This window comes from Croceitalea rosinachiae (assembly GCF_031846445.1).
GTDB classification, from domain to species: Bacteria; Bacteroidota; Bacteroidia; order Flavobacteriales; family Flavobacteriaceae; genus Croceitalea; species Croceitalea rosinachiae.
The window spans coordinates 1-57,671 of record NZ_JAVRHR010000006.1; the positions used below are offsets into that span (position 1 = coordinate 1).

Below are 57,671 nucleotides of genomic sequence, written 5' to 3' on the forward strand. Positions count from 1 at the left end.
GCGGGGTTGCCAGCCAAATCGCTCACATTATATGTAACAGTATACATGCCCGGTACGTTGGTGTCAATAACATCCCCAACGGTCACAATGCTCGTTGTGATGTTACCGTCCAAGTTGTCAAGAGCAGTCGCACCAGCATCCGTGTAGACATCTCCCACGTTGAGTTCTACCGGGTCAGCACCCAATAGGGTAATCACTGGAGGAATAATATCAGGCTCATTCTCGACCAAAACGGAATAAACCGTTTGACTATTGTTCTGAGCAGTTACGGCATAATTCACTGCCCCTTGCGAAAAATCCACTAAATCTCCACTTGCGGGGTTGACGGTAGCAAATTCAGAAATACTGATGGTTGGCGCTAGACTACTCAAATTGGTGCCAATGGGCATTAGTATATTTATGTTGGTACCATCGATAGTGGTATTTCCAACTTGATTCGTAATATCAAAGACAAGTATATTACTGTCAGAACTAGGGGTAAAGTTTACCGTTACCGTTTGACTGCAGGTTCCTGGATTCCCTGCGTCGTCCAAAGAAGTCCATAAAACGGTACTTGTGCCGGGTGGGAAATCAAAGGAAGCCGTTTGATCGTTCAGTACCAGGGTCGTTTCATCAGGAAAAGTCAACAGCCCTGAAAGACTTGGTGTGGCATCGCAATTATCAGTTACCGAAGGAGGTACAATCTCAAAGACCAATGGCAGACCGCTAGGACTATCCCCTGAGAAGTTACCACCACATACCAAAATAGGAGCCGTCATGTCTTCGACTGCCAAATTAAACGAACAGGTATTTGTATTGTTCGCTGCATCCGTTGCAGTCAGGATAATTACAATCACATCCGCACCGTTCACAACAGTGCCAGGCAAAGGGCTCTGTGTCAAAGAGGGATTAAGGTCTTGATTATCGCTCACGGTGGCTAACCCCGTAAAATCTGGAATTGTAGTACTACAGAATTCGTCAAGGGAAATCGTTTGGTCCTCAGGACAAGCTATGGTCGGCGGAGTCACATCTGGAATATTTATGAGGCCTCCCGTTGTACCCGTCAGGACGTTAGCTGCACCAAAAGTTGCAGTAGTTGAAGCTGGTCCATCTGGATCCACAAATGACAGATTCGTGGAACCCGATCCTACCGCTTCAAACTCTATCGTCAATAAATCAAAAGTGCCCGAAGGGAAATTGGAAGTTATACCAGCACTATAATCAATCGCGCCCAAAGTGTTGTCAAATACTGGAGGTACCAATGGTGCCGGAAGGGTGGTTCCTGTTGTCAAACCACTAACTTCAACAATGGTGGGATCGAAGGTCAAATGCACTTCGGCCAAATCAATTTGTTGATCGTTGGCCTGCACCTCAATTACAACGGAGAAAGTAGCCCCTTCGGTTACATTCGATGTTTCGGGGTTTACGACAAAAAACACATTTGTTACAGGTGCTGTACTTACGTTTACTGTTCTCGTGACTTGAATAGCATCATTGCCAGCGGCATCGCTAACATCGTACGTAAGCACATAACTGTCAGGGGTCACCGTATCAACAACATCACCGCCAACGACTATGCTCTCAGTAAGGTCACCATCGGCATAGGAATCATCGGCAGTTGCTCCTTGCTCTAAGTATGTATCACCTTCAATCAAATCAATAGTGGAATCACCATTCAATGTTATTATGGGTATTGTATTGTCTTCAACCGTGATTGGCACGATTGTTTTTTCGCATATTTGGTTGTGTCCTGTTTGAGCACCATAGAAGCTGATTTCATGTGGACCAGGGGAGACATTGGTAAATGTAAAACAGCCTGAAGCCGTATTAATCCTTACGTAAGGTTCACCGTTTACCGAACCAGTGGACTGACCTGGGGCATCGTCATCAATTCTAAGATGAAAATGCTCACCAGCAAGTCCCCCAGGGTCAAGATTGGTTACATCCCAACAAACCGTAATATCTGGGCCATCGATAGTGGCATTCAGTAGTGGATTACCACCCACTGTGCCAACATAGCTGGTAAATTCTGGGGCACCGATTACTTCTACCGTTTGTATAGTGGATGTGGTACTTTCATCACCTGAGTCGGTTGCAACTGCGGTTATTTCGTGTGTGCCTATGGCCAACGATATATCATTTATCGGGTTGCCCGTACCCAATGGGGCGGTGCCATCAAACCATTGAATCGTCAACGGCGTTGAACTGGCATCATCTTCTACATCCGTAAATATGGCGTTAAGATTTACCAATTCACCGTCATCTAAGCAGTCTCTTAGTACAAGACCTTGCTCTGGACTGATAAATCCATCGAACTCTGGAGGATTATTGGAAGCCGCTGTTACCTCAACCGTTGTTGTTACAGTTGCTGTTTCATTACAAGCATCGGTTACACTAGCACTAATGGTATGTGTTCCAACAACCGTAAGAGTAGGATTAATACTTTCACCCGTACCTAATGCACTTACCGTTTCTATGTCTGAAGACCACTCTATGGTCACACTTTCGTCTTCGGAATCAGCAGCTGATGTAGACAAGCTTACTGAAGACCCTACCGTAATACTAATTGGAGTGGCGACAATGGGGTCAATAGTTGGAGCCATATTCTGTATAACTGTAACGGTAATGGACTCTGTAGCTGTAGCAGGCGTAGCATCCGTTACTTCTGCGGTGTAGGTAGCTGTGCCGGTAAACCCAGTAAGTTCTAAAGTGGCTCCGGTACCTACTTCATTATCGGCATTATCCTTCCAGATAATAACGGCACTCATATCTCCCTGTTCGGCATCACTCGCTGAGGCAGTTAAGGTAACGTCTTCTCCATCTCCTTCACAGTCTAATATAGAATCTACTTGGTCAATACTTACAGTAGGTGCCTGGTTAGGGGAAAAATTAGCGGTTTCTGTTATACAGATACCCCCTAATTTGGCATTATCTACAGAAGGAGGTAAATCGATATTTAGGATGCCATCAGATACCGTAACATTAAAAGTTTTTGTAACTGCTACTAAGGGGCCATAGGTATCAAATAAATCGATACCTGTTTCTTCTGAATTTCCCTCTATCTCTATAGCAAAAATTCTATCTCCTGTTCCAAGAGCTGAACCTCCGCCGGTAGAACCAATGTATAATTCCACCAAATAAAGTTCAATGCTAAAACTACCATTGCCTGTCGGGATAGCGTAGCTCAAAGGGTCTCCAAATCGCTCAGACTGGAATAAATCTTCCTCTCCACTATTGGGAGTAGTCCCTGAAATAGAAGTAGTAAGCTTATTAAAGATATTACTTGGTGTTCCAAAATATTGATCAGCCGCAAATGACTTTCCAAAAGCAGTAATAGTTCCCTGATTACCTGAATTGATGCACAAGGGAAGTGCCACAGCCGTATTAACCGACCATGTAAAAGTAGAAATTGCAGATTCCACTGGATTACCATCATCAGTAGCCGTAATTTCAATGGTATAAGGACTATTAGCAGCAGCCCCCACATCAATACTTCCTGAAATGGCTCCTGTATTGGGATCGATGCTCAAGCCAGGAGGTAAGCTTCCATTATCTGAGAAAGTTACGTCATCTCCTTCAGGATCATTTACTGCAACGGCCAACCCTAATGGAGAATCCCCTTCTAGGTTAGACTGATCAGTAATTTCTGTGGTAAAAACAGGAGGAAGATTTCCCGATGGGACTGTAAATTGAAACTCCTGAATATTCATTCCTCCCCCAAAGTTAAAACGCAAGGTTTGTAGCCCTGCATTGGCAAACACAACCGGAATAGTATAATCCTCAAAGGTTGTCCATCCATTCTGATTGATTGTTTCATTCCCAATAGAAGAGAACACACCGCCATTTTCCTCTGAAATGGTAAGCAAACCGCTGGTGCCATTCCCTTTGGAAGCATTTATTCGAAAGATGTATGGTCCCGCTGCGGGAACGTCGATAAGGTAATCTACAAATTCATTTGGTCCTATATAACCGATGTTCTGATTAGTATTGGTTTCAATGGCAACATTCCTACCAAGGGTACCATTTGGATTCGGTCCATACCAAGGTAAGGGATTCCCGAAGGTTTTGGCCAAAATGGGTCCATCTAGAATATCTTGGGCAATATCTATGGTAAAGTCTTGTGTAACAGCCCCGTTTACTCCATCATCGGCTGTAACCCTTGCCAAGTAAGAACGACCATCTCCCACAGAGGTAGGCCAGTTGAAGTTGTACAAGCCTCCTGCTCCTTGAGTAAAGGTAAATCCTGTCACTTGCGTGTTAGAGGTAAAGGGATCGGTATTAGGACCGGTAGGATCACTTTTGTCATAGATTACTATAGTTGCCGCGGGATTGGTATCGTCATTTATCTGGATGTCAAAGTTGATAGTCCCTCCTTCATCGACTTCCACAACAGCTACCAAGGGTTCAATGGTAGGCGGGAGGTTGACCGATGCCACCACATTTACAATTCGTATTACTTCCGTTGCCGCATTATTAGCAGCATCGCTTACATTGTATGTTACATTATAACTAGCTACCGTATTCATATCGACGGCAGTGGCATCAATTACAATATTATCAGAAATATCTCCATCCAAGTCGTCATTCGCGATAGCACCTAATTCTATATAGCTATCGCCTTGGTTGAGTTCTTGGGGGTTATCACCTATCAGCGTAATTGTTGGAGGTACATTATCAGAATTGGTCGCAACAAGCTCAAACTGGAAATTGTCAACATTAAAATAAAAATTTCCTCCTGCGTTCTCCCAAACCAATTCAAAAGTTTGTACGCCAGCAGACAAACTAACGTCTTCCAATAGCACTGGGATGTAGGTTTGCCAACCACCCGTTCCTGAAACATCAACAACGCCAAGCGTATTGCCTCCGCTTTTTACGGTCATACTTTTAGCAGTAGCTGGATTTCTAGCCACATTAAACGTGATATCGTAAGTGCCTGCGGAAAGCACATTAATCTGATAAGTGGCAAAATCGCCATTATTGGTAAAGCCAATGTTTGTCACTCCAGGATTGTTTACTTCTACCCCAATTCCTGATGGGCCTCCTTGGTTATCAAAAGACTCGGCCTGAACAATGGTGATTCCAGAATCAGAAATCGGCTGGGGAGCATCCAATACGGTTAGTTGAAAAGTCAAAACGTTAGATTCCCCATCGGCGTCAGTAGCAGTTACCGTAATATCATAGGTGCCATTGCCATCACCATTGGCCCCACCTCCATCACCAAATATTGGAGAAAACGTTAAATCAGATTCGTAATCTGTTCCCGTATTGAGTGTATTTGTTTCCGAAAGAAACCCAGAGGCGTCAAAAGGAAACGGGTCTGTTTGCGGACTGACGTTTGTACTTTCCAAAAGTTGGGGTTCCGTAGAGGAGGAGGATATGGATACCGATGTCAAGTTTCCATCTACGTCGGACACATCAATAATATCGGATAGGTTTAAGCTTTGCCCTTCAGTAACGATCTGGTCTGCTATCGCAGCTATCGCAGGAGCCGAATTCACTGGAACCGCATTGACCGTAATTGTCTCGGTAGCTGTATCAGTGCCACCATCTTGATCGGTAACCGTTAGGGTAATGGTATATTCCCCTGGATTGATATAAGTATTGGAAGCGGTTATTCCTGTATCACTATTGCCATCCCCAAAGTCCCAGGAATACGAAGCTAAATTGGTCCCATCTTCTGGGTCAGAAGAACCATTTGCATCCACATTAACTAATAGCTGAGCATCCCCTGAGGTTGGCGTAGCCATAAAACTAGCTGTGGGGTCTTGGTTAACGTTTCCCACCGTTATACTAGCACCTGTAGCCGTACCTAAAACACTGTTAGCTTCAAAAGTCATGATTGACGCGGGAAGGTTAGGGCTTAAAACAAAATCCAAGGATGATGTGCCAGGTCCTATTGCAGTAAACTGAATTTCCAAAAAATTGAAACTTGCAACTGGGAAATTGAAAAAAGTACTAGCTGCGTAATCTATAGTCCCAGCACTGTTATCGAAAACTTCTGGAACTAAGGGAATCGACAGACCCTCACTCGAACCAAAGGGTGTCAAGTTTGTTACCTCCAAAACAGAAGGGTCAAATAACAAATGAACTTCTGCCAAGTCTATCTGTTGATTTGTAGAAGTTTGGGTAGAAACCGTCAGCGTAAAAGTATCGCCAACATTACCAGAGTTTGCTGCCTGAGTGATTACAAAGTCGGCCTGTGCATGGGTAATTTGCATACTTATTGTAAACAATAGGCAGAAAATCCATGACCACTTTTTTGGGTTCCCTATTCTGGATGATTCGTTAGTAAAAAACATAGCAATTGTTGTTAAATGGTTGTTCATTTTAAGTGTTTTTTATTCTGAAGGTTGTTGACCGCTCACATTAAAGTTGGTTGCCAGTATTGAAAAATCGAGGGCAGTAACCGCGCCATCCCCGTTGAAATCAGCGCCATCATTATACCCAGTATCACCGCTTGAAAGGTTAAATGACGTTGCTAAGGCCGAGAAGTCCAATGCAGTCACTGCATTGTCATTGTTGGCATCCCCGCCAAGCAATTCACCCACATTAAAGGTGTTACTTCCCTCCACTACCGTTACTTGTTGTACCACTTGTAAATATTTGAGGCTAGTCACCGCCAATTGATAGGTCCCCGGAGCAATACCGGTTAGCGTGACTTCTCCCGTGGCAGAACCCGTTGGAGTAAATTCATAGGTTGGCGTAACAGATCCAACAGGATAAAAAGCAACTTCCATATCAGCAGCTAGGTCCGTTCTTCCCTGTAATGCATAACTGATGGTCACCTCATCCCCGGGAACAAAATTCTCATCATACAATAGGGTGAGTACATTAGAGGTTTGGCTCACCTGCTGATCTACTGCATATGGTATGGTAGAGGTAACCGCAATAAATTGGTTCAAGCCCCCATCTTGAGTTCCAGTGGGATCACCCGTCGTTACCAACAAAGTAACCGGGATATCTACGGTACCCCCTGCTCCGATAACCGCGGCATAAAGGGTCTTGCCGCTCATCGCTTCATTGGCATAGTACGTCTCATCTGGCACATTGAACGGTGGATTTCCCGATTGAATGAACAATCTAGAATCCATTTGAAGTAATGAAACATTATCACCGGGGTTACCAGTAACCGTTATAATTTGATTCAACTCATTTACCGTTGTAGGGTTTGAACCAAGTCCAGCAAGGGAAATTGATGGAGTTACAGTCGGATTAGGCGCCACCACGGTTTGGCCTCCACCTAAACTACCATCTTCATAGATATTGCTTATGATAGTTGAGCCATCACTGAAGGTTATAGTTACGGTAGCTCCGGTCAGCTCATATCCCGAAACACTTCCAGCACCTCCTGCACCAGCGACACCTTGAATACTATTTGGATCAATGTCGACAGAAAAAGTAAAGTTCTCAGCAGCGTTGAAATCGGTAAAACTCATGCTCAACACATCAAAACCTCCTTCTCTTGGTACGCTAAAAGGATCAACACAATTATCTGTAAAAGGCACCAAGCCTACGGCCGTTGCCAATGTAGGTTCTGCATTAAAACACTGCGCAGTAGCGTCACCACCACTTCCAACAGGATCCCAAATGATATCTGGTAAAATTGAAGTACTCAAATCTATGGTAACCTCGGTAATTTGAACGCTACCTGATGAGGTGTTGGTGATAATGAACTTATCACTGCCACCAAAAGTACTACTGCCCAATCCTGTTTCAGGGGTCACCTCGATTAAAGCTGATGGGACCCCGGGCAAGGTATCATCCAGCTCAACCACAATAATATTGGAGGCTTCACTATAAACGCCATTACCATCGGTAGTCACGGCAATAAAATGATTTAGTCCACCATCAGGTTGCCCATTTATTCCTAAGGTCTTCGTTAGTACTACTGGAATATTCCCATTACCACTTCCGTCCAAAACAACTGAATACAGCTCTTTGGTCATGGCTTCGTTGGCCTCAAAGGGGTCTACGTCATAACCTACTGTTGGATTTCCCGGATCAATATGCAAACGTGCGTCAACACGAAGCAATAATACAGTAGAACCAGCTGTACCTGTAACCGCTATGTTTTGATTTGTAACATTCGTTGAGGTTGGTGTTGTTAACCCAGCCATCGAAATGGCGGGCGAAACCAAGGTGTTTTCGGTAACCGTGGTGTTCGAGCCACCTAAGGAGCCTTCGTCCCATAATGTAGAAGTATACGACTGCCCATTGGCAAAGAAAACCGTTACCTTGGCTCCAATCAATTCAAATCCAGAAACTGAACCTGAATCACCAGTGCTTAAATCGCCTTTTATGCTCGTGGGATCCATATCGACACCAAAGGCATAGAGTTCTCCCGGATTAAAATCCGTAAAATCCAATGCCAATCCATCATAACCTTCTTCGTCATTCACTCCATTATGTGGGTTGAAAAAGACGTCTACACAATCTTCTGGATCAGGACCCCCATCGCCAGGCACGGTCAAGCCTACTTCAGCTGCAGTATTACCGGCAGTTCCCGTAGTTAAGCATTTGGCACCATTGTCACCGGCGGTACCCACAGGGTCAAAAACGATATCAAACATATACCCAGTACTGGATTCGATTTCCAAACGGGTGATATCAACACTACCGTTATTCTGTAACTGGAAGGAGTTATTTCCGAAAGTACTTATATCCAATTCTCCACCGGGGTTAACTGCCAAGAAAGCAGCACCCGTTCCCGTTTGACCAGGGGATACCAACCAATTGAAATTCAAGACAGAGGAAGCAGGTGGACTGCAATTATCTGCAACCGAAACCTGCACGGCATAAGGACTTCCAACTGAAGCGCCCCCAGAACCTCCAACAACCTGTGTGGACTGTTCACCATCTAAAGTTGCTACTGGTTCACCAGTTCCAACAACATCAATTTGTGTCAGGGCAAAACGGTCCACCTTGTGACCAGCAGATCGTTCTCCCATTTGAATACTAAAAGTCCCGGCATTAGGGAAATAGGCATATACAGGGAAACCATTGTTGTCAATGGTCTGACCATCCCACTTATTACCACCTCCACCACTACGGTAGATTTTAAAGAATCCCTGACTCCCTGCATTTTCGTTACCATGGTCAGGCCTGCCCTGTGCATTACCTGCTGGGTAGTAAATGGTCTTGCCGGCACCACCACCAAGGATTCCTTCAAATTCAGCAGTGCTGGTAAGATTACCCCCTTGCACACAGAAAAAATGAACGTCAGCCGTATTGTCTATTTTAAACCAGGTATCGTTTTCCTCTGTAGCATTGGACCCTTGGAACTCAGATTTCATATGAAAACGATAGACTCCAGGTGTGGTAATTTGAACATTATAGGTCAGCACCTGCCCCCCAGTTGCATTACCGAAATTGTTTGCGGAACCGACTAAAAAGCTCGGGGTTCCAGATTCCAAATTCCATCCGCCGGGAGTCTCAGTAAAATCGGTTTCGGCTTCAATAATCACCAAACCGCTGTCTTCTATAAATGCACCATCAACACCTCCTGTACCTCCTGTTCCCGTTTCCAGGGTTCCGTTAATAACACCAGTGGCCGAATCTATTGACAAACCTGGTGGTAAATTGGAAGCGGAAAAGGTGAACGAACCGCAATTATCATCATCAACAGCACTGACCTGAAGGTTAATACCTTCTCCTTCAACACTGTTTTGAGTTGAAATAGTTGCAATTGTCGGGGGTAAATTACCTGTAAAATTCAAGGCCGTTATTTGAATACCCTTTAAAGCAGGATTTTCAATGCCATGAATGAATTCCAAATCGATGATGCCGTCGGAGGTCGTAACAAATGAGCGTACGAAAGCACCTTTTGGTCCTGCAATGGCATAAGGATCCAAATCATCAAAAATAGGTGGTACCACACCATCAACTGAAACGTCAAATACGCGTTGATTTGCTGCTGTAATATCTCCAAATAACTCCGCAAACAACAATGTAATTTCTACCTGTGTGCCAGCTTCTACCGGGAATTGCCAGAGCATCTCAGGTATGGATTCTGCATCAAATCGTTCTGTGTTAAAAATATTTGTGGGAATCTCGGGAAAACCGCCCAACGAAGGATCCGTTATAATAATGGAACCTGGATGTGCGCTTCCAGCGGTTCCTGCGTAGGTGCTGCCACCTGTGGAATTTGCAGTTAAAAATGTTGAATTTCCCTCTGTACCAAAGTTACCTTCATCAGCGGCCCAATCTGGTGAGGAGCCGTCAGCAGCCCCTAAAATTGGCCCACCTGCATTCACCCTATAGAGAACTTGTTCAATCCCACCAACAACAGGATTCACCGCCCATGCAAAAATAATGACCTGGGCATCATCGGTTTCTGCATCACTATCATCCACGGTTATGGTTACATTATAAGGAGAATTCGCAGCTGCCCCAGGTGCAATAGTGCCAAAAATATCTCCGTTGGTAGGTTCCAAGTCTAGACCAGGAGGTAAGCCTTGTGCGGTATAAATTAAATTTCCGTCTCCACCAGTGGCTGTCACGTCAACCACAGATTCGGTACCTTCGTTATTGATTTGGTTGGGAATAGGTGTAACTACAATTGGTCCTCCAGGACCACCTCCATTGTCTTCGAAGGACAATACCTCAATGGCCGAAATTTTACCATTGTTGACAGAGGCGGGAAGGGAAATGTTCAAGATTCCATCTATAACATTTATATTACTGAATGACTTTATGACTGCCGATAGGGCACCTACCTCCGCATGTATATCATAGTTTGAAATAACAGTATTTCCTTCAATAATCACATCGAATATCCTTGATCCATCTCCCCCCTCAGATCCTGCTCCGGGCGCGCCAAAGTATAGCTCTGTAAAGTAAAGGTTTACCTCGTAAGGTCCAGTACCTGCAACAGGGATTGCATATTCAAGTGCTGCATTAAAACGTTCTGTTTGATACAGAAAATCATCTGTTGTATTGGCAATAGCAGCTCCACTAGGTCCACCTGAAGGAAATGCCGAACCATTGACAAAAAACTGATCTGCCGACCAGACATCGCCGTTGCCATCCGTATACCCTGCTCCTCCAGCATTTATTCGAATTTCTTCTGAAGGCAATAGGTCTACGTCAAACTCTACTATGATAATATTGGATACAAGGCTTGATCCATTTTCATCTTCTACGACAGCTGCAAATAGGTTATAACCTGCTTCAGGGTCAGAATCAGTTAGGGCAACATTAAAATCAGCTGTAAATGAGTTACTAATTGTACTGGTAAATTCATTTATTAAAATCACGCTGTTTACCTCCCAGGGGTCTATGTCATAGCCCACACCCGCATTCGGGCCGTCCAAATCTTCAATAAAAAGGCCGGCCTCTAATTGCAGTAATCTCACATTCGCCCCTACCGGACCATTTACCGTTATTGTTTGATTTGCATCAGAAGTAACTGACTGATTTTGAACACCTTCCATTGAAATGGTGGGGGTTTCAAGCAATGCGTTTTTTACAATAACATTGCTCGTGCCTTCATCGCCAGTAATATCTGCAACCAATTCCACTTCCCAGGTTTCTCCTGTATCAAAAGTGACTGTGACTTTAGCACCAGCCAATTCTAGGCCTGAAACACTACCTGATTCATTCGGGCCAGGAGCGGAACCGCCCTTGATACTGATAGGATCAATATCCAACCCAAATTGTAAAACCTCATTTTGTGTAAATTGACCTGAAGTAAAATCTATACTTAGACCATAAAAACCACCTTCATAGGCATCGGTAAACGTATGGCCCGAAACTCCGGTTGCTGTATCTGTTCCATTATTAGGTGTAAATCCCTTAAATGTCGCATCACCGGCTGATCCATTAGGGTCAAAGACCACTTCGGGAATAATTGCAGAAGATAAATCAAAAGTGACATTCGTTATTGAGGCCCCATTTGAAGCGGTATTTTCAATATTAAAGGAAGTATTACCAAAAGTAGAGCCATTAATGTTACCCGTAGCAACCTCCACAAATGCTGTTGTTTCTGCCGGGTCAACAGTTACTTCAAAATAGTCCCAACTGGTTGCAAATTCAGGTGCTGCGCCTGTGGAAGTAGCGATTGTACCCACAGCTAAAGTTGAAGCTGCCCCACCTATATTATAGTTACCTTGTACCACTGTAAGCAAATTTCCTGTCAAAGTAATAGGATTACCCAAGTTTATCGGCTGCCCACCACCTGTGGCATACTTTGCTTGTACCACCCCAGTAGCAGGGTCTACAGAAAAATAGAGCTCAATTGCAGATTCATTCAAAATGGAGGCAGGCACATTGATTAATTGATCACTTGCATTTGATCCTCCATTTTCAAAGAACACCTGAAAAGCAACATTACCATTATTATTTCTCAATGTCAATTTTACATAATTGTCTTGGTCTCCGGTACCCATGAAGATACCGTGTGAGGCAAAATTTGCAGGTGCAGCATTGTTAAAGTAAGGTCCATTGATTTGACCCAAAATCGTAAACGGTCCAGTGTTGGAATCTACCCTTACAGGGAATTGAAAGCCATTTTTCTGAGTATTGACATTAGTAAAAGCATCTCCACCTCCAACCGAAGGATCCGTATAAATTCCTGCTGTACCACCAAAAACCAATTCATCTCCAGCATCTTCTACCAAAAGAAAATAGTCATCAACTCCGTTGGTCATGATACCCGTAAAACCAAGACTACCAAAGCCATAGCCTTCAGAGTTAAATAAGTCCAATCGTATTGGTAGTTCGCCATATTCCCCCAACCCATTGTCGGCATCAAAGCAAAAGGCATCGTCAACATCAAGAATACCATCGTTATCATCATCAATATCGTTCAAGTCTGATCTTTTAAAACCATTAAATTCAACTACATCATCAAAATCTGCGGGTTGGCTTGCAGCTGAACATGGATTGGTTTCATTATCAATTTCATCTGCATTGGTATAACCGTCACCATCCTCATCTATGGTGTCATCATCTATACCCTCACAATTGCCAAAATCTTGAGGTTCAAATACTGTGATATTATCAGCACCATAGGTAGCGGCCCAGACCGTTCCTGGGAAAATATCATTATCACCCTGTGCGATTACGTCTAATGGTTGTGACCCAAAACCGGATGCAAATGATGCAGACGAAATACTACAATTATTGATTGGGTTTGATGGACAGTTCAATGCCACTGTCCCATCTGCATTTAGTTCTACTTGGTAAATATTACCGTTAAAGGATGCTACTAAAAGATAACCCTGAATCGCTCCGTTAAAATTACTTGCAGTATATTCCGCAATGCCGTTGGTTGAGGGTCCATAATTTGCAATAGTACCATCATCAACGCCCGAGTTTTGAAAATCACCTTCTACAGGGTTAGCCACTGTAACAGGAGGCCAACTAGCAGGTAGGTTAGAATTGCCAGGGCCATAGAAGGTTCCGTTGTAATACAAACCGGCACCATTGGGATTCGCTCGAATAGGGGCGGGATGCCCACCATAGTAATCTTTGGTAATTAAGTGTAGCCCGTTTTTGTTGTTTACTTGATCATCGGGAATACCATCACTGGCAACAGTTCCATTTAACCCATCGTGCAGCGTGACCGTATTGGGATAGGTAGCTGGATCAGGGCCAACTCCAATTGAACTGTTATTCACCTGGGTAGATCCTGGTTCCCCTGAAATGAAATTGTTGGTTACGTCATACGATTCTTCATATTCTGGAAAACCGCCCCATCCGCCATTCGCACCATTATCCACTCCATAAACCCTTCCCGATTGGGTTATGACTACATCATATAAATTTCGAAATCCCGAAGCAAATATTTGTACTGGACCGTTTGGGTCTAACATCGCTTGGTTTAGACCATCATCACCTCCCCAAGGGTCCGGATGGTCATTGCCATTAGCAAGAAGGTCCGCTTTGCTAACATTTTGTAGTGTAGGTAGATTATACTTGTATGAGGTGCCCTCAGAATCCGTTTTTGTTGACAACGATTCAATAGTAGTTAAATCAATTTCTACAACACAGGCCGAGAGAGCATACTCGGTGGTAAATGCGAAGTTATTTGAAGGTGATCCAGCATTGGTATGACCGCCAACCGCCAAATATAACGTATTGCTAACCTCGTTTATCTGTATTCCATTAACTGCATGATTCTCTTCAGATCTTGGTAAACCCCTTACCAAGTCAATTTTCGTCCATCCTGCACATTGGCCTGAACCGTTTATACCTCCCGTACATTCCAGTTTTGATAAAACTCCAGAATTGGTGTCTAGTCCGATATCATTACCTCCACCTCCAGCACCTATTCGAGGATCACTTGAACTCACATATAAAATAGGGTTTGATACTGTACCGGTTAGAAAAATACCTGTAATCTGCCTATTGTTATTACTTGAACTTGAGCCATTGTCATTATGATTAGGTATTCCTTTTACTAAATCAATAAGCTCGGTATTTGTGACTTCGTAGTCATCTGGACCGTTACGTACAATGGTATATGCATAAATATTGCCATTTTGTTGAGATACATACAATCTATCATCTGGTCCAAATTGAAGTGAAGTTGGATTGTTTGATGATTCTCCAGATAGACCACTTGAGCCAAAACTTATTTGGGCGTTAACTTCCAGGATGTTGAAAAAGGTGAACAATAGAATAAAGAAAATCAGACTAAAAAAAGTCCGTGAATTTTCTTTGATAAGGTTGTGTTTATTTGATTTAGCCATTATTAAAGGTTTGTAGGGTGCGGTTATTATTTTGATTTATTGCAGTTTTCGGAAAAGCTAAGTAGCAGAGAATTTAAGTCAACAAAATCGACTTCAAACTACTTCTATGACCAATAGAAGGATTCGAAAAAACTTGCCCCATTCCGCTGGGGTGTTGACAACTGGTAAGTAATAAATCCCAGTTTATGGTTACAACAAAGCTTTTGAATTTGATATTGGGAATAATAACCCCAAGCAAGAAACCAATTGAACAATTGGTTCGAGAGTAAAATTTAATCATAACGTCTTTTTTTGGTTATTACCATAACCAAGCAAGACTCATAGCGATTCGGGGTGGGATGAAATCACTAATAAAGTATGTGGGGGAAAAAAGTGATATTAACAACGCTTTTAATATATTCAGAACATTCGTTGTCTTATATCGAAGAGCAAAATAGTATTATGTTTTTTTTACCTTTAGTGAAATTGATTTTTTTCGTTGAAATACCTAAAAAAAGGATTATAGTGATTTTTTGTTAAAATTAACTCTTGTTCTTGTTAAACAACCTACCCAGTTTAATTGAAGAAATAGCCTTTAACTTTTTATGATACGATGATTTTTATATGGCTTTAAACAAAGAATTTTGACAACTCAAGATTTAATTTGAATTTAGTCTCGTTGTGTTATAAAATTTATATCTGCTGAAATTAAACATCATTTAAAACGACTGTAATAACAAACTATCGATATGTACCGTCTGATTTTCGTTATTTCTCTCTTGTTAATATCCTTTCAAACCCATTCGCAAGAAATGAATTCGGAGAAGCTTATTGAAATTATTCAACAAGAAGCGGATACTGCAGCTATAACTAATAATCAAATACAGTTTAGCATCAACAGTGGGTTATTGATTTGTATCTATGATGAAAATGCCAATCGCATGCGTATCATCTCACCCATTGTAAAAAGGGAAGAACTTACAGAAGATGAACTACTGAATGCCTTGGTAGCCAATTTTCATTCAGCTTTGGATGTAAAATATGCCTTAAGCGATGAAATTATATGGTCTGTTTATACACATCCTTTAAGAGAATTAGGCGATGCTCAAGTTGTTGATGCTATTCAACAAGTATATGCAGCGGCTATTACTTTTGGAAACACCTATTCAAGTACCAACTTGGTATTTCCTGGAAATTCAAAAAAAGTTGTGGATACAACAAAAACGAGAGTTTTAAAGAAACTGTAAGATTTGGCTAGAATCAAAGTCCAAAACTATTTTCAGGTATTTTGCCTTTAACATCTTTGAAGAAAGTTCTAATTTTTCGAAAATCCTTATTGATGTCTTCCGTAGCATAAAACGATTCTGCAATACTAATTTTCTTTTCCCGAAAATTAAAGGCGACCATAATAATAGGAACTTTAGCTGCTTTTGCAATATAATAGAACCCTGTTTTTAAAGCTTTTACTTTATTGCGGGTACCCTCCGGAGCCAAGGCAAACCTGAATATTTTACGATTTTTAAATACCTCGACAACTGCTTCAACAGAATTTTGGGTAGTACTTCTGTCTATTGGAGCTCCTCCCGTCCATCTAAAAAACCATCCGAAGGGAGGTTTAAAAAGACTTTTCTTACCAATATAATTAATCTCTTGGTCCAATACTTTGCGTATCAAAAGACCTAATGGAAAATCTAACCAGTGCGTATGAGGAACAACTATAATAACACACTTATCTATTTCTGGAAATTGACCTTCTAATTGCCACCCCATCATTTTAAAGTAAATAAACTTGGCTATTTTATGGAACATTAAACAGATTTAGTCTGTTCATTATAAAAAACGATTAGATTTTCCGATATATGTTTTTGAGGTCTTCTTTTGATATACATTCTTTCCAATTTTTGCCAAGCGCATTTTCCCAAAGAGCTTCCATGGAATATGCTACGGTAATCATAGTATCCATTTCTTCTTCGCCGAGGTTAGCGCAAATATTTTTAGGAAGTGTAATACTGTGTTTCTGTCTCATTTTGTTAAATAAGGCCACACCTTCTGGATAGTATTCTTCTAAATGCGTAAAAACAATACAGTTACCGATACCATGCTTTGTGCCTAGAACATATGATAGTCCATAACTCATTGCATGAGCTATGCCTACTTGTGAATAAGCAATACTCATACCCCCATGCCAAGATGCCATCATCAACTTTTCTTCAGCTTCTTCTTTTGGCAAATCTTCCAAGAAAACCTCTTTACAGAGTTCATAGGCCTTTTCACCATAACTTTGACTAAAGGCATTCAAATACGTTCCATTCAAAGATTCTACACAATGTATAAAACAATCCATACCAGTATAAAACCATTGCTCTGTTAGTACTGTACCTGTTAAATCTGGATCTAAAACTACCTGATCATAGGTGGTAAAATCTGAATTAATGCCCAACTTCTTTTCAGGACCCAATAGTACTGCGGTTCTAGAAACTTCTGCCCCAGTACCACTAATTGTTGGTACACCAACATGGTATAGGGCTGGTTTATTTACCAAATCCCATCCTTGGTAATTTTCAGATGAGCCCTTATTACCTAGCATTATGGCAACTGCTTTTGCCAAATCTAATAAAGTGCCACCGCCGATACCAACAATACCTGATGGTACCTCATCAAAATCAGCTTTTATTTTTTTAACCAATTCATCAACCTGTGTTGTCTTAGGTTCTTCATCTGCCGAAATGAAAATAATTTGATCATTAAACAACCATGGTATTCTAGTCTGTAAATCTGAATTCTCAAAAAAATCGTCAACTAAAAAAATAAAAGGGGCATCAGAATTTTTCCTTTTGGGTAATAAAATATCTGCTAATTGGTCAAAACTTCCCCTACCATATACCACACGTGGCACCATCGGAAAGTTTTTATAATGTCTTTTCGTTTTCAGGATTGTGTCTTTATTTTCTAATTTATTGTCTGTCTTCATTATTAATTCATGTACTTCAAAATATCGCGAATGGAACCCAGTTTCAAATGATCATTAACTTGCTCTTCTTCGCTAGACACCATCTCATGTGCCCATGTAGTATGAAAAGGAATATGAATTGCCTTTGCACCAATGTTTACTATAGGTATAACATCTGACTTTAATGAATTCCCTACCATTAAAAATTCATTAGTATTGATTTCAAGATGTTCTAAAAGGTTCATATAATTTTTCTCTTTTTTATCACTAAGAACTTCAACATGATTAAAATACTTAGAAAGGCCTGATTTCTCCAATTTTCGCTCTTGATCTAAAAGATCTCCTTTCGTCAATACAATCAGTCTATACTTAGGTTGTAACTTAGCTAAAACTTCTTCTACCCCATCTAACAATTCCACTGGATGTGAAATCATATTCTTACCCAGACTCAATATTTTTAAAATAGCTTCTGGTGAAATTTTATTATTTGACAACTCTAAGGCAGATTCTACCATAGAGAGCATAAATCCTTTTATACCGTAACCATAGAGTTCTAAATTCTTCATTTCCATTTTAAAAAGCTCTTGGTCTATTTTATTTTTTGTCTCATAGCTCTCTAAAAGTTCAGCAAAATTTTCTTCAGTCTCACGAAAATAAGTCTCATTGACCCAAAGTGTATCATCAGCATCAAAGCCAATTGTTTTTATATTGGTTAAATCTACCTCCATGCTTTTTTTGCGCGTTCTAAATCGTCAGGAGTATCAATTTCAATACCAGTGACATGAGTTTCTACCATTCGTATTTTTCTGCCGTACTCCAAAAATCGTATGGCCTCTATTTTTTCAGTTGCTTCTAATGCCAACATTGGCAACTTTTGAAAATCTGCCAGGGCTCTTTTTCTAAAAGCATAAATACCTTTGTGTTTGTAATATACTGCTCCTGCATCTTTATCCCTTGGATAAGGAATTGGGGAGCGTGAAAAATAGAGCGCAAAATTACGTTTATCTACAATTACCTTTACTGTATTTGGGTTTGAAATCTCGTCCCAAACAGTAATTGGAGTCATTAAGGAAGCCAAATCGATTTCTTTTTCAGTATCATCCTTAAACACCTCTATTATTCGATGTAAACTTTCCTTATCAATAAACGGTTCATCGCCTTGCACATTAATGACAATATCTACTTGCATATTAGAGACCGCTTCTGCAATTCGGTCACTGCCGCTTTCATGCTCTTGTTCGCTCATAATAGCCTTACCACCATTTTTCTCAATCAACGAGTAAATCACATCACTATCCGTAACAACATAGACATCGTCAAAAAGATTGGTATCTATAACAGCATCATAGGTTCTTAGAATAACGGGTTTGCCATTAAGATCCTGCATTAGCTTTGCGGGAAAACGAGAGGCTTGATATCTTGCCGGTATCATAGAGATTATTCTCACTTTTATTGTATTTGAAGGTTGATTATTTGAGTTTCGGCCTTAGCTTTCTGTAGATACTGAAAATGACAATTAAAATTAGTATTACCAGAATTATTGCAATTGATGGTGCTAGAATTGATGTTGTCGAAACAGCGACCGCAGTACCAGTTTCAACTGTGGAAACAATAGGGTTTGCCAATCCTCCTGTTGTTGCTGTTGAGGTTAACCTCCCAGCTGCATTGGCTCCTTTTATTGCAGTAGCAGTTCCGCCACCGGCAATTATTGCCAATGACCAAGTAATAACTGGGTCTAAATCAGCCACTGTAGATACCATTACGGCAGTACCTGCTATTGCCGCTAATGGAATTGCCAAGCTATCAAGAGCATTATCTACCCAAGGGATAAAATAAGCAAATATTTCCGCTAAAGTCGCAATACCTAAAGTCGAAACAGCCGCCAAACTGCCAATCCATGTCCAACTGTCATTAAGATCCCAAACTCCAAAATAAGACGCTAAACTCAATGCAAAAAGTGGTAAAAAAACACGAAAGCCGGCTGAAGCTGCGAGACCTATACCTAAAAAAATGCTTATAATGGTTTCTGTAGTCATTTTTAGAGTTTGAACTAAAATAAGTTATTCCCCGTCAACAAAAAAATCGGCCTTGAAACCAATAAGGTATAATCTATTTTTTGCTCTAGTAACTGCAGTGTACAACCATCGTAAATATTCTTTATCAACACCATTTGGCAGATAAGGTTGTTCTACAAAAACTGTGTTCCATTGTCCTCCCTGAGATTTATGGCAAGTAATTGCATATGAAAATTTGACCTGTAATGCGTTAAAGTATTTATTGTTCTTAACTCCTAGAAAGCGCTTATACTTTGATTTTTCATGGGCATAATCTTTTGAAACCTCTTGGTATAGTCTATTGCTATCTTCATAAGGTAAAGAAGGGGTTTCGGCTTTTACGGTATCTAAAAGTAAAACCGTTTCAAAAGGTTTTTGATTTGGGTAATCAACCATTTGCACTTTGACTTCAGCAAATTTAAAACCGTACAACTCTTTAATTGAAAATAGCTCGAGAACTTCAATAACATCACCATTGGCAATAAAACCAGCTTCAGAAGTAGCTTTTAACCAAAAATAATTGTTCTTAACAACCATCATATAATCTCCTACCGAGATTTCATTGTCCAAATAAAGTATGCGCTCACGTATATTTGAATTGTACAAGTTAGCTCGCTTATTGGAGCGTACAATTAATGCGGTCTCTTCTTTTCCATTCTCTGAATAAGAATTATCTATTGCTTCCTGAATTTCATGCCCATCTATTAATCTTACTATATCAGTAAAATTGGACAATTGAAATTTAAACTGTTCAAAAAACTCTTGCTGTAATTGCTCTCTTAAATTAGTGGCATTATATAAAATTCCAGATTCACTGCTTTGCCTCATAACCTCATCTAACTCAATCTTAGTAACTTCCTTATTATAGTTTAAGGATAATCTCTCTTGATTTAGCGCAGGACTTAAATCTAATTTAACGGGAGGCAATTGTGCAGTATCACCAATTAAGATTAGTTTACAATTATAACCTGAATAAACAAAAAAGAGAAGGTCATCTAACAAAGAGCCATTCTCAAACAGCTTAGAATCTGAAGGAGCATCAGGTATCATTGATGCCTCGTCTACAATAAATAAAGTATCTCTATGCTTATTAGGAGCCAACACAAATTGTACTCCTCCACCAGACTGCTTCTTGGGAAAATATATCTTTTTATGAATCGTATAAGCTTGATTTCCAGAATAAGTGGACATTACTTTTGCTGCTCTGCCCGTTGGTGCCAATAATACGGCTTTCATTTTAACCCTCCACAAATTTTTGACCAAACTACCAGTAATAGTAGTCTTACCGGTACCGGCATATCCTTTTAGCAAAAAGAGTCTATTTTTTTCTCTTGATAAGATAAAATCTGACAGCGCGCTTAAAGCCGTCTCTTGTAAAACAGTAGGTTGATGAGGAAATTTTTCAATTAAAATCTTAAGAAAATCTTGAGTATTCAAGTCGGCCATGACCCCTCAAATATAGTCATCATTTTTAGGACAAAAACTTTTGTGATTAAAAAAAAATTGTAGATTTGTGAATAACCACTAAATCTAATTAACACTTATAAAATGAAGACCATCATACAAATTGTACTTTGGATTGTTTGCATCTTTTTAGGCTATCTGATATATCAATCGGTTAACGCTCCAATAGAATTTAATAAGGTACGTAAAGAACGATTCTCTGAGGTTATCGCCAAACTAAAAGATATTAGAGATTCTCAGGAAGCATACAAATCTGTGAATGGAAGATATGCAGGTAATTTTAATAGTTTAATTAAGTTTGTTGATACGGGAAGTTACACTATTACCCAGCAAAGAGATTCTTCTTTTATGAGGTTTGACAAAGTGTATCAAATTGAATTGCAAAAAGACACTATTATTATTGATACTCTAGGTTTCGTAAAGGTAAAAGATTCCTTATTTAAAAGTGATGACCGCTACAAAAGCTTAATGGAAGTACCTGGTGCTGCTAATGGTGAGAAATTTGAATTGAAAGCCGATATTATCGATAAAAGTGGTTATAAAGCTCCGGTTTTCGAGGCCAAAGTCAACAAAAATGTCGTGCTTTATGATCAACCTAAAGATCTTCTGGCGCGCGAAAATGCTCATATGAGTGTTGAAGAAGTTAACGGTACCACTATTAAAGTTGGATCATTAACTGATGTAAGCACAAATGGTAATTGGCCACCAATTTATGACAGAAAAAACGACTAGTAGATATAAAGACGCGCTAAGCGATTCTGAATCCTTCAAGAAGTTGTCCATTCAAATTAGTTTGAATGGACTTTCTTTTTTTGTTTTAGATACTATATCGCAAAAAGTTGTTATTGATGATTGTATTAATTTTAAGACCGAGACAACACCCTATTTACTTAAAAAAGAACTAAAAAACCTCCTTGAGAAACATGAATTAACTACTTTTTCATTCTCGACTGTAACTGTTATCCATAAAAATGACATGTTCAGTCTTGTTCCTATATCGCTATTTGAACCTGATGAACTTCCTAATTATTTAAAATTCAACACCAAATTATTGGCCAATGACCAAATTTCTTTCGATGAACTAAAAAATCATGAAATTGTAAGCGTTTATGTGCCTTTCACCAATATCAACAACTTTATTTTTGATCTTTATGGTGAGTTTGATTATACCCACAGCAGTACTACTTTACTCCAATCACTTTTTAATCAAAAAATTGGTTCCAAAACAGTTTGCTATGCACATGTTAACAAGTTCAATTTTGAACTAGTGGTTTTTAAACAAAAAAAGCTTTTACTATTCAATCAATTCCGATACAAGACCAAAGAAGATTTTCTGTATTACATTCTTTTTACCTATGAACAGCTAGACCTTGATGTAGAGCACGTAAAACTCAAACTTTTTGGTACTATAGAAGAAGATGACCCACTTTTCAACATCTGTTATCAATACATCAAAAAAGTTTCTGTTTTTGAACCAACTCACAAACTTATCGATATAGAGACCATAAGAAAACATTCTATCGACCTTACAATTTTAAGTTCATTTTAATGCGAATCATCTCTGGTCATTATAAAGGAAAGCGCCTCATAGCACCAAAAAAACTTCCAGTCAGACCTACTACAGATATGGCTAAAGAGGCACTATTCAACATTTTAAATAACACTCATTATTTTCAAGATTTAATTGTTTTAGACCTTTTCTCTGGCACTGGTAATATAAGTTATGAATTTGCATCGAGGGGCACACAAAATATTACCGCAGTAGATTTAAATACCAGCTGTATACAATTTATCTCAAAAACTTCGAAAGAGTTGCAGTTCAATATTACGACTATTAAAAGCGATGTTTTCAAATTTCTAAATCAGACCAAGATAAAAGCTGATATTATTTTTGCAGATCCCCCATATAATTTTAATACAGAGCAGTTTGCTAAAATTCCTAAATTGGTTTTTGAAAATGAATTGCTTTTTGAAGGTGGAGTATTAATTATCGAACATTCTGAACAGACGGAATTGAATGATTTAGCTTACTTCTCACAAAAACGAAAATATGGTGGAAACTTTTTTAGCTTTTTTGAAAAAAGCAGGTCATAAGCCGGATCCTGTATTCACTATGTGAATCCTTATCATTTATCTAGACTTTTAGTTGCCCAAAAGCTCCAACCGCCTACCCTCCAGCTAAGGCGTGCTACCTTAAAATACTGGTTTACATGACGTTTCACCGCATAGAGTTTACCTGATTTCACTACAGCCGAACTGTACTTGCTTTCTGTTGCACTTGTCCGCTCCGTTATACACGGATGACGGGTGTTACCCGCTATACTGCACTATGGTGTCCGGACTTTCCTCTCTAATAAATTAGAGCGATAAGGTGACCTGCATATGCAAAGGTACAGCAATTGTTAATAAAAAAGTTGTGCTGTCCTTCTCTATGTTCGATTATCCATTTCGCTATTTTTATATTTGTGAGTACTCAAAACAATTGTATTGGAACCCTTCATAGTATCAGCTAGAAAGTACCGACCCCAAACATTCAAAGATGTTGTTGGACAAGAGGCTATTACCAATACATTAGAAAACGCCATTACTCATAACCATTTAGCACAGGCATTACTTTTTTGCGGACCACGGGGTGTTGGTAAAACAACTTGTGCCCGGATACTTGCAAAAAAAATTAATCAGGATGATAGTATTGGAGACAATGAAGACTTTGCCTTTAACATTTTTGAATTAGATGCAGCTTCGAACAATTCCGTCGATGACATACGAAGTCTAACTGATCAAGTGCGGATTCCACCTCAAATTGGCAAATACAAGGTATATATAATTGATGAGGTTCATATGCTTTCCCAATCAGCTTTCAATGCTTTTTTAAAGACTCTAGAAGAGCCCCCTAAGCATGCTATATTTATTTTGGCAACGACTGAAAAGCATAAAATAATCCCGACCATACTTTCAAGATGTCAAATTTTTGATTTTAAGCGTATTACAGTAAAAGACGCTGCCAATTATTTAAAATATATATCTGAGGAACAAGGTGTGGTAGCCGAAGATGATGCCTTGCATATTATTGCCCAAAAAGCAGATGGTGCCATGCGCGATGCACTATCTATATTTGATAGGGTCGTAAGTTTTTCCGGAAAAAACCTTACAAGAAAAGCAGTCACCGAAAATTTGAATGTTCTAGATTATGATGTTTACTTTGAGGTAACAAGGTTGATTCAAGAGAATAAGATACCTGAATTGCTTATGCTATTGAACAAGACATTGGCTTTAGGTTTTGATGCGCACCATTTCATTACTGGTCTAGCATCGCATTTTCGCGATTTAATGGTATGCCAACATAAAGAGACCATTAATTTGTTAGAGGTCGGTGAAACGGCCAAGAAAATGTACCAAGAGCAAGCAATGGACGTTACAAAAGAGTTTCTCTTGAAAGCTATTGACATGGCCAATGATTGCGATTTAAAATATAAAGCAAGTAAAAACCAACGGTTATTAGTTGAACTGACCTTAATGAAATTAGCTTCCATAACTTTTGATGGAGAAAAAAAAAAGTCTGATTTCATAATTCCTTCTTCTTATTTTAAAAGTGATATATTTCAAAAAACAGCTGTAGCATCAATTCCTCAAGAGGAAGTTATTGATACTATAATTAAATCTGAAGCAACCACAATTGTCGAAGAGCCAATTTCCAAAGTGCTAGAGTCAGAAGCAGGCAAAACGCAAATTTCACAAAAATCAGAAATTAAAAAAGTCGACCTCAATATAACTTCAACAAGAGTGTCAGGGCTTTCCATATCTAGTCTTAAAGCAAAAAAAGAACATGAGAAAGCCAAAATAAGTACTGAAGATCATATAGAATTACCCGAAGAAGATTTTGAAGAATTGAAAATGCAAGAGCTTTGGAACAATTATGTTCAAGAACTGGAGAATCAAGGTAAAAAAATACTAGCTGCTAATCTTCAAGCGGATACACCAAAACTGATTGAAAAGTATACTATTTGGATTGAACTGCCCAATTCAACAATGAAAAAGGAGGTAGAACGAGAACAAAGTCTTATGCTCAATCATTTAAAAGAACGGCTTAATAATCATTCAATTTCTCTTAGAATTACTATTAATGAGGAGAACGCAAAGAAGTTTGCATTTACACCTGAAGAGAAATACGAAAAGTTGAGAGAGAAAAATCCTGCCCTAGACCTGCTTAGAAAAGAGTTTGATTTAGACTTATAAATTATTTTAGCTTTTGCGATTCGTAATTGCGTATATCGCCATCATAATTCCGGCAATTAATAAACCTAAAGCTTCCCTGCCCCGCTCTATATTAATAATATCCCCTTCTCCAATGGTGACACCTTCAAATTTTTGAGGCCATGTATAAATTGTTAAACCTAGATAAAAAACTGTCAAAATAATAGCCCACATTACACGAAGTTTACCAAGACCAAATAATAATGAGGCTAGTGCTGCCAAACCATAAATGGCATACCATTTAACGGCATCGGGATCATTGTACTGCACTGCTGCGGCATAAACAAATAAAGCAGTAAAAATGAAAGCTAAAATCTTCAAAAACTTTTTCATTTTGGATGGTTTAAAAGTTGTTCTAAAATTTGGAAAACGTCAATGGCCTTAATCTCTTCTTTGCCATTATATTTTTTATTATTTGAAATAAAAATAGGGTAATCTTCTTTATCATCTGGAATGCGTCCATGTGAGCCCTTTATCAAATCAGCATTTAAAGGAATGATATCCATAACGGTTCTAAACCCTAGTTTCTTCTTTAAAAGCTTATAAAGCACTTTAAATAGTACTAACTTATCTTTTGGGTCTGTTAACATTTCAACTGGGTCATAACCTGGTTTCTTATGTATATCGACCATACGTGCAAAATCGGGTGCTTTCTGATCATCGTTCCAAAAATAATACGTAAACCAAGAGTCAGCATCTGCTATTGCCACAAGGTCGCCCGTTCGTTCATGGTTTAAATCAATTTGATTTATTTCTGATTTTTCGAAAACCGTTTCTATACCATTGATGGTTTCTAGAATTGATTTAACTCCTTCAATTTTTGATTTATCTTTCACATAAATATGACTTATCTGATGATCAGCAACCGCAAAAGCTTCGCTTGCACCGGCATCAAGCAGCTCAAGTCCTCTTTCTTCCCTAATCTTCAAATACCCGTTCTTTCGCAATACCCGATTCAAATGAATTGGATTATTTACATCTGTTATACCGTATTCAGAAAGCAATACAACTTGAGAACTTTTAGATTCAAAGTAGATCACTAAATCTTTGACCACAGTATCAATCTCATTCAAGTCCTTGGAAATCAAATCAAAATCATTACCATATCGTTGTAAATTGTAATCTAAGTGCGGCAAATAAACCAGCGTTAAGGTTGAATCATGCAGTTTATCTGTTTCTATAGTAGCATCAGCAATCCATTGGCTTGATTTGATTGAGGTTTTTGGCCCCCAAAAATTAAATAGTGGAAAAGTGCCTAATTTGTTTTGTAAAGTATCTCGTAAATCGGCTGGGTGAGAATACACATCGGGTATCTTGCGTCCATCAGCTAAGTAATTTGGTCTTGGGGTGACACTGAAATCAACAGTGGAATACATGTTGTACCACCAAAACATATTTGAGCATGTAAAATTTGAGTCTTTTTGTTTGAGTTTTTCCCAAAGTTTTGGAGCTTGTACAAGCTTGTTTGATTGCTTCCAAAATTTAACCTCGCATTCGTACTTATAATACCATCCATTAGCTACGATACCATGTTCAGAAGGCCACTTTCCGGTTAAATATGTACTTTGGGCTGTACAAGTGACGGCAGGTAGAACCGGTTTGATAAGACTATGTTTGCCTTTTTCCAAAAATGATTTGATGAAAGGGGTATGCTCCCCAATTAAACGGTTTGTTAACCCTACAACATTAATGACTACGGTTTTCCTCATATCAGCTGGTTTTTCAGCCATTTAATTTCTCGTATAATTGACTCCGAAAGGGGTCTTTTTAATTCTTTAGGTAAAACATCCCACGTATAAGTTTCAATCTCTAAATGTTCACATATGTTATTTTGAAGTAGATAAGAAATCACTTTTAAAATTTGATCTTGGGTGGAGTATAAATTTGAAAATTTCTCGAGAAAAATAGGCACATGAAAATGTGCTCTCAACTCGTTGGCACTCTTTCTATTGTCCAAAACTAACGGTAAATCTTGGTAGGTCACTACCTTGCCATCTATTAGTTCAGTAACTTGATGCAAATAGGTAGGCTCGTTAAATTTTTCTAATGACTCCCAAATTTCACGCTGTTCAGAATCACAAAAAAGTATTTTTAACGCCGCACTAATTTGAATTTTTCCAATTCTTATACCATTCGTTCTAAATTTAGCGAACGAGTCTTGAGGTTCTTCATAGGCCAGTGCAAAATGGCAAACATCATAACATACGGTCAAGTATCTTTTAATTAATATTGTAGCTTTTTCATCACTAAAACCATATTCTTTCTTAAACTTTTTTATGCCTTTCGGAATCAAGTGATTATTGAAGAAGTCAAGGACCTCTTCACTATTTTCAATAATTCCATCTGGTTCAGGCTCAATATCAAGATGCAGGTAATTACCTGTTTTTTCTTCAATTTGAAACAGTTGCATAGCTACTGTTAGCATATTTTCAGCACCAATCTCTTTTGCTTTTATAAGCTCAGATTCACTATTAAACCAGTGCTTGTAGGATACAGGAGAAGTAGAAATTCCACCGGAAATACCCGTAGGCAGTAGGTAATTTAATTGTTTAAATAATCGAGAAGTATATTCCAATCTTTCGTGGGTTGTCCAATCTGGTTGGTGCACTTTGTCTTTTACCCTTTCACCATGAAAATTTCCATAGGGAAAACCGTTCATGGTAAAAACATATACATCATTTGCTTGCAACCAATCCTTAAAATCATATAAAACACTTTCTAAGCCCAATTCTTCACTAGCCTTGTTAGAAAGGCGAAGTCCAATACCTAATTTTTTGCTCCCCGCAACTTCTTTTTTTACTCCTGGAATATACTTCTTCAAACTTTCAAAAGTAGTTTCCCAGTCCTCTCCAGGATGAATATTGGTACAATATGTAAGGTGAAAATCTTTAATCAACATGTTAAGAAAATAATTGTTGTTCTATGCTCCTTAAAGCTATAGCTTGTTGCATTCTTTCCTTATCAATTTGATGCACATCATGCTTTTTCCCAATTCCTGAAATTAGCGTGATGGTCAATCGACCTCCCAAATGCTCCCTAAATTCTTCGATTCCTTTTAAAAGTTTATCAACAGTTTTAGTATTTGAAATAGGCAGTGCTAAATCAAAACCAACAGTATAAAATACTTCTAAAATTTGGTTTAAAGTTTGTTCATCAATTAGTCCAATCAAATAAGAATAGGTAACATCTAATGCGATTCCCTTGGCTACAGCTTCACCATGGCGAAGCTCGTAGTTTGTCATTTGCTCTAGTTTATGAGCCGCCCAGTGGCCAAAATCCAATGGTCTTGAAGATCCATTTTCAAAAGGATCACCGCCCTGGCTGATGTGGTGCATATGTATTTCGGCACATTTATAAATCAAAGGTGCCATGGCTTGCATTTTTCTATCTGATAGCTGCTTCGCGTTATTTTGAATAAATTCAAAAAAATCTGCATCTTTAATCAATGCCACTTTTAATGCTTCAGCAACACCAGAAATCCAATCTCTTTGATCTAATGTTTTTAAAAAATCGAAATCATTAATAATCGCATAGGGTACTGTAAACGTTCCTATAAAATTCTTCTTTTCAAAAGCATTCACACTATTCTTAACTCCAACTGCCGCGTCATTTTGAGCCAAAACTGTAGTAGGTACACGAATTAACTTTACTCCCCTATGAGCTGTAGCTGCTGCATAACCCACCATGTCTATGACAGCGCCACCGCCAATAACGATAACAAAAGAATGCCTACAAATACTTTTTTCATTAATTGATTTCCAAATACGTTCGACATTGGCTTGCTTGTTTTTACTAGCTTCACCGCCAACTACTTTTATTATCTCTTTTAAATCTATATGGGCATTATGTGCTAAAGTATAGCTACTAATATCATCTAATAAGTTACTGTTAGCATCAGAGACATTTTTATCAACTACTATAATCAGCTTTACCTGACCATCATTCTGATACTCTCTTATAAGATTTATAAAGAAAGGGTTTGACAATTCAAAAAGACCATTTGTAAAGTGCAACTTATAATTGAAGTTCACCGAAAAAGTCTGCGATATTGAAGTAAGGTTCATAATCCTAAAATTAGGTAACTGCAAATGCTTTAGATAGCAAAATAGAAATAGGCAGTAATAAAAGTATTAAAACTCCAATTAATATATTAGAAAAAGGTACGGCTATTGCAGCATCTAGCAAGATGATAGAGATTACTCCAGCTTTGACCGCTTTTTTAATATTGATAGGTGTGTTTTCGTGAAATGCCCTGAACAAAGGTATTCCTATAGCCAAAACAAAAAGTACCAAAAATACATAACTATATATTGCTAATGATAACAAAGCGTTATTAAAATACATCAGTAAGAAAACTACAACCGCATATAATATTCCTGCTAATACAATATTTCTTTTATTCTTACCATGTACTTCACCTTGACTTACCCTGGTTATAGCTGCAATGTAGATTACTGGGATAATGATATACTCTAGCTTATCAAAATTACCAAACACCGAAATACCCATTAAGAGGTTGCAACCTCTACAAAGTCCCATATTAAGTGGGCCTAAAAAAGGATGGTTTTTTGAAAAAGCATCGTAAGTTAAAATCAATACTGCCAAGATCAGTGCGACAAGACCACTTTCTATGGTACTCAAAAAGGCCCCTCCAACACCTAATAATAAAAGGCAAAATCCAAATAATCTAGCATCTTGCAGTTTAATCAAACCGCTAGATATAGGTCTTTCTGGACGCTCTATTTTATCTATTTCTACATCAAAAACATCATTCAAAACAACACCACCTGCATAAAGAAATATTGAGGCGAAAACTAAAAGCCAGCCACTTGAATTAAATAAACTAATTTGATTAACAAAAAAACCAGCAATGGCAAGACCCGCTAAAACATCTGCAGCGGCCGTAGGTAAATTAGCTGGGCGGCATAGTTGTAAATAGCCTCTTATTTTGGGGTTCATTATACTATTCTATCATTCTCGACTTTTGGTTCTTGACCTCTAAGCACGCTATTATCATTAAAAAGTTGTCTTTGATCTACTCCACGAGCATTATTCCAGTGTTCTTCTTTAATTTTACCAGATTTGCCAAAAACATCTAGGGCATTTTGATAACAGGTTTTAACAACATCTTTTTTATCGACTCCACTTCTGAGCATTAGACCTGCTGTTTTCGGAACGGCAAGAGGGTCACTAACTCCCCAATCTGCTGAACTGTCTACTATTATATTTGTACTACCATACTTTTTCACAACGGCCACCATTCTTTCATTGCCCATTTTAGTTTTTGGGTAAATAGTAAACGCCGCTATAAAACCTCTATCCAGTACTTCTTGGGCTGTTTCTTCATTATTATGGTCTATTATTACATTACTAGGGTCAAGCCCGTGCTCTAAGCAAACTTCCATGCTTTTAATGGTACCGGCCTTTTTATCGCGATGGGGAGTATGAACCTGCACCATCATATTAAATTCTTTAGCAAGTTCTAATTGCTCTCGAAAGTACTTGTCTTCTGCTGGCGTTTGGTCGTCATATCCTATTTCGCCAACCGCTACTACATTTTCTTTGTGCAAATAAAGAGGGAGAAGCTCCATTACCCGTTCTGCAAGTGCCTCATTATTGGCCTCTTTTGAGTTCAACCCAATTGTACAATAATGCTTGATACCAAATTGACTTGCCCTAAAAGGTTCCCAACCAACCAAACTATTAAAGTAATCTTGAAAAGAACCTACTTGGGTTCTAGGTTGACCCAACCAAAATGAAGGCTCTATAACTGCAACAACACCAGCTTTAGCCATAGCTTCATAATCATCTGTTGTTCTTGCGCTCATATGTACATGAGGATCAATAAATTGTAATTTTTCTCCCATAATCAATTTTTTAAATTTTCCCAGCTAATCACATTAGATCTTACTTTTTCCACCAAATCATCTGGAAAATCATTAAGTATTTTTTTTCCTGTTTCTAAGTCCGAATTATAACAAACCAAAGCCCCAGCTTTAACTTCATTTTCATTATCACTATTCAAAAGTCGGTTTACATCGCTAATTAATTTTCCTTCTAAAAAATTTGACGTTGGCCGCCAAAATAGAGGGTCTATATTACGTGATGCAGCCCATCTTTCATGGGCATAATCTGAAATGATTCTTGCCAATTGCTTATTGGCCCGTTTGTCGACAGCCATGATTTTACCCAAATCTAATTGCATAAATGCGGCTTTTAAATACATTTGATTCCACTCTTGGTCTGTAAAATATTCTGCCGGATACGGGTTATTCATAGCAATAGCTTCAAAAACTGAACTTATGTTTGTTCTTAAAGCTTCAACAGCTGCAAAATGATAATTTTCTGAGTTAGGCAATAACACTAGATATTTAAGAAACGTTTCTAGCTCGCCTGTGTCGGCAACTTGAATTAAATTCTGAATCTTAGGCATAAAAAAAGATTCTTCTTCAATTAAAACTTTACTAAGGAGAAAGATTCTTGCAACTTGGATTAAACTAGGCTTTTGTTGTACCAAAAAACTGTTAATCGGATTTCTTAAATTTTCTATTATTAATCCTCTTGGAAACTTCGTACCTATTAAACTATAAGTCAAATATAGTTGTCTTGCAGATTTTTGAGTTAGAATTAACTCTAGCTTTTCATCTAACCACGATTTTATTTTGGGTTCACTATTGTCTGTAAGTGTAGCTTCCAAAATACTAGTAATGTCACTTCTCATTAAATCTATATTCTTTTAATAAATGTGAACTATACAAAGATAACTATGTACTTACGGTAATATTATATTTTCTTACAATAGTTATAATATCTTTGATTACAATTATTCACAAAAATGCTCGGATTAAAATTACCAACAGACCCTAGATGGGTAAACATCGTCGAAAAAAATATTGATGAAATATTGACCGATCATGCCTATTGCGAACAAAAGGCCGCCAGCACTGCTATCTCCCTTATTGTTTCTTTTCCTGAATATACAGATTTGATAAAAGAAATGATTGCCCTTTCAAGAGAAGAGATGGGACATTTTAAAATGGTACATGATATAATTCTTGAACGAGGAAAGACCTTAGGTAGAGATCGTAAAGACTACTATGTGATTGAGTTATTGAAATTTTTTCCAAAAGGTGGAAGTCGAACTACACAGTTGGTTCATCGTTTACTATATGCAGCATTAATTGAAGCCAGAAGTTGCGAACGTTTTAGATTACTTTCTGAACAGCTTGAAGATAAAGAATTAGCTCAATTCTATCATAAACTAATGATAAGTGAAGCCAGTCACTATACCATGTTTTTAAATTTTGCAAGACAATACGGTGATAGAACAGAGGTTGATAAAAAATGGAAAAACCTATTAGCCTATGAAGCGGGAATCATGAAAAACCTTAGTAAAAAGGAAATGATTCACGGTTAAAACCTAACTTTCAGCCTTTTTTAGATAATAATCGTATAAAGCAAACTGAGAACGAGATTTAGGTAGCGAATCATCTTTGTACGCATTATCATGCTTGGCGGAAAACACTCTAGCCTTAATATTATCATTCCAAGAAATTTCAAAAGTATCTAATATCTCTTGTTTAATTTCATCATTGTAAATAGGACAGCCTACTTCTACTCTATAGTCTAAATTTCGAGTCATCCAATCCGCCGATGATATATAGATTTTAGGATTGCCTTCATTCCCAAAAATAAATACCCTAGGATGCTCTAGAAATTTATCAACGACACTAATTGCTTCAATATTCTCACTCATTCCTGTAACTCCTGGAATCAAACAACATATGCCCCTAATAATCAATTGCACCTTTACTCCTGCCCTACTAGCCTCATATAATTTGTCTACCATTTTATATGAAGTGAAACTGTTCATCTTTATTTTAATGAAAGCTTCTTTACCAACCAACGCATTTGCTATTTCATTGTCTATTAACTTAATGAACACATTCTTCGTGTAATGGGGTGATACAATTAAATGTTTGTACTTATTTATTTTGTAGGGTACTTCAAAAAAATCAAAAATTTTATTGACTTCTTTTAAAATGGCATCATGCGCAGTAAATAAAGTATAATCGGTATAAATTTTTGCAGTCGATTCGTTAAAATTACCTGTACTTATAAAACCATATCTTTTAATTCCATTCTCCTCTTCTCGTTCAATAAAGCAGACTTTAGTATGAACTTTTAAGCCTGGTATACCAAATATTAACTTTATTCCTTCTTCTTGAAATTGATTGGCATATTTGATATTAGCCTGTTCATCAAACCTCGCTTGTAATTCAATTTGAACAGTAACCTCTTTTCCATTTTTAGCCGCATTGATTAAAGCCGCTGCCACTTGAGAATTATTCGCCAAACGATAAACAGTCAATTTAATTTTTTTTACCTGAGGGTCTAGAGCTGCCTCTTTTAAAAAATTAATAACATAAGAGTAATTCTGATAAGGGGTATATATCATATAATCTCGTAATGCAACTTGCCCAATGATACTTGCATTCAAATCAAAATTTTTTACCAAAAGAGGTTGTATTCTCTTATATTGCAAATCAGCGCGGCCTAAGCTAGGGAAACCCATATAATCACGACGATTATGATATCTTCCTCCCGGTATCACGCTGTCCGTTTCTTCTATTTTCATCTTACTACGAAGAAATCGAAGCGTATTCATTTTGATTCCCTTATCATAAACAAAACGAACAGGGTCACTAATCTTTCTATGCTCGACACTAGACGATATTTTTTCAATAAAACTCTTGCTCAAATCATTGTCCATATCAAGCTCGGCATCTCTGGTGATTTTTATCATGTGGGCAGAAATGTCTTTGTATTCAAACATGGTAAAAATTTGATTCATGCTGAACCTGATTACATCATCAACCATCATGATATAATTTTTCCCATCCTTTTCTGGTAATACCACAAACCGATCCAATCGCTTTGGAATCTCAATTAATGCATATTGTATCCCAGAGTCTGTAAACTTTATTTTGGCATCTTGATGCAGAACCATTCGAACAGCCAAATAAGCTGCCGTATCTTTAAGAGTAGGAAATTCAGCAAGATTATTAAGTATTATGGTAATAAGTTCAGGATTCACATTTTGCAAAAAATAATCTTTGACAAAATCTGCTTGATCTTCGCCTACTTGAGTTTCATCAATAATAAAAATTTGCTCCGTTGCAAGTTCACGCTCAATCTGTTTAAGAACTCTTCCACTTTTAGACTGCAACTGAATTACATTTTTAGTGATTTCTTCCAACAAATCTTTTGCAGTTTCACCTCCCAAAACACTTTTACCTGACTTACCAGCGTCAACTATGCGCTTAACGGTAGCATAACGCACTTTAAAAAATTCATCAAGGTTATTACTAAAGATGCCTAAAAAGCGTAATCTTTCAATTAAGGGTACATCTTTATCCGCGCTTTCTTGAAGTACACGGTCATTAAAATGTAACCAACTTATCTCTCTATTTAAATACTCATTCTTAGGTTTTGTCATTTACTATTTTAAATCTTTTGGGAAAATTGTTATAAGCGTAGTACCCTTAGTTATATTATTCCAATTCGTCACGTCAAATTTAATTTGCACCAGCCCGGATGTTGGAACATTTTCAATATAGTCATCTCCAAGCGTATTCACAAGTGTTGTGAAGGCGTAATTATGACCAAAAATCATAATTGAATCAAGATTGTTATCCAAACTTTTTAAAAACTTTAAAACACTTTCGCCCGAAAAATCATAAAGTGCTTCAACAACTTTAAGAAAGTCAAGGTTATGTTCAAGAATTCTTGTGAAAATGATACTAGTGTGCAAGGCTCTGTTGGCTGGACTGGAATACGCAAAATCAGATTTGTTATTTAAGTTTTTGAATTTTTTGGCTACCAATTTCGCATCATTGATTCCTCGCTCTTTCAGTGGTCTGTCTTTATCACTAACTTGATATTCCCATGATGACTTACCATGCCTAATGAATGTTATTGTTTTCATGATAATTAAGGTTGTAGCCTTTCAATTTTCCAGTTATAATCTTCTTCCAGAGAATAACGTATTCTATCATGTAGCCTATTGGGTCTACCTTGCCAAAACTCAATAGAAATGGGTCTTACCAAATATCCTCCCCAATGTTTTGGCCTTTCCAATTCTTTTCCATCCAGTTCCTTTTCTAATTGTTGCAAATTGCCTTCAAGTAATTCTCGTGAAGCAATCACATCACTTTGCTCAGAGACAATAGCCCCCAATTGACTTCCTCTAGGTCTTGACTCAAAATAACCATCGGAAAGGTTTTCAGCAATCTTTTCAGCATTTCCTTTTATGATAACCTGACGCTCAAGATTTGACCAAAAAAAAGACAAACAAACCGAGGGGTTTTTCATGATAGCCTTTCCTTTTTCACTCCTATAATTAGTATAGAAAATGAAGCCTTCATGTGTGTATTTCTTCATCAAAACCACACGGTTTTTAGGGAACCCGTCCAAACCAATAGTAGAAATCGTCATAGCATTAGGTTCATCTGAGCCACCTGCAGATTCTACTTCATAAAACCATTTTTGAAATTGTTCAAGTGGATTTTCTAATATTGCACCTTCTATAAGTATGCTTTTTTCGTATGATTTTCTATAATTGCTCAGGTCTTTTTGCATGGTATAACAAATTTCAACAAAAGAAATCAGAAGTTAAAATTTGCATTCATTTAGTTGCTCACCAAATTTCAAAACATTCGCCGTCATCCGCTAAAAGAACATTCTCAAATACTTGTTGTGCTTCTTCCTTAAATGAATCTAAGGATTTATAGCGCGTAGAATAATGTCCCAACACCAATTGACCTACACTCGCCTTTTTTGCAATTGTGGCCGCCTGTTTTGCAGTAGTATGTTTGGTTTTGGCACAAAGATGCTGCTCAGTCTCTAAAAATGTAGCTTCATGGTACAACAAATCCACATTCTTGATTTGAGGTATAATATCTTCTTTGTAAGCAGTATCGCTACAAAAAGCATAGCTTTTGGTTTTAGGCGGATCAAATGTAAGCTTTGAGTTAGCAACAGTCAATCTATCATCGACAATGACATCTTTTCCACTTTTAATATTATTAAATTGACTTTTATCAATTTTATATTTCGCAACAGCTTCAATATTCAGTGTTCTGGGCGATGGTTTTTCACGAAATAGAAATCCGTTTGTATATACCCTATGATTAAGCGGAATGGTATGGACCGTAACGTTATCATCTTCATAGATTAACTCTGATTCCTTTGAAATTAATTCGTGAAAAAACAATTTGTAGTTTGTCCAAGAATCACCAAGTTTTAGCAACAATGTAATTGCTTCTTTAATACCTTTTGGACCATAAATATGTAAATCAGCTTCTCTACCCAACAAACGAAATGTAGAAATCAAGCCAGGCAGACCAAAAAAATGGTCTCCATGAAGATGTGAAATGAAAATATGTTTTATTCTTGAAAACTTTACTTTGCTCTTTCTCAATTGAACTTGTGTGCCTTCGCCACAATCAACTAAAAATAAATGATTCTTGATTTCAAGAACCTGAGCGGTTGGATTGTTTAGTTTTCGGGGAGTAGCGGAATAACAACCAAGTATAGTAAGCTTCATTGACGGTAGAGTGAAAACAAAAATAGGAGAAATCTTTTTTCAAAAATCCATAAAATTTAGATTTACTCATTAAACATAAAATTTAAGAGATAATAAAGCCTTGTAAATTCTATATCATATTTTGTTTCTCTAATTTAGAAATCGATTTTAAACAAAAATACTCTTGAAAGTTAATCTAAGAATAAGCATTATTGCTTTCCTTTATTTTGCAGCGTTAATTGCTTTTGAAACTGGGCAACAACACTTTTATATAAATCGATTTAATTTACCGGGCAATGACGAAGTATCTTTTTGGTATTTAATAAAAAATCATGCAGTTCGATGGGGAATTTGGACAATAACAGCTATCCCACTTACTAATTATGTACTTAAAAACCCCTTAAGGAGTTTTAATTTAGCTCTTTTAAAGCACTATTTTTTTTGGGTGCTTTCCACTTTAATATTTACTCTAATCGCTATAAGCCTATACCAGCTTTGGTTTGACGAAAATAATATTACCGATTTTAAAGAATATTTTTCTTTTTTTTCTTATCAAAAGGGAGCATTATTTGTAAATGCTTACATAGGGATTATTGTACTACTTACTCTTCTTCAAAATTTAAAATTATTAGATGCTACTTTTATTGAGCTTTCAGATTTAAAAAGTAATCATGAAGAATTACTTAGACAAGGTTTGGAAGATTCTACACCGCTAATTCAAATACGAATTGGTAACAATATTAAAAATGTTCTACTATCAAATGTGATATGGATTCAGTCAGATGATTATTGTGTACGGATTCACACACAGGAAGGGTCATACCATCTAAGAAAATCTATGAAAGCTATTGAGGAAGAGTTATCAGATAGAGGATTTATTAGGATTCATAGAAAATACATTGTCAATCGATTAGAAATTGATTCAATTAATTTTTCAAAAGAATCTTATGTGCAATTAAAAAATGGAATAAACCTCATCATAGCGCAAAACCGTATTCCAAAAGTTAAAGCTTACCTAAAGAAGGAAGGGTTCTCTGCATAATTGACCGTATTCCCTGCAAATACGCTAATTCCCTTTTATTAATTATGTCTCAAGCATATATATTCGCTTTAATAAATTATTTGTTCTGTTAAGATTTAATCAATTAATATTCGAATATGCTTGAACGACTTATTACTATCTCTCTTTTTGGAATACTCAGCGCAGGATTAACTGGGCAAACTACCGCCTACTCTTACGAAGTTTCAAAAGAAAACCTATTTGGCCTTCCAAATCCAGATGCTCCAGAACAACTGAAAGATTTTGCTCTTTTGATCGGGGAATGTGATTGTGAGTCGGTTAGTAGAAAAGCTAACCAAACTTGGGCGGACCCAGTGGAAATGATATGGAAATTTAAATATATAATGAACGGCACCGCCATACAGGATGAAACATTAAAAGCAGACGGGTCACATACTGGAAGTATAAGGCAGTTTAACATTGAGACGAAAAAATGGCAGGTACACTTTTATGCCACTAATAATCCTAGTAGTCCTTTAATGACATGGGAGGGTAAAAGAAATGAAAAAGGTGATATTATTCTATACCGTAACAATCCATCTCCTCAAGGTACACCAGGGTTTTATAAAATAAGTTTTTATAACATCAAAGAAACTGGATTTGATTGGCTGGGGGAATGGGTAAATCCTGAGGAAACCATTCAATACCCTCTATGGAAAATATTCTGTAAAAAAAGGGTTTAAGACATATAATTTAAACGAATCAAATAAAAAGAAACTCTTCTTTTGTCTAACTATGAATACATCATCCTATAAGTGAATTTTGATATTAAATAATATCTCAATCTCCGTCCTTTTCAGCATATGTGCAAAAGTGTAAATCAAGATTGAAACTTTTGCATTGCCTGTTTTCGGAAAATTATAGATGGCCGGTCTACGGACAAAGAAATTTCTAATATCAATGTATTTAATCATTAAAAGTTCAACGATGGTATTTACACTTAAATTTATCTTTTTTTTAGCTGTTTTAACAAATATCGGCTCTTGTACGAATGACAAGATATTTGAACCTAATACTTCAAACCTTCCATCAATAATGGATGGCAGTGCAGACCCCATTAAAAAATTGACTTCTCCTAATACAAATGTTACCATTAATAACCTACCAAAAATTGAAAATTTAGTTGTAAATGAAAACGGACAACAATTAAGTTTTAACATAATAGATGATAATGAATCTGTTGGCATAACATTATATGGGAAAAAACCTGGAGATACAGATTATGTCAATATCTCTGAATTATTTACTGGAGATATAGGAACACATATAGCAGTGGGAGCTAATAAAACCATTACATCTATAGAGCTTAACGAATATAATGAAATGGCACTCAGAGTTACGGATTTAGAAGATTTCAAATTAGATATACTTAAAACTGTTTCCGAAAATAGAATTCAGCATGATATACAACAACTGAGTGGTATAAGACATTATGCCTTACCCCAACTACTAAATCAAACAAGAAGATATATTAAGAAAGAATTTGAAAAATATCAATTGGACGCTGCTTTAATACATTCCTTTAGTTGGAATAGTATTTCGGCCGCCAATGTAGTAGGACATCATAAGGGCAATATAAATGATAACGGAACTTATATCATCTGTGCCCATTTCGATTCTGTTAGAAATACTCCAGGAGCGGATGATAATGCATCCGGAACTGCTGGGATCTTAGAAGCCATGCGGATACTCTCGCAATATGAATTTAAAAATTCCATAGCGTTTATTGGTTTTGATTTAGAAGAACAGGGTTTGATAGGAAGTAAGGAATATGTTAATGAACTTAACACAAACCACGACATATTAGGGGTGATTAACTTTGAAATGATCGGATATCCATGTCGATCTGCTATTTGTCAGGACCTGCCGCTTTCAGACACCTCTATTTACAACATAGCCCTTCCTGAATTTACAGCTTTAAGAACTAAATTTGACGCTATAGGCAATGAATATGTTCCCAAGTTAAAGATAACATCAGTGGAAGCGGATAACGATCCTAATTTTAGAAGAAGTGATCATGCCCCATTTTGGTCAGCCAATATTTCTGCTCTGTTTATTACCGATGGTGCCAATTTTCGAAATCCTCACTACCATCAAACTAGTGATACACCAGAAACTTTAGATTACAACTTCACTAAGAATATCGTAGCTACTACAGTTCTAACGGTAATGGATTTAGCCGGAATAAATAGAACTACTTCGGTCCATATAACCTTATAACATAAGTGGACCACAGAAAAGGAACAAAAGAAATCATCCTATTGAATTTATAAACCCTACCCTTAGGTTCGGAATAAACAATGCATTTGGATTAGAGGGGGTCAACGTTAGGTTTTGATCCTTACCAACAAAACAACCATACTGCACTATTAAATTCGGTGTTTCGAAGATCTGGACAAAATGATAAAGGTATGTGACGATCGGATACTGTGGAATATCAATGCAACACTTTAAAATAGATAGTAAATGTTCACTTAACTTGGATAAAACACAGAGTGTTTAAATACCTAAATCTCGCTCTATCTCTTCCATTTCAATAATATCTTTTGCCTCTTGTATAGTTGGCACCAAACAAATCTCTTCAGGCACTTCATCATAAGAAACTTTTTCTGTAACTAATACAAAAGACTTATTTGAGTTTCGATGTTTATTTGAAATTTCTAAAAATTCTAAAATATGATTTGCTTCTAACTTATCGAAAGAAAAGAGGTTTACAATAATGTTATCGTTCTCAATTTTATTGTAGGCACCGTTCAAGTTATTTAAAAATGCACTTATAGAATTAGTTTCTTGCAATACTATGGTCGTGGTTCCTTCTTTATCGAAAATCATACCTATTTAATTTTTGATGCCAATAAATAAATAACTGCCATGCGAATTGCGACACCATTCTCTACTTGATCCAAAATTATTGATTGACCGGAATCCGCAACATCACTTGTAATCTCCACTCCTCTATTTATAGGGCCCGGGTGCATAATCACAATTTCTTTGCTTATGTTATTTAAAATTTCTTTATTAATACCAAACTGTTGGGTGTACTCACGAGTAGTGGGGAAATAGCTAATATCCATTCGTTCATTCTGCACTCTGAGCATATTGGCGACATCACACCATTCTAATGCTTTTATCAAGTTAGTCTCGACTTCTACCCCTAAAGTATCGATGTATTTAGGTATTAATGTTTTAGGTCCACAGACTTTAACATGTGCCCCTTGTAACTTTAAAGCAAATATATTTGATAGGGCCACTCTAGAATGCAGTATGTCTCCGATTATGACAACATTTTTACCCCCTACATCCCCCATCCTTTCTCTTATGGAGTACGAATCTAATAACGCCTGTGTTGGGTGTTCATGAGCACCGTCACCTGCATTAATAATAGATGCTTTAACATGTTTTGATAAAAATATACCCGCCCCAGGATTCGGATGTCTCATTACAACCATATCAACCTTCATTGACAAGATATTGTTTACGGTATCAATAAGGGTCTCCCCCTTTTTAACTGAAGATTGCGAGGCTGAGAAATTAATAACGTCAGCAGATAATCTTTTCTCCGCTAACTCAAATGATAGTTTTGTTCTAGTGCTATTTTCAAAAAAAATATTGGCAATTGTAATGTCTCGTAGCGTTGGAACTTTTTTAATGGAACGATTTATAACTTCTTTAAAGTGGTCGGCTGTTTCAAAAATGAGGTCAATATCTTGTTTGTTAAGATATTTGATTCCCAATAAATGGTTAACACTCAATTCACTCATAAATTACCTACTTACTAAATAAATTACATCTTCTCCATCATTTTCCTCCCACATCACCTTCACTTTTTCATCATTAATTGCATCAACCTGTCTACCTCTATAATTGGGCTGAATGGGCAAATGTCTACTGAATCTTCTATCGATAAGTGTCAATAACTCTATCTCTAATGGTCTTCCAAAAGACTGCATTGCAGTCAATGCTGCTCTAATACTTCTACCTGTATAAAGTACATCGTCAATAAAAACCACTTTTTTATCCTCAACAATAAAATCAATTTTAGTTGCGTTTGCTTCTAATGTTTTATCGCCTCTTCTGAAATCATCTCGATAAAAGGTGATATCCAAAAAACCAAGTTTTATGTTTTTTATACCATAATCTTCATTTAAGATTTTGGTCAATCTTTTTGCCAAAAAAACACCTCTAGGCTGAATTCCGATTAAAACGGTATTGGTAAAATCAAGATGATTTTCTAATAATTGACAAGCCAAACGATGAAGTATGATGTGAATTTCTTTTGCGGAAAGCAGTACTTTTTGACTCATAGGCTCTACAACCAATGCATTGGAGCTACAAAAGTAAGGAATTCTATAAAAGCATTTGATATAAACAAAAAGCCCTTGATGAAAACATCAAGGGCTCCTAATATGATTAAATGAAAATGGTTACTTTTTCTTAGAACCTGCTTCCATTTGTTCTTTTAATGCTTGTAATTGAGAGTTTGCATCCCCTAAAGTAGGTGCTGCAGCTTCAGCAGAAGCAGCCATTTTCTTTTTGGCAGCTTTTACGTTACGCTCTTCTTGCTCTCTAAACAAGGCTGTATGACTTGCAACCACTCTTTTGAAGTCCTTGTTAAACTCAATAATCTTAAATTCAACTTCTTCTCCTTTACTGATTTTCTTACCATCCTCTTTCTCCATATGACGAGAAGGAATAAAGCCAGTAATATCATCATTAAAGACAACCGTAGCTCCTTTATCAACAATATCGGTTACCGCAGCTTTATGAATGGTGCCTTCCGCAAATTCTGTTTCGTATTTGTCCCATGGGTTTTCAGTAGTCTGCTTGTGACCAAGACTTAATTTTCTACCTTCAACATCCAATTCTAATACCTCAACTTCTAAAGTATCACTAACATTTACAAACTCAGAAGGGTGTTTGATTTTCTTAGTCCAAGAAAGGTCTGATATATAAATCAATCCATCAATACCTTCTTCCATCTCTACAAAAACACCAAAATTGGTAAAGTTTCTAACGATACCCTTATGTCTAGATCCAACTGGGTACTTAGATGTAATATCAGTCCATGGATCTGGTGTCATTTGCTTAATACCCAATGACATTTTTCTGTCTTCTCTATCTAAGGTTAAAACAACTGCTTCTACCTCATCACCAACTTTAACAAAATCTTGAGCTGATCTTAAGTGTGTTGACCAAGACATTTCCGAAACGTGAATCAAACCTTCAACACCTTCCGCAACTTCAATGAACGCACCATAATCAGCGATTACAACCACTTTGCCTTTTACTTTGTCACCAATCTTGAATTCATCGCCCAAGGCATCCCAAGGATGCTTTTCCAATTGTTTAAGTCCTAACTGGATTCTTGATTTGTTATCATCAAAATCAAGGATAACAACATTCAATTTTTGGTCTAATTCTACAACCTCATTAGGATGATTTATTCTACTCCATGAAAGATCTGTAATATGGATAAGACCATCAACGCCTCCAAGGTCAATAAAGACACCATAAGAAGTAACATTCTTAACAACACCTTCTAGTACCTGACCTTTTTCAAGCTGACCGATAATTTCTTTCTTCTGCTCTTCAATATCAGCCTCAATAAGAGCTTTATGTGATACTACGACATTTTTGAATTCATGATTAATTTTGACCACTTTAAATTCCATTGTTTTGCCAACATATTGATCATAGTCACGAATTGGTTTCACATCTATCTGGGACCCTGGTAAGAATGCTTCGATGCCAAAAACATCGACAATCATACCACCTTTAGTTCTACATTTTACAAAACCGGTTACAATTTCTTCCTTGTCATGGGCAGCGTTAACACGATCCCAAGCCATTATTGTTCTTGCCTTTCTATGAGAAAGTACTAGTTGACCAGTTTTATCTTCGCGAATATCAATAAGTACTTCTACTTTATCACCAACCTTTAAATCTGGATTGTACCTAAACTCGTTTAGAGAGATAACACCTTCAGACTTTGCATTGATATCAATAATCGCTTCGCGATCTGTCATATGTACCACATGACCCTCCACTACTTCAGCATCGGCAGTATCTACAAAATTTTCTTCAACAAGAGATTCAAATTCTTGAAGTTTGGTATCATCAACACGCTCAATACCTTCTTCATACTTGTCCCAATCAAAATTTTCTAAAAATTCTGCCGGATCTTGTTTTGGAGTTTCTTCTTTTTTGGTTTCTACTACCTCTTGAAGTGTCTCGGTAGCTTCTTGTTTAGCTTCAACAGTGTCTACTGTTTCTGCCGCTTTTTTGTCTTCAGCCATTTGCTGATTAAAATTTGTATTCTACAGTGCTACAAGAACTAAGCGATTACTGCAGAAGTTGTTATCTTTTATGTTTAAACCCTTTTTTATCTTGTATTCGCTAAAAAGGAGTGCAAAAATACGATTATTTCTCTGTAATACAAACCATTATTTTAATGTAAAGAAAGAACAACCTATTAATAATTGAAAAAAAGTCAAAAATGTGACTTTTATAATTATATTGGGTCATATTAACAACCATTAAATTAATAGGAACAACATGAGTGCAAAAGCAAAATATCAAGCAGTTCTAGATTTAGGTCAAGAACTTGGAATTAAAAATGGCGATGTGTCTGAAGATGCAGGCGTTTTAAAAATAAAAGGTGAAGCAAATACACCTTATGAAAAGAATGCAATTTGGGATAAAATTAAAGAGATAGGTGGAGAAGGTGCTTCGGATATCAAAGCGAACATCTCGGTATCTGATGATTCAGTATATCATAGACATACTGTAAGCAGTGGAGAATCTTTAAGCAAGATTGCTAAACACTATTATGGCGATGCCATGAAGTACACTAAAATTTTTGAGGCCAACACCAACATCTTAAGTAATCCTGATGTTATTCACCCTGACCAAGTGTTGGTAATTCCAAACATTTAAGAAACTTATGTAATAAAAAGCCGCTAATTTCTTAGCGGCCTTTTATTATGCCTCAATTAATCTGCGAGCATAATTAAGTATCCGTTCTAATTGTTCTTCTAAGCCCATATCACTATTGTCTATTTCAACCGCGCCCTGAGCTTTGCGCAAAGGAGATTCTTTTCGAGTGGAGTCAATATGGTCGCGCTCTTGAACATTATTAAGTACTTCTTCAAAAGTAACCTTATCACCTCTATCCAATAATTCTTTATAACGCCTATGAGCTCGAGCTCGTGGTGAAGCTGTCATAAAGATTTTCAATTCAGCATCTGGAAAAACAACCGTACCGATATCCCTTCCATCCATAACAATGGCTTTTTCTATACCCATTTGCTGTTGTATAGCAACTAATTTTTCTCGCACTTCTTTGATTGCTGCAATTTTGCTTACCTGACGCGATACTTGCATAGTACGAATCTCTTGTTCAACATTCTCATCGTTTAAAAACATATCTGATTTTCCAGTAAGCTGATTGGGTACAAATTTTAGGTGGATTCTTGAAAGTTCGTCTATGACGGCTTCAACATTCAAATTGTCTTCACCGACAAGATTATTTCTTATAGCATAAAGTGTCACAGCTCTATACATTGCACCGGTATCTACATAAACGTACCCCAATGCTTTAGATAACTGTTTAGCAATGGTGCTTTTACCGGTTGAAGAATAGCCGTCAATGGCAATGGTAATTTTACCCATGTTTAAAAATAACTAGAAATAGCAAGATAAAAGTCTATAACTTCTTAGCGTTTTTTACTTTTTGATTTGTTAAGGCCAAATCAATCACTTCACTCATATCATTTACATAATGAAAAGTCAATCCTTTTAAATAGTTTTCTTTTATTTCTTGGATATCTTTTTTATTGTCTTCACAAAGAATGATTTCCTTAATTCGCGCTCTTTTTGCAGCAAGTATCTTTTCTTTTATACCGCCAACAGGAAGCACTTTGCCCCTCAATGTAATTTCACCTGTCATCGCCAAACTTTTTTTGACTTTGCGTTGTGTAAATAACGAAACTAAAGAAGTTAACATGGTAATACCTGCACTCGGACCATCTTTGGGAGTGGCCCCTTCTGGAACATGGATATGTACATTGTATTTTTCAAATACCTCAGTATTAATTCCAAAAACTTCGGCATTTGATTTTATATATTCCATGGCAATGGTCGCTGATTCTTTCATCACCTTTCCTAAGTTCCCCGTAATATTCAGAGTTCCTTTACCTTTTGAAAGGATTGATTCAATGAATAGAATATCACCACCAACACTTGTCCATGCCAATCCAGTTACAACTCCAGCAACTTCGTTATTTTCATACTTGTCACGCTCCAAACGCGCAGGACCCAATACGGTCTCGACCGTTTCATTAGTCACTTTTACGTTATATTCTTCTTCGGTCGCAATATTTTTTGCCGCATAACGTACCATTTTAGCAAGTTGTTTTTCTAACGATCTAACTCCTGATTCTCTAGTATATCCCTCAACAATTTTTTCTAATTGCGGTTTTCCAATTTTTAAATGTTCTGTTGCCAAGCCATGTTCTTTTAGTTGTTTTGGCAATAAATGCTTTTTGGCAATTTCAACTTTTTCTTCAATGGTATAACCTGTAACATTTATGATTTCCATTCGATCGCGAAGTGCTGGTTGAATCGTTCCCAAATTGTTTGCCGTAGCTATAAACATTACCTTAGAAAGGTCGTAACCCATCTCTAAGAAATTATCATAAAACGCACTATTCTGTTCTGGATCCAATACTTCGAGCATCGCCGATGAAGGGTCTCCTTGATGACTGTTGGACAATTTATCTATTTCATCTAAAATAAATACTGGGTTAGAAGTACCTGCCTTTTTAAGACTCTGGATAATACGACCAGGCATAGCTCCAATATAGGTCTTGCGATGACCTCTTATCTCTGCTTCATCCCGTAATCCACCTAATGAAATTCTAACATATTCCCTACCCAAAGCTTCTGCAACAGATTTGCCTAATGAGGTCTTACCAACTCCTGGTGGTCCATATAAACAAAGTATAGGCGATTTCATATCATTACGGAGCTTCAGTACTGCCAAATACTCAATAATTCGCCTCTTTACATCTTCAAGGCCGTAATGGTCTCTATCCAATATCTTCTCGGCGCGTTTTAAATCGAACTTATCTTTTGAAAACTCATCCCAAGGCAGTTCTAAAAACAAATCCAAATAATTTCTTTGAATGGAATATTCGGCAACCTGCGGATTCATCCTTTGCATTTTCGCCAACTCCTTTTCAAAATGTTCCATTATTTTTTTATTCCACTTCTTTTTCTTGGCCTTTACCTTCATTTCATCAACTTCCTCCTCATAAGACAGCCCTCCTAACTCTTCCTGAATCGTCTTCATTTGCTGATGCAAAAAGTACTCACGCTGCTGCTGATCCATGTCACTTCGTACTTTAGATTGAATGTCATTCTTCAATTCAAGCTTCTGTAACTCTAAATTCATGTACTTTAGAGTGGCTAAAGCGCGCGCTTGTAAATCAGGAATTTCCAATAAATGCTGCTTTTCGGTAACACCAAGATTTAGGTTAGAAGAAACGAAATTGATTAAGAACGAATTACTCTGAATGTTTTTGATAGCAAAAGTAGCTTCACTGGGTATGTTAGGGTTGTCCTTAATTATTTTATAGGCCAACTCTTTTATAGAATCAATTATGGCCAAAAACTCCTTATCATCCTTATCAGGCCTTGTCTCATCAGCTTCTCTAATTGTTGCGGTCATATAAGGTTCTTCAGTCAATATCTGAGCAACTTCAAACCTTTTCTTACCCTGTATGATAACAGTAGTATTTCCGTCGGGCATTTGTAGAACCCTTAGAATTCTTGCAACTGTACCTAAGGTGTTAATGTCTTTAACATTCGGATTCTCAGTTTCTTCATCTTTTTGAGAAACCACCCCAATAGTTTTAGTGCCATTATTGGCATCCTTGATCAAATTAATAGACTTGTCCCTACCGGCCGTTATAGGTATCACAACCCCAGGAAACAAAACTGTATTTCGTAATGGCAACACTGGCAGGGTTTCTGGCAAGGTTTCATTGTTCATCTCTTCTTCATCCTCGGGGGTTAATAATGGTATTAACTCCGCCTCCTCATCAATTCCTTGTAAAGACATATTGTCAAAATTTGTAAACTTTACTTCTCCCATAAGATATATATCGGTCATTCTGTCACCAATAGACAGTATTCAGAAAATTAAATTTTATTATTTTTTATCTCTAAACCTCCTTAAAACAAAGGTTCTGGCAATTAAAAATCATTAACTCATACTCATATTGCAATTGGTATGCCATGGTTTTTATAAAATTTTTAAAAGAAACTGTAACAATTGGTTAATTGAATTATCTATTAGACAAACCATTCAACTTTTTGAGCCAACAGAATGAACATACTGACACGTTAGTAAAAGGGTGTCTCGAAGGAAAACAGAGTGCGCAGCTAGCCCTTTACAATAAGTATTATAAGGCAATGTATAATGCCGCTTTACGAATTGTAAAACACACTGCCGAAGCCGAAGATATTATGCAAGAATCGTTTTTAAACGCGTTTACGAAGCTGCATACTTTTAAAGGCGAAGTTACTTTCGGAGCATGGTTAAAAAGAATCGTGATTAACAACAGTATTTATCATTATAGAAAACAGCAAAAAAATAGTGCTGTTGATTTAGAAGAAGTGATGTACAAGGTCGAAGATAATGATGCAGTTGGGATTGATTCTAATGGTTTAACTGAACTGAAGGCTCAAAAAGTGATGGAAACCATGAAAAGTTTAAAAAACAATTACAGAGTTTCTTTGACCTTACATCTGATTGAAGGTTATGATTATGAAGAAATAAGTGAAATAATGGATATCAGCTATGCGAATTGTAGAACAACAATTTCAAGAGCTAAAGAAAGTCTGAGAAAAAAATTGACAGTAAATGCCTAATTATGGAAAAGGATGATATAAAACTACTTTTTGAAAACCTCAAGAATGATTTCGATACTGAAAGCCCAAGCACTGGTCATGAAGAACGTTTTTTAGAAAAACTAAATCGATCAAAAGGTGTTGTTCAAATAAGTAACAAGAAAACCACATGGTGGAAACCTCTGTCCATTGCTGCATCAATAGTTGTTATTTGTGTTTTAGGATTTCAATTAGTAAATAAAGAAGACAACATAAAAGAACAAATTGTTAAGATTTCTCCAGAAGTTTCGCAAACGGAATTCTATTTCGCCAGTCTTATTGAAGAGCAAGTGCAAGAGTTGAGAGCGTTGAAATCTCCTGAAACAGAACAGCTTGTTGATGACACTTTAAAACAAATAAACCGATTGGAAACTGACTACAACAACCTTGAACAAGAACTTGTAGCGGGCGGTGATAGCAAGCTTATTTTGAATGCTATGATCAACAATTTTCAAACACGAATTGATTTACTAAAAGAAGTACTAACCACCATTGAATCTATAAAAAACTTAAATTATCAAGATGATGCGAACTTTACTATTTAAATACTTAATTCTAACTCTTTTAATGGTAACATTTACCGCTTCGGCAACAACCGAAGGAGAGGGAATGAAGGGAAAATATACCAAAGAAAAAACGATTAAGAAGGAATTTAATGTCAATGCCGATGCGCTGTTGAAAGTTAAAAATAGTTATGGAAACCTCAATATTACCTCTTGGAATGAAAACAAAGTTGTAATTGAAGTACATATTAAAACCAATGGTAATAATGAAGAAAAGGTAACAAACCGATTAAAAGAGATTGATGTTGACTTCGAGAATGGAAGCAGCATGGTTTCTGCAATGACGCGATTTGGGGACAAAGGCAGAAATTGGGGATGGAACTGGGGCAAACGTAACAATGTGAGTGTCCAAGTGAATTATACTATTAAATTACCTGTAAAAAACAGTGTCAACCTTAACAATGATTACGGAAATATTGTTTTAGACCGCATAGATGGTCACGCAAAAATTAATTGTGATTATGGTAAAATGGAAATTGGTGAGCTTAGAGGTAGAAATAATGAATTACGGTTTGATTATACTTCACGCTCTACATTCGAATATATAAACAGTGCAGAAATCATTGCCGATTATTCTGGGTTTACCATTGAAAAAGCCGGTGATTTAAAAGTAAATGCGGATTATACTAATGCTATCATTAAAGAAATGGGAAACCTTACCTATACCTCTGATTATGGTTCTATGGAAGTTAGCAGTGCACAAAATATCTCAGGCAATGGGGACTATTTTGGTTTAAAGTTAGAAAGGGTATATGGTAATGTCAGTATCACCGCGGATTATGGTTCCATTAAAATTGATAAAATGACGGCCGAAGCTGGAAATATGGACATAAAATCTGATTATACAGGCATCAAAATTGGATATGATCCTGCTTATCATTTTGATTTTGAAATATCTGCTGAGTATGCGGGCGTTAGTGGAAAAGACGATTTTACTATTAACATCAGTAAAGAAAAATCTAGCGATAAATATTATAAAGGGTATCACGGAACAGAAAACTCAGGAAATACCGTAAATATTACAACGGATTACGGTGGAGTATCATTCTATAAAAATTAATAATCAAAAAACAATAATACAATCATGAAAAAAGTAATAACATTAAGTCTGGTCTTGTTCACAATCACGGCAAGCGCACAATGGGGAAAGCGCGTAAAAGGAAACGGTAAAACAGTAACCATTGAACGTTCTGTAGGAGATTATGACGCCATCGCAGTATCTGGGTGGTTTGACGTAAACATTGTAAGTGGCAATGAAGGGGAACTAACACTAAAGGGAGAAGAAAATCTTCTTGAATACATCAAAACTGAGGTAAAAGATGGAAAATTGGTCATTAAAACAGCCAAAGGCGTTAACCTAAAACCTTCTAACTGGAATTCTGGAATTTATGTTACCGTACCGATTGAATCTATCGATATGGTTTCTTTATCCGGGTCAGGCGATATTGTAGGAGAAACCATTATAAAGTCTGAGAGATTTAAAACCTCATTATCGGGTTCTGGTGATGTAACCTTAGATGTTGAGGCGAGTATATTAGATGCATCCATGTCAGGTTCAGGAGATATCAATTTATCGGGTTCTGCGCGCGACTTTGATGTTTCCATTTCAGGCTCTGGTGATATAAAAGCTTATGATTTGAAAGCAGAAAACGTTACCGCCCAGGTTTCTGGTTCCGCTGATATTAAAGTAACAGCGACAGAAATGATTAAGGCAAGAGTTTCAGGTTCTGGAGATATCAGTTTTAAGGGAAATCCGAAGAAAATTGATACCAAGACTTCTGGTTCTGGAGATATCTCAAGTTACTAAAAGACTTTACGGTCAATTACGACCAACATCAATCAATAAGCATGCAAAGCCTTGGCGATTTCGCTAAGGCTTTTTATTTACCTTTGTCAATAAATAGGCTCCTACTAGAAAAAATAACCCTAAGAAAATGGTGCTGCTACGCATACTTCCCGTTAACTGAGCAATCAACCCGTACATTAAAGTACCAATGACAATTCCAATTTTTTCAGAAACATCATAAAAACTGAAAAAAGAAGTGGTATCTGTAGTTTCAGGCAAGAATTTAGAGTATGTAGATCTAGACAAAGCTTGTATTCCTCCCATAACAATACCCACCAATCCCGCTGCTATATAAAAATCCATGGGTGTCTCTAAAAAGTAGGCATAAATACAAAGTAGCAACCATAAAATATTTACAACTATTAAAGTTTTAATATTGCCAAAGACTTTGGATGCTTTTGCCGTAAAAGTAGCCCCTAAAATAGCTACTATCTGAATTACAAGAATACTTACAATCAATCCGGTTGTCCGCTCACTATCCGTTCCCCAATTGATTTCTTCCTCTCCAAAATAGGTCGCAATCAACATTATGGTCTGCACGGCCATACTATAAATAAAAAATGCTTTCAAATATCTTTTTAGTTGTCGCTGACTTCCTAGTTGTTTCCAAACACTTTGAAGCTCTCTAAATCCATTTAAAACTATATTCTTGCGCTGCCCTTCGCGTTTATATCCCTTAGGTAAATTGGCAAACGTATATTGGCTAAAAAGTGCCCACCAAATACCTACGGTAACAAAGGAGTATTTCATTGCTTTTACTTCAGCAATCTCCCCCCCGTCATTGGTTATTCCAAAAACATCAGGTTTCATTACCATTGCTAGATTAAATACCAATAGAATCACACTACCAATATAACCTAGGGAAAAACCTTTTGCACTAATAGTATCTTGCTGTTCAGGATATGCAATATCGGGCAAGTACGAATTATTAATTGCGAAACTTACCCAAAATCCAACCAAGCCAAAGAAATAGCATAATAATCCAAAATAAATATTCTCCAATGAAAACCAGTATAGCCCTACGCATGACAGTGCACCTAAATAGCAAAAGAACTTTAAAAAGATTTTTTTGTTACCCAAATAGTCTGCAATACCTGAAATTAAAGGGGTGACAATAGCTATAAACACAAAAGCTGCAGAGGTAACATAACTTATCAAAGGTGCACGGGCAATCTCACCGCCAAAAACGGTGACCTTTTCAATTTCTGCTACTCGAAATAATGCCCCATAAAAAATTGGAAAAATTGCTGAAGAGATTACTAAGCTATAGACCGAATTTGCCCAGTCATAGAATGCCCAGGCGTTTAATAGTTTTTTAGTTCCTTTTAATTCCAAGACTTTTGTCATATGCTAAAAATAGAAAAGCTGCTCGAAAAGAGCAGCTTTTATTACTTTTTTGTCTAAACTTTATTGGATAATTACTTAAAAGACGTAACTCCGAACTTAGCGGCTTCTTTTTTGGCCAATGGCGCCCAAGCCGTCAAGTTATTGATTCGTGTATCATTTGAAGGATGTGTACTCATAAATTCTGGTGGTGCTTGTCCTCCACTTTTTGCTTTCATGCGCTTCCATAGTTCCGCAGCTTCATAAGGATCATAACCTGCAATTGCCATGATATGTAGCCCAATATTATCAGCTTCGGTTTCATGACCTCTACTGAAAGGTAGCATTACGCCCAACTGTGAACCAACACCATATGCTTGGTTAAACATATTTCTTTTTTCAGGGTCCTGAATTGCTACATTACCAGCTACTGCCCCAATCTGTTGTAACGTACCTGCACTCATTCGTTGAGCACCATGGTCAGCTAGTGCGTGAGCAACCTCATGCCCCATAACTACGGCAACCCCTGTTTCCGTCTGGGTGATAGGTAAAATTCCTGTGTAGAAAACTATTTTACCACCTGGCATACACCATGCATTTACCGTTTCATCATCCACCAAATTATATTCCCATTTATAGTCTTTTAAATACCCAGGATGCCCGTTGGCATTTAACCAGGTTTCTGCTGCTTTAGCAATACGTTGCCCTACACTTGTAATCATTTGAGCATCTTTGGTACCCGTAATGACCTTATTTTCAGTTAAAAATTGGTCATACTGGGCAAAAGCCATGGGAAATATTTGCTGATTCCCATAAAAATTAAGCATTTTCTTGCCCGTAAACGGATTAGTTTTACAAGCCGCGACAGCAAGAAAAACCGCAATTGTTAAAATTAATTTTTTCATAATATGTAGTGTTTATAATTTCAAATTACGAAAAATTATTTTCCAAAAATATGTAGCTCTGTGAAATCTTTACTGACCTCAATGCTATTGTTGCCATCAAAATTTATGGATTTTAAATCTACCATTTCATTATCCACCTCTATGCTATCAATTTTAAATGGAAGTCCGTGAAAATGAAGTTTAAAAGTTTCATAAGTAGTCACATAACTACCATCTTTAAATTGTTGCATAATCAGCTCATTTGTTTTACCCCGTTGACGGAACTTTCTTAAACTAAAACGACCTTTTTTATAATCATAGCCTTCTTGCTGATCCTCATAAACCGTTGATGTTTCTACGCCTTCCTTATAGTAAATATCCAGTCGCAGTTCTGTTATTTCCTTCTCCCCAACATACTGTTGTACTGGATATTTGGGAATAACCGCGCCCTCTTTTATGAATAAAGGTATTTTATCGATATCTGCCGACACCCATTTTTCTACACCACCTTCCACAACTTCCTCAGTCCAATAATTATACCATTTACCTTTTGGCAAATACATTCTTCGCCCTTTGGCATTTGCTTCTTGGACAGGACAGACAAGTATTTGTTCACCAAACAAAAATTCATCTGTTCTAAAATGGGTTTGAGTATCTTCTTGGTCGTAATATACCAAAGACTGCAGCATCGGAATACCTTCTTTTACATATTTGTAAAACATAGTATACAAATAAGGTAATAATTGATATCGGAGTTCTATAAATTTTCTAGTAATATCTGTAACCTCATCACCAAAAGACCAAGGCTCTTGATCGCCATGATCACCACTAGAATGAACTCTACAAAAAGGATGAAAAACACCCATTTGAATCCATCGGGCAAAAAGCTCACCATTAGGCTGTTCCGCGAAGCCACCAATATCTGAGCCTACAAACGAATATCCGCTCATGCACATGCGTTGCATTTGCACATTGGCTATCCATAAATGTTCCCAAGTAGCTACATTATCACCAGTCCAAGTAGCACAATAACGCTGCGTTCCAGAATATCCAGCCCTGGTTAGCACAAAAGGCCTTTTTGGGAAAGTAAACTTTTTTATCCCGTCAAAGGTGGCACGAACCATCTGCATTCCATACACATTATGTGCTTTTCTATGACTGCAGGGATGACCATCATAATCATGTCGAACATCTAGATTAGCCGTTTTTGTAGGAACTTCCATAACAGCAGGCTCGTTCATATCATTCCACACACCATGAACGCCCATTTCAGCAATCATTTCTTTATAAAGACCTGCCCACCATTCTCGTACTTCAGGATTTGTGAAATCAGGAAACTTGCATTCACCGGGCCAAACTTTACCTTTAAAATGAGGGCCATCTGCTCTACGGCAAAAATAACCGTTATCCATTGCTTGCTTATACACCCAATAATCTCGATCAATTTTGATACCGGGATCAATCATGGTCACCGTTTTGAACCCATCTTCATATAATTCATCTATCATCTTCTTGGGGTTTGGAAAACGACGGTTGTTCCATGTAAAACATCGAAAACCTTCCATATAGTCTATATCCAAATAAATGGCATCACAAGGTATCTTCAAATCTCTAAAAGTAGATGCAATCTTCTTAACCTTTTTTTCAGGGTAGTAACTCCATTTAGATTGATGAAAACCCAATGCCCACAATGGCGGAAGCTCTGGAACCCCGGTTAAATCGGTATAGGCCTCAACAACCTGAGATATTTTCGGGCCGTAAAAGAAATAGTAATTCATCTCTCCTCCATCTGCCCAAAAACTGGTTACATTTCTGCGCTCATGAGCAAAATCAAAATAGGTGCTAAATGAATTATCAAAGAAAATTCCATAAGCAGCTTCATTGTGAAGCCCTACATAAAATGGAATTGATTTATACAATGGTTCTTGATCTTTGCCATATGCATATGAATCGGTCGCCCAGTTATTAACCCGTTTACCCTTTAAGTTAGTATGGGATGCTTTGTCACCCATGCCATAGAAGCTCTCAGCAGATTGGGTAACCTTGGTCATTTTGACAATATTTCCTCCATAATCATAGTTTTCTTCCCAATGAAAACCTGCTTCATCTTGGTTTATGACCATATCATCTAAATCCGTAATTTGAATTTTAAGATTGGTCTTATTGATATAAACTTTGATTTTTGAAGTGGTAACCACATACTCAGGTATCTCATCAGTTACCTCAAGTTCATTATAGCCTTTGCTTGCATCATCACTTATGGCATATGAAAAATCGGGTTCAAAAGCGTGCTCCGTTGCATATCTAAAGCGTATAGCACTATCTCTTAAAACGGTTAGTTCAAGAATTACACCGTTCTGCGTAGTAAAATACAGCTTGTCGTTGTCTTGTTTAAAGTCTACAATGTGATTCGGGAGCAAATTGCCCCTACGTTCAATTTCAGTATTGGTAATCATACATAAATGATTTATCGTACTAGCAAAAAAAGCACATTAGATTGAGATTATGAAAAGTTCTTTTGAACAAAGAAGCCACTACAACGTTATAGTGGTATCCTTTCCATACAAAGAGGCCTATTTTTTGTAAATAAGTACACTTAATGGCGGAATTGTAACCTCTATTGAATGTTCACGATTATTCCATGGTTTTTTAGAAGGTTTTGCTGTTTTCTTGCCCATACCACTACCATTATATTTGGTATCATCACTATTGAAAATCAATTTTAGAGCCTTTGAATCTGGTACACCAACACAATATTTTTCCCTCGGTACCGGGGTGAAATTACTAATTACAACAAGGTCATTCTTGGAATCATGACCCTTTCTGATATAGGTCATTACTGAATTTTCATGATCATTGTATTCAATCCATTCAAAACCCTCTGGGCTAAACTGCTTTTCGTGTAAAGCTGGTTGTTGTTTATATACTTTATTTAAATCTTGAATTATTTTCTGTATACCTGAATGAAAATCATATTGGGTCAAGTGCCAATCAAGGCTCTCTTGAAAATTCCATTCTGAAGTTTGTCCAAACTCCCCGCCCATGAAAATCAAATTTGCCCCTGGGTGAGTAAACATATAGCCAAATAGTAATCTCAAATTTGCAAAGCGCTGCCACTCGTCACCAGGCATTCGGTATACCAATGATTGCTTTCCATAAACAACTTCATCGTGTGAAAATGGAAGCATAAAGTTTTCAGTGAATGCATAGGTCATACTAAAGGTAAGGTCATTCTGATGGTGCTTTCTATAAACTGGTTCTTTCTTAAAATATTCCAATGTATCATGCATCCAGCCCATCATCCACTTCATACCAAAACCAAGACCGCCAAAATGCACTGGTTTGGAAACTCCAGTAAAAGCCGTAGATTCTTCGGCAATAGTTTGTACACCTTTAAAACTTCCATAAACGGCCTCGTTCATTTCCCGAATAAAAGACATGGCTTCTAAATTCTCATTATTGCCATACATATTGGCTTCCCACTCACCATCCTCCCTGGAATAATCAAGATATAGCATTGAAGCTACGGCGTCAACGCGCAAGCCATCAACATGATATTGATCCAACCAAAATATGGCATTACTGATTAAAAATGCACGCACTTCGTTTCTACCATAGTTAAAAATCAAACTTTTCCAATCTGGATGATACCCCCTTCTTCTGTCCGGGTGCTCATATAAATTTGAACCATCAAAAAATCCAAGTCCATGAGCATCTTCAGGAAAGTGTGAAGGAACCCAATCAAGTATAACCCCAATATCCGCTTGATGCATTTTATCAACTAAAAGTTTAAAATCTTCTGGCTTTCCAAAGCGAGATGTTGGAGCAAAGTATCCCGTCAATTGATATCCCCATGATGGGTCGTACGGATATTCCATTATTGGCATAAGTTCAATATGTGTGAAACCCATTTCTTTAACATACTTTACTAAATCTTCAGCGAGTTCGGCATAAGAAAGAAATTCATTGTTATTTTTTCGCTTCCATGAACCCAGATGGACTTCATAAACAGAATAGGGTTTATCTAAATTGTTGTGGTTTTCACGGGTGTCCATCCAATTTTGATCTTTCCAAGAATATTT

Annotated in this window: 42 protein-coding genes, 1 other RNA gene and 1 pseudogene (1 of these 44 running past the window's edge); 14 read left to right on the forward strand and 30 right to left on the reverse strand. The window is 37.2% G+C overall.

The window, feature by feature from the left end; translation table 11 throughout:
- Together RM706_RS15720 and RM706_RS15725 are read right to left on the reverse strand one after the other, a co-directional pair.
- On the reverse strand, nt 1–6,305 hold a 6,305-nt coding region (locus RM706_RS15720; protein ID WP_311353224.1), incomplete at its 3' end, for an immunoglobulin-like domain-containing protein.
- Nucleotides 6,306–6,317: 12 nt separating this feature from the next.
- A complete protein-coding gene (locus RM706_RS15725) occupies nt 6,318–14,672 on the reverse strand; it encodes a malectin domain-containing carbohydrate-binding protein (RefSeq protein ID WP_311353225.1) in 8,355 nt (2,784 codons plus the stop codon).
- Nucleotides 14,673–15,463: 791 nt separating this feature from the next.
- Here RM706_RS15725 and RM706_RS15730 point away from each other — a divergent pair.
- Nucleotides 15,464–15,898: a hypothetical protein gene (locus RM706_RS15730; RefSeq protein WP_311353226.1), complete on the forward strand. Its 435-nt coding sequence runs from the start codon at nt 15,464–15,466 to the stop codon at nt 15,896–15,898.
- 13 nt (nt 15,899–15,911) lie between these two features.
- Here the strand turns inward: RM706_RS15730 and RM706_RS15735 are convergent, their stop codons facing one another.
- From RM706_RS15735 to RM706_RS15760, 6 genes are read right to left on the reverse strand one after another with little or no spacing between them, the layout of a single operon-like run.
- On the reverse strand, nt 15,912–16,460 hold the full coding sequence (locus RM706_RS15735) for a 1-acyl-sn-glycerol-3-phosphate acyltransferase (RefSeq protein WP_311353227.1): 549 nt from the start codon (nt 16,458–16,460) through the stop codon (nt 15,912–15,914).
- A 34-nt stretch (nt 16,461–16,494) separates the two neighbouring features.
- Entirely contained in the window at nt 16,495–17,622 is a 1,128-nt protein-coding gene (locus tag RM706_RS15740; RefSeq protein ID WP_311353228.1) for an iron-containing alcohol dehydrogenase family protein, read from the reverse strand.
- Between the two features lie 2 nt (nt 17,623–17,624).
- Nucleotides 17,625–18,329: an HAD family hydrolase gene (locus RM706_RS15745; RefSeq protein ID WP_311353229.1), complete on the reverse strand. Its 705-nt coding sequence runs from the start codon at nt 18,327–18,329 to the stop codon at nt 17,625–17,627.
- Entirely contained in the window at nt 18,320–19,033 is a 714-nt protein-coding gene (kdsB, locus tag RM706_RS15750) for a 3-deoxy-manno-octulosonate cytidylyltransferase (protein WP_311353275.1), read from the reverse strand. The genes RM706_RS15745 and kdsB overlap by 10 nt, the downstream gene beginning before the upstream one ends.
- Before the next feature lie 37 nt (nt 19,034–19,070).
- Nucleotides 19,071–19,637: a DUF4126 domain-containing protein gene (locus RM706_RS15755; protein ID WP_311353230.1), complete on the reverse strand. Its 567-nt coding sequence runs from the start codon at nt 19,635–19,637 to the stop codon at nt 19,071–19,073.
- Nucleotides 19,638–19,661: 24 nt separating this feature from the next.
- Nucleotides 19,662–21,101 carry an ATP-dependent DNA helicase gene (locus RM706_RS15760; protein ID WP_311353231.1) on the reverse strand — a complete coding sequence of 480 codons (1,440 nt, stop codon included), beginning with the start codon at nt 21,099–21,101 and terminating at the stop codon, nt 19,662–19,664.
- 102 nt (nt 21,102–21,203) lie between these two features.
- Between RM706_RS15760 and RM706_RS15765 the strand changes: the two genes are divergently transcribed.
- The 3 genes and pseudogenes from RM706_RS15765 to RM706_RS15775 form a co-directional block, all read left to right on the forward strand.
- Entirely contained in the window at nt 21,204–21,851 is a 648-nt protein-coding gene (locus RM706_RS15765; RefSeq protein ID WP_311353232.1) for a hypothetical protein, read from the forward strand.
- Nucleotides 21,832–22,668 carry a DUF3822 family protein gene (locus RM706_RS15770; protein ID WP_311353233.1) on the forward strand — a complete coding sequence of 279 codons (837 nt, stop codon included), beginning with the start codon at nt 21,832–21,834 and terminating at the stop codon, nt 22,666–22,668. The genes RM706_RS15765 and RM706_RS15770 overlap by 20 nt, the downstream gene beginning before the upstream one ends.
- Nucleotides 22,668–23,198: pseudogene (locus tag RM706_RS15775) on the forward strand (RsmD family RNA methyltransferase); the annotation flags it as partial. The gene RM706_RS15770 and the pseudogene RM706_RS15775, both read left to right, overlap by 1 nt.
- Here the strand turns inward: RM706_RS15775 and rnpB are convergent.
- Nucleotides 23,196–23,502, reverse strand: an RNA gene (gene rnpB, locus RM706_RS15780) — RNase P RNA component class A. The pseudogene RM706_RS15775 and the gene rnpB sit on opposite strands and share 3 nt — an antisense overlap.
- Before the next feature lie 104 nt (nt 23,503–23,606).
- Between rnpB and RM706_RS15785 the strand changes: the two genes are divergently transcribed.
- The gene (locus RM706_RS15785) at nt 23,607–25,355 is read left to right on the forward strand and encodes a DNA polymerase III subunit gamma/tau (protein ID WP_311353234.1); all 1,749 of its coding nucleotides are present in this window, start codon (nt 23,607–23,609) and stop codon (nt 25,353–25,355) included.
- A gap of 6 nt (nt 25,356–25,361) precedes the next feature.
- On the opposite strand, the gene RM706_RS15790 is transcribed toward RM706_RS15785, so the two are convergent.
- The 7 genes from RM706_RS15790 to RM706_RS15820 are packed head-to-tail and all read right to left on the reverse strand — an operon-like array spanning nt 25,362 to nt 32,094.
- Nucleotides 25,362–25,706 carry a transmembrane 220 family protein gene (locus RM706_RS15790; RefSeq protein WP_311353235.1) on the reverse strand — a complete coding sequence of 115 codons (345 nt, stop codon included), beginning with the start codon at nt 25,704–25,706 and terminating at the stop codon, nt 25,362–25,364.
- Nucleotides 25,703–27,103 (reverse strand): alkaline phosphatase family protein, encoded by a 1,401-nt coding sequence (locus RM706_RS15795; protein ID WP_311353236.1) that lies wholly within the window; start codon nt 27,101–27,103, stop codon nt 25,703–25,705. Before RM706_RS15795 ends, RM706_RS15790 begins: the two co-directional genes overlap by 4 nt.
- Nucleotides 27,079–28,272 (reverse strand): metabolite traffic protein EboE, encoded by a 1,194-nt coding sequence (gene eboE, locus RM706_RS15800; RefSeq protein ID WP_311353237.1) that lies wholly within the window; start codon nt 28,270–28,272, stop codon nt 27,079–27,081. Before eboE ends, RM706_RS15795 begins: the two co-directional genes overlap by 25 nt.
- Nucleotide 28,273: 1 nt before the next feature.
- A complete protein-coding gene (locus tag RM706_RS15805; RefSeq protein ID WP_311353238.1) occupies nt 28,274–29,437 on the reverse strand; it encodes a 3-dehydroquinate synthase in 1,164 nt (387 codons plus the stop codon).
- A gap of 10 nt (nt 29,438–29,447) precedes the next feature.
- Nucleotides 29,448–30,332 carry a UbiA-like protein EboC gene (gene eboC / locus RM706_RS15810; RefSeq protein WP_311353239.1) on the reverse strand — a complete coding sequence of 295 codons (885 nt, stop codon included), beginning with the start codon at nt 30,330–30,332 and terminating at the stop codon, nt 29,448–29,450.
- Nucleotides 30,332–31,240 (reverse strand): TatD family hydrolase, encoded by a 909-nt coding sequence (locus RM706_RS15815; protein WP_311353240.1) that lies wholly within the window; start codon nt 31,238–31,240, stop codon nt 30,332–30,334. The genes eboC and RM706_RS15815 overlap by 1 nt, the downstream gene beginning before the upstream one ends.
- A gap of 2 nt (nt 31,241–31,242) precedes the next feature.
- Complete coding sequence (locus tag RM706_RS15820; RefSeq protein WP_311353241.1) at nt 31,243–32,094, reverse strand: EboA domain-containing protein; 852 nt, start codon at nt 32,092–32,094, stop codon at nt 31,243–31,245.
- A 114-nt stretch (nt 32,095–32,208) separates the two neighbouring features.
- Between RM706_RS15820 and RM706_RS15825 the strand changes: the two genes are divergently transcribed.
- Entirely contained in the window at nt 32,209–32,790 is a 582-nt protein-coding gene (locus RM706_RS15825; RefSeq protein ID WP_311353242.1) for a MiaE family protein, read from the forward strand.
- Nucleotides 32,791–32,793: 3 nt separating this feature from the next.
- Here RM706_RS15825 and ppk1 read toward each other — a convergent pair whose 3' ends face one another.
- Genes ppk1 through RM706_RS15845 form a run of 4 tightly spaced genes read right to left on the reverse strand, consistent with a single transcriptional unit; the run spans nt 32,794 to nt 36,981 of the window.
- Nucleotides 32,794–34,872, reverse strand: a complete 2,079-nt coding sequence (gene ppk1 / locus RM706_RS15830) for a polyphosphate kinase 1 (protein WP_311353243.1) — start codon at nt 34,870–34,872, stop codon at nt 32,794–32,796.
- A 3-nt stretch (nt 34,873–34,875) separates the two neighbouring features.
- On the reverse strand, nt 34,876–35,361 hold the full coding sequence (locus RM706_RS15835; RefSeq protein ID WP_311353244.1) for a SixA phosphatase family protein: 486 nt from the start codon (nt 35,359–35,361) through the stop codon (nt 34,876–34,878).
- A 5-nt stretch (nt 35,362–35,366) separates the two neighbouring features.
- Nucleotides 35,367–36,014 (reverse strand): pyridoxamine 5'-phosphate oxidase, encoded by a 648-nt coding sequence (pdxH, locus tag RM706_RS15840; RefSeq protein ID WP_311353245.1) that lies wholly within the window; start codon nt 36,012–36,014, stop codon nt 35,367–35,369.
- Between the two features lie 58 nt (nt 36,015–36,072).
- Nucleotides 36,073–36,981, reverse strand: coding sequence for a ribonuclease Z (locus RM706_RS15845; RefSeq protein ID WP_311353246.1), 909 nt, complete (start codon nt 36,979–36,981; stop codon nt 36,073–36,075).
- Between the two features lie 163 nt (nt 36,982–37,144).
- On the opposite strand from RM706_RS15845, the gene RM706_RS15850 reads away from it, so the two are divergent.
- From RM706_RS15850 to RM706_RS15860, 3 genes are all read left to right on the forward strand, one after another.
- The gene (locus RM706_RS15850) at nt 37,145–38,002 is read left to right on the forward strand and encodes a LytR/AlgR family response regulator transcription factor (RefSeq protein ID WP_311353247.1); all 858 of its coding nucleotides are present in this window, start codon (nt 37,145–37,147) and stop codon (nt 38,000–38,002) included.
- A 116-nt stretch (nt 38,003–38,118) separates the two neighbouring features.
- Nucleotides 38,119–38,703: a hypothetical protein gene (locus tag RM706_RS15855; RefSeq protein WP_311353248.1), complete on the forward strand. Its 585-nt coding sequence runs from the start codon at nt 38,119–38,121 to the stop codon at nt 38,701–38,703.
- A gap of 244 nt (nt 38,704–38,947) precedes the next feature.
- A complete protein-coding gene (locus RM706_RS15860) occupies nt 38,948–40,240 on the forward strand; it encodes a M28 family peptidase (protein ID WP_311353249.1) in 1,293 nt (430 codons plus the stop codon).
- 279 nt (nt 40,241–40,519) lie between these two features.
- Here RM706_RS15860 and RM706_RS15865 read toward each other — a convergent pair whose 3' ends face one another.
- The 4 genes from RM706_RS15865 to rpsA all read right to left on the reverse strand — a co-directional run bounded on the left by RM706_RS15865 (nt 40,520) and on the right by rpsA (nt 44,316).
- Entirely contained in the window at nt 40,520–40,852 is a 333-nt protein-coding gene (locus RM706_RS15865; RefSeq protein ID WP_311353250.1) for a ribonuclease Z, read from the reverse strand.
- 2 nt (nt 40,853–40,854) lie between these two features.
- On the reverse strand, nt 40,855–41,781 hold the full coding sequence (locus tag RM706_RS15870) for an aspartate carbamoyltransferase catalytic subunit (RefSeq protein ID WP_311353251.1): 927 nt from the start codon (nt 41,779–41,781) through the stop codon (nt 40,855–40,857).
- A gap of 3 nt (nt 41,782–41,784) precedes the next feature.
- Nucleotides 41,785–42,324, reverse strand: coding sequence for a bifunctional pyr operon transcriptional regulator/uracil phosphoribosyltransferase PyrR (gene pyrR, locus RM706_RS15875; protein WP_311353252.1), 540 nt, complete (start codon nt 42,322–42,324; stop codon nt 41,785–41,787).
- A gap of 120 nt (nt 42,325–42,444) precedes the next feature.
- On the reverse strand, nt 42,445–44,316 hold the full coding sequence (rpsA, locus tag RM706_RS15880; protein ID WP_311353253.1) for a 30S ribosomal protein S1: 1,872 nt from the start codon (nt 44,314–44,316) through the stop codon (nt 42,445–42,447).
- A gap of 259 nt (nt 44,317–44,575) precedes the next feature.
- On the opposite strand from rpsA, the gene RM706_RS15885 reads away from it, so the two are divergent.
- Nucleotides 44,576–44,956 (forward strand): LysM peptidoglycan-binding domain-containing protein, encoded by a 381-nt coding sequence (locus tag RM706_RS15885; RefSeq protein WP_311353254.1) that lies wholly within the window; start codon nt 44,576–44,578, stop codon nt 44,954–44,956.
- A 45-nt stretch (nt 44,957–45,001) separates the two neighbouring features.
- Here the strand turns inward: RM706_RS15885 and cmk are convergent, their stop codons facing one another.
- Nucleotides 45,002–45,691, reverse strand: coding sequence for a (d)CMP kinase (gene cmk, locus RM706_RS15890; protein WP_311353255.1), 690 nt, complete (start codon nt 45,689–45,691; stop codon nt 45,002–45,004).
- A gap of 34 nt (nt 45,692–45,725) precedes the next feature.
- On the reverse strand, nt 45,726–48,176 hold the full coding sequence (gene lon, locus RM706_RS15895) for an endopeptidase La (RefSeq protein WP_311353276.1): 2,451 nt from the start codon (nt 48,174–48,176) through the stop codon (nt 45,726–45,728).
- Nucleotides 48,177–48,397: 221 nt separating this feature from the next.
- On the opposite strand from lon, the gene RM706_RS15900 reads away from it, so the two are divergent.
- From RM706_RS15900 to RM706_RS15915, 4 genes are read left to right on the forward strand one after another with little or no spacing between them, the layout of a single operon-like run.
- Nucleotides 48,398–48,955 (forward strand): RNA polymerase sigma factor, encoded by a 558-nt coding sequence (locus RM706_RS15900; RefSeq protein ID WP_311353277.1) that lies wholly within the window; start codon nt 48,398–48,400, stop codon nt 48,953–48,955.
- Between the two features lie 2 nt (nt 48,956–48,957).
- On the forward strand, nt 48,958–49,518 hold the full coding sequence (locus tag RM706_RS15905; RefSeq protein ID WP_311353256.1) for a hypothetical protein: 561 nt from the start codon (nt 48,958–48,960) through the stop codon (nt 49,516–49,518).
- Nucleotides 49,499–50,596 (forward strand): DUF4097 family beta strand repeat-containing protein, encoded by a 1,098-nt coding sequence (locus RM706_RS15910; RefSeq protein WP_311353278.1) that lies wholly within the window; start codon nt 49,499–49,501, stop codon nt 50,594–50,596. The genes RM706_RS15905 and RM706_RS15910 overlap by 20 nt, the downstream gene beginning before the upstream one ends.
- 24 nt (nt 50,597–50,620) lie before the next feature.
- Nucleotides 50,621–51,343, forward strand: a complete 723-nt coding sequence (locus RM706_RS15915; RefSeq protein WP_311353257.1) for a head GIN domain-containing protein — start codon at nt 50,621–50,623, stop codon at nt 51,341–51,343.
- Between the two features lie 63 nt (nt 51,344–51,406).
- Here the strand turns inward: RM706_RS15915 and RM706_RS15920 are convergent, their stop codons facing one another.
- From RM706_RS15920 to glgB, 4 genes are all read right to left on the reverse strand, one after another.
- Nucleotides 51,407–52,729, reverse strand: a complete 1,323-nt coding sequence (locus RM706_RS15920; protein WP_311353258.1) for an MFS transporter — start codon at nt 52,727–52,729, stop codon at nt 51,407–51,409.
- A 71-nt stretch (nt 52,730–52,800) separates the two neighbouring features.
- Nucleotides 52,801–53,610, reverse strand: a complete 810-nt coding sequence (locus tag RM706_RS15925; protein ID WP_311353259.1) for a M48 family metallopeptidase — start codon at nt 53,608–53,610, stop codon at nt 52,801–52,803.
- Between the two features lie 35 nt (nt 53,611–53,645).
- On the reverse strand, nt 53,646–56,045 hold the full coding sequence (locus RM706_RS15930; protein WP_311353260.1) for a glycoside hydrolase family 31 protein: 2,400 nt from the start codon (nt 56,043–56,045) through the stop codon (nt 53,646–53,648).
- A gap of 117 nt (nt 56,046–56,162) precedes the next feature.
- Nucleotides 56,163–57,671, reverse strand: partial view of a 1,4-alpha-glucan branching protein GlgB gene (gene glgB, locus RM706_RS15935; protein ID WP_311353261.1) — the 3' portion only. It continues 390 nt past the right edge of the window; only the last 1,509 of its 1,899 coding nucleotides appear in the window; the start codon falls outside the window, past its right edge; the stop codon is at nt 56,163–56,165.

Excerpts from the sequence above, each read along its gene's own strand:
- pyrR (WP_311353252.1), bottom strand. The coding sequence starts at position 42,324 with ATGAGTCAAAAAGTACTGCTTTCCGCAAAAGAAATTCACATCATACTT.
- RM706_RS15815 (WP_311353240.1), bottom strand. The coding sequence starts at position 31,240 with ATGGGAGAAAAATTACAATTTATTGATCCTCATGTACATATGAGCGCA.
- ppk1 (WP_311353243.1), bottom strand. The coding sequence starts at position 34,872 with ATGACAAAACCTAAGAATGAGTATTTAAATAGAGAGATAAGTTGGTTA.
- RM706_RS15915 (WP_311353257.1), top strand. The coding sequence starts at position 50,621 with ATGAAAAAAGTAATAACATTAAGTCTGGTCTTGTTCACAATCACGGCA.
- kdsB (WP_311353275.1), bottom strand. The coding sequence starts at position 19,033 with ATGATACCGGCAAGATATCAAGCCTCTCGTTTTCCCGCAAAGCTAATG.
- RM706_RS15910 (WP_311353278.1), top strand. The coding sequence starts at position 49,499 with ATGCGAACTTTACTATTTAAATACTTAATTCTAACTCTTTTAATGGTA.
- RM706_RS15870 (WP_311353251.1), bottom strand. The coding sequence starts at position 41,781 with ATGAGTGAATTGAGTGTTAACCATTTATTGGGAATCAAATATCTTAAC.
- cmk (WP_311353255.1), bottom strand. The coding sequence starts at position 45,691 with ATGGGTAAAATTACCATTGCCATTGACGGCTATTCTTCAACCGGTAAA.
- RM706_RS15925 (WP_311353259.1), bottom strand. The coding sequence starts at position 53,610 with ATGAAAAAATTAATTTTAACAATTGCGGTTTTTCTTGCTGTCGCGGCT.
- RM706_RS15745 (WP_311353229.1), bottom strand. The coding sequence starts at position 18,329 with ATGGAGGTAGATTTAACCAATATAAAAACAATTGGCTTTGATGCTGAT.
- RM706_RS15885 (WP_311353254.1), top strand. The coding sequence starts at position 44,576 with ATGAGTGCAAAAGCAAAATATCAAGCAGTTCTAGATTTAGGTCAAGAA.
- RM706_RS15860 (WP_311353249.1), top strand. The coding sequence starts at position 38,948 with ATGGTATTTACACTTAAATTTATCTTTTTTTTAGCTGTTTTAACAAAT.
- rpsA (WP_311353253.1), bottom strand. The coding sequence starts at position 44,316 with ATGGCTGAAGACAAAAAAGCGGCAGAAACAGTAGACACTGTTGAAGCT.
- RM706_RS15755 (WP_311353230.1), bottom strand. The coding sequence starts at position 19,637 with ATGACTACAGAAACCATTATAAGCATTTTTTTAGGTATAGGTCTCGCA.
- RM706_RS15795 (WP_311353236.1), bottom strand. The coding sequence starts at position 27,103 with ATGGCTGAAAAACCAGCTGATATGAGGAAAACCGTAGTCATTAATGTT.
- RM706_RS15730 (WP_311353226.1), top strand. The coding sequence starts at position 15,464 with ATGAATTCGGAGAAGCTTATTGAAATTATTCAACAAGAAGCGGATACT.
- lon (WP_311353276.1), bottom strand. The coding sequence starts at position 48,176 with ATGGGAGAAGTAAAGTTTACAAATTTTGACAATATGTCTTTACAAGGA.
- RM706_RS15865 (WP_311353250.1), bottom strand. The coding sequence starts at position 40,852 with ATGATTTTCGATAAAGAAGGAACCACGACCATAGTATTGCAAGAAACT.
- RM706_RS15905 (WP_311353256.1), top strand. The coding sequence starts at position 48,958 with ATGGAAAAGGATGATATAAAACTACTTTTTGAAAACCTCAAGAATGAT.
- pdxH (WP_311353245.1), bottom strand. The coding sequence starts at position 36,014 with ATGCAAAAAGACCTGAGCAATTATAGAAAATCATACGAAAAAAGCATA.
- RM706_RS15930 (WP_311353260.1), bottom strand. The coding sequence starts at position 56,045 with ATGATTACCAATACTGAAATTGAACGTAGGGGCAATTTGCTCCCGAAT.
- RM706_RS15805 (WP_311353238.1), bottom strand. The coding sequence starts at position 29,437 with ATGAACCTTACTTCAATATCGCAGACTTTTTCGGTGAACTTCAATTAT.
- RM706_RS15835 (WP_311353244.1), bottom strand. The coding sequence starts at position 35,361 with ATGAAAACAATAACATTCATTAGGCATGGTAAGTCATCATGGGAATAT.
- RM706_RS15770 (WP_311353233.1), top strand. The coding sequence starts at position 21,832 with ATGACAGAAAAAACGACTAGTAGATATAAAGACGCGCTAAGCGATTCT.
- RM706_RS15790 (WP_311353235.1), bottom strand. The coding sequence starts at position 25,706 with ATGAAAAAGTTTTTGAAGATTTTAGCTTTCATTTTTACTGCTTTATTT.
- RM706_RS15920 (WP_311353258.1), bottom strand. The coding sequence starts at position 52,729 with ATGACAAAAGTCTTGGAATTAAAAGGAACTAAAAAACTATTAAACGCC.
- RM706_RS15820 (WP_311353241.1), bottom strand. The coding sequence starts at position 32,094 with ATGAGAAGTGACATTACTAGTATTTTGGAAGCTACACTTACAGACAAT.
- RM706_RS15735 (WP_311353227.1), bottom strand. The coding sequence starts at position 16,460 with ATGTTCCATAAAATAGCCAAGTTTATTTACTTTAAAATGATGGGGTGG.
- RM706_RS15845 (WP_311353246.1), bottom strand. The coding sequence starts at position 36,981 with ATGAAGCTTACTATACTTGGTTGTTATTCCGCTACTCCCCGAAAACTA.
- RM706_RS15855 (WP_311353248.1), top strand. The coding sequence starts at position 38,119 with ATGCTTGAACGACTTATTACTATCTCTCTTTTTGGAATACTCAGCGCA.
- eboE (WP_311353237.1), bottom strand. The coding sequence starts at position 28,272 with ATGTTGATTAAAGATTTTCACCTTACATATTGTACCAATATTCATCCT.
- RM706_RS15765 (WP_311353232.1), top strand. The coding sequence starts at position 21,204 with ATGAAGACCATCATACAAATTGTACTTTGGATTGTTTGCATCTTTTTA.
- RM706_RS15825 (WP_311353242.1), top strand. The coding sequence starts at position 32,209 with ATGCTCGGATTAAAATTACCAACAGACCCTAGATGGGTAAACATCGTC.
- RM706_RS15760 (WP_311353231.1), bottom strand. The coding sequence starts at position 21,101 with ATGGCCGACTTGAATACTCAAGATTTTCTTAAGATTTTAATTGAAAAA.
- RM706_RS15740 (WP_311353228.1), bottom strand. The coding sequence starts at position 17,622 with ATGAAGACAGACAATAAATTAGAAAATAAAGACACAATCCTGAAAACG.
- RM706_RS15725 (WP_311353225.1), bottom strand. The coding sequence starts at position 14,672 with ATGGCTAAATCAAATAAACACAACCTTATCAAAGAAAATTCACGGACT.
- eboC (WP_311353239.1), bottom strand. The coding sequence starts at position 30,332 with ATGAACCCCAAAATAAGAGGCTATTTACAACTATGCCGCCCAGCTAAT.